Here is a 57,671-nt window from a genome sequence, read left to right on the forward strand (position 1 = left end):
GCCGCATCACGCGCGCGCTCGCGCAGCCGGGCGCCTATCCGAATCAGGCGAAGCGCAAGGTACTGCTCGATGCCGCGGTGTCCGCCTGCGATGCGCTCGACGGCGTGGCCGACGGTCTCATCAGCAACGTGGCCGCCTGCAATGCGAGCTTCGATCCGGCGACCGCGACGGTGAACGGCACGCCGCTGCGATGCGCGAACGGCGCGGACACGGGCGACACGTGCCTTTCCGATGCGCAGATCACCGCGCTGAAGGTGTACGCGACGCCGATCACATTCAACTATCAGCTCGCCAGCGGAGAGACGCAGTATCCCGGCTTCAACGTGTGGGGCGCGGACCTGGGCGTCGTAAATGCATCGCCGGTGCAGCCGACCGTCATCAGCCTTGCGTTGAATCTGCTGCAGCCGGCGAGCCCGATGCCTGCCACCGCGCCTTACTTCAGCGTCTTCTGGGACCAGTGGATTCGCTACTTCGTGGCGCGTGACCCGAGCGTCAATTCGCTCACGGTCGATCCGCAAAGCCCGGGCGCGTATCAGGCACGCATCAGCGCGCTGACGGCCGAGCAGGACGTGAACAAGACGGACCTGTCCGCGTTCAATGCGAAGGGCGGCAAGATCCTGATGGCGCACGGCATGGCCGATGCACTGGTGAGCACGCAGGCCACGGAGCAGTATTACCAGCGCCTGCGTCAGACGATGGGCGCGTCCACGGTCAGCAATTTCGTGCGCTATTACGAGATTCCCGGCTACGGGCACTCGACCAGCAGCATCTTCAACGCGGGATGGGACTCGCTGACGACGCTCGAGAACTGGGTCGAGAAGGGCGTGACGCCGCCTGCGCAGATCGTCGCGGACAAGACCGGCGTGCCGGGCCGCACGCGCCCGCTGTGCGAGTACCCGGCGTTCCCGCGCTATAACGGTTCGGGCGATGTGAACGTCGCGTCGAGCTTCACGTGCGCGGCGCAGTAGTGGCAGTCTGATTGCCGATGCCGCGGGCTTGCATCATGCTCGCGGCATCGGTTTTATCGGCGGGGCGGGGAAGTCGAGTAACGCTCGGGCATCGGCCAAGCGCGGCCAAGCGCGTTCAATGCGCCGTGGCTGCCCGCATCGCGCGATATTCACGCCGCACGATATCCATCAGCTCGGCCACCGACGTATTCGCGCTGCGCTGCTCATACGTGACGCGGCCGCGCTGCATCAACATGATGCGATCCGCTATGTCGAGCGTCTGCGCATAGTTGTGCATGATCATGATGATCGACAGTCCGCCTTTCTCCTTTAGCCGCAGCACGAGGTCGATGATGAGCCCCGCTTCGCGCGCGCCCATTGCGGCGAGCGGTTCGTCGAGCAGCAGAATGCGCGCGTTCGAATTGACGGCGCGGGCCACGGCGATCGCCTGGCGCTGACCGCCCGACAGACGCTCCACCGGCAAATCGACGGACGGCACATGCACGCCGATATCGTCGAGACATTGCGCCGCGCGCTCGCGCATCTGCTTGTGATCCACGAGCCGCATGAGACTGAGCGGCCCGCGCCGCACGATCTCGCGGTTCAGAAACATGTTGTGGTAGATGCTGAGCGAATTGGCGAGCGCGAGGTCCTGATACACGCATTCGATGCCGAGCGAACGCGCGTGATCGACGGAACGGATCAGCGTTTCCTGGCCGTGCACGTGCAGCGTGCCGCTCGTCTGCTGATGAAAGCCCGTGAGAATCTTGACGAGCGTGGACTTGCCCGCGCCGTTGTCGCCGAGCACGCCGAGAATTTCGCCCTTGCCGAGCGTGAGCGAGACGCCGTCGAGCGCGGTCACCGCGCCGAAGCGTTTCACGAGGTTGTCGCCGCGCAAGGCGAGATCGGGCGCGGCGGTTTGCGCTTCAGCCATTACCGTCCTCCCTTGCGGCGAATGCGCCCGACGTGAATGTTGAAGATCATCGCGGCGAGAATCGCGGCGCCGAGAATGATGTTGAACGTGAACGCGTTGATGCCGATGAGCGTGAAGCCGTCGTTCAGAATGCCGAGCACCGCTGCGCCGATCACGCCGCCGACGATCGTGCCCGAGCCGCCCGTCAGCGGCGTGCCGCCGATCACGGCTGCCGCGACCGCGAGGAACATGATCTGATTGCCGCCCGCCTGCGGATCGATGGACGTGATGCGGAAGCCTTCGAGTATGCCCGTGAGGCCCGCGAGCACCGCCGCGAGAACGAAGTTACCCAGACGCAGCCGGTTCACGAGAATGCCCGCTTCGCCCGCGCCGAGCGGGTTCGCGCCCGCCGCCTGCGTATGCAGGCCCCAGCGCGTGTGCCGCAACAGCACATGCATGATGATCGCGAGCCCGACCGTCCAGATGATCTCGCTGTAGCCCCACGCGCCCATGACGGCGGCGAACTCCGGCGAGCCGGGCGTCGCGACCGGCGTGCCGCGCGACACCGTGAGCGTGATGCCGTTGATGAGGAACAGCGTGCCGAGCGTCGTGACGAAGGAGGGCAGGCGCAGATACACGGTCACCGCGCCGTTCACGAAGCCGATGATGGCCGCCGCGACGAGGCCCGCGATCACGGCGAGCCACATCGGCGCGCCGGCATCGTTGGCGAAGACCATCATGAACGGCGCGAACGCGAACACCATGCCCGCCGACAGATCGATATCGCCGCCGATCATCAGCATGATTTCGCCCAGCGCGATGATCGCCACCGGCGCGATGAACTGCGACAGGTTGACGAGGCTCGCGTTGGAGAGCAGGAAGTCGTGGTTGAGAATCTGAAAGTACGCGGCGAGCAGCACCGCGACGAGCAGTATCCGCAACTCGGCCGCCCATTGGGCGAAGAGCGCGCCGCGCGGTCTCGCGACCGGCGCGGCGCCGTGTGTTTTGCCCGGCTCGTTCAGCGTATTCATCAGGACTTGATCGCGCCGCTCATCGGAACGATTTGCGGCTTGGTGGTCTTGCCTTCATAACGCGTCGACGTATTGAGGTACGGCTCGACGGTCGCCTTGGTCACGAACTTGAGACCCGTGTTGATGTTCGCCGGTCCGACGAGTCCGCCCGACGCGAGGAACGTGAACGCTTCCACCACGGTATAGAAGCCCTGCACGTACGGCTGCTGGTCGATGGTGAAATCGAGGAAGCCTTCGTGGATCAGCTGGACGGTTTGCGGCAACAGGTCGAAGCCGCCGCCATGCACGCCCTTCGACGGCAGGTTCGATTCCTTCATCACTTGCGCGACGCCTTGCGTGCTGCCTGCATCGACGGCGAACATGCCTTTGAGGTTCTGGTGTCCCAGATAGAACGACTTGATCTTGGACAGTTCCTCGTTGACCGTCGCGCCCGTCGCCACGGTCTGAATGTCGATCTTCTTGCCCGACTTCTTGATGGCATCGCTCGCGCCGTCCAGACGCGGCTGGATGTTCAACTGACCCGGCGTCGAGATGAAAAGCGCCACCATGCCGCTATCGACGAGACTCGCAATGCGCTCGCCCATCTGATAACCCGAGAGATACAGTTCCTGCCCGATATACGCGAGACGCGGACTCGTCTTGCCGCGCGGCGCGTCGGCGTTATAGGCGAACACCGGAATGCCGGCATCGAGCGCGGCCTGAATCGGCTTGTCGAATGCAGTCGGATCGACGATCGGCACGGCGATGGCATCGGCTTTCGCGGCAATCGCGGAGTTCACGGCGCGCACCATTTCGCCGGCATCGGACGTGGCTGAGCCGGTCCACTGATAGTCCATGCCGAAGAGCGAGCACGCGTCCTGTATGCCGTATTGCGTCGGCACGAAAAACGGATTCGTGGTGACGTGATTGACGAACACGATCTTCCACTTCTTGTGCTGCGGAAAAGCGGATTCGGCAGCCTGAGCGCTCGAAATCAGTCCGCCCGCGCCCGTGACGCCGCCCAGCAGCGACAGCGCCGCGCCGAGCCCCGCGCCCTGCATCAGGCCGCGCCTTGCGGTGCTGATGCTGTTGTTATCGTCTTTCGTGTCCCGGTTCTGCGTCATGTCCACCTCCGTTTCTTGGTCGATGCGAGTCGACGTGTCGTCGATTGCGTCCAGATAATGGGTGATCGCTTGCTAATCACTTCAGAGCGGCTTTCACATTGGAAAGACGTCGAGATGATTTTCTTTCGATGCGTTTCGATGAAGCTCTGAATGCTTATTTATTCGCGTCTTGGCGCTCAGAAACGGGAATCGCGGCGGGCATGACGCACTGAATCGCGCGGTTGTCTCATATTTTGGTTTATGCAGCGCACAGGCGGGAAAAAAGAACAGAGCCACTATATGCAGCTATTTTCGGCGCTTCGATTAGAGCTTTCCCGATGAAACGCACGCACGGACTCATGCGGTGAATGAGTCCGCGAAAAGCGTGGCGATGCGGGCGGCGGCGAGGACCTGCGCTAACGCCCGAAAAGGTTCTCGCGAATCTGAAGCAGATGCCCGGTCAGTAGCTCGCAAGCCAGCTCGGCGTCGCGATCCCGAAGCGCATCGACGATGGCGCGGTGTTGCGCCTCGTACTGACTGCGACGCTCCGGCGTGAGCGACTTGCGCTTCAGGCGTCCCCATTCGCCTTGCTCGCGCACTTCGTTCGTCAATTCCAGCACGCGCAGAAAGAAGCTGTTATGCGTGGCCACTGCGAACGCGCGATGCAACTCGCCATCCCAGTGCTCGAATTCTTCGATGCTCGCCGCCGCTTCCGAACGCTCGATGCACTCGGTCATGTGCGTAAAGTCGGCGACCGTCGCATAGCGCACGATCAAGCCCGGCATCAGCGGTTCGATCAAGAGCCGCGCTTCCATCAGTTCGGCAGGGCTCGTCTGCACGACGTCGTTCTTTGGCTCCGGTTGCGGCTCGGGCGGCGTTAGCGGCGTTAGCGGCGCCACCGGGCTTGCCGACATCCCGCCCGGCATCACGAACGTGCCGCTGCCGACTGCCTGGCGAATGAGCCCGCGTTCCTTGAGATCCGCGAGCACGCGGCGCACGGCGCCCCGCGACGCGCCGAACTCTTCGCTCAGCTCGCGCTCCGGCGGCAGACGCACGCCCACACCCAGCCGGCCGCTGCGGATCGCCTCTTCGAGATAGTGGGCGAGCTCGCGCGCTCCTTTGGACCTGACTGTCAGCCTGATTTCGTCGACGCTGCTCATGACTTTTCCTGCGCATCCTTTTAGACCAATTGGTATCGATGATTGGTTAACCCTAGTTCTCTTTGTCCTTTTTTGGTCCTAGAGTGGCTCCAGATTCACCGACAAGTCTAGATTAAAGGCCCACCATGAAATTAGCAACTTTGCGGGTAGATGGCGCGAAAACAGTCGCTCTCGTGGATTCGGAAGGCGGCAAGTACTGGCCGGTTTCCGAGCTTTGCGACGGCTTCTCCGGCGACATGGTCCAATTGGTTCAACAATTCGCCGACCTGCGCGAAACGCTCAAGCCGCGCGGCGAAGGCAAGCCGCTCGCCTCGGCGCAAGTGCTCGCGCCGATCGACCAGCCGCGCCGCAACGTGTTCTGTGTCGGCAAGAACTATCACGACCACGCCGAAGAATTCAGCAAGTCGGGCTTCGACAAGAGCGCGCAGGCGGGCGAGCACATTCCGGAAGCGCCGGTCGTGTTCACCAAGCCCGTCTCGACGATCATCGCGACAGGCGAGCGCATTCCGCGCCACGCCGACGTGACGCAGCAGATGGACTACGAAGTGGAGATCGGCGTCGTGATCGGCAAGGCCGGGCGCGGCATCAAGAAGGCCGACGCGATGAACCACGTCTTCGGCTACACGATCATCAACGACGTGACCGCGCGCGATCTGCAAAAGCTGCATCGCCAATGGTTCATCGGCAAGTCGCTCGACGGCTTCTGCCCGATGGGTCCGTTTCTCGTCACGGCGGACGAGATCGACGCCGAGAACATCGACGTGCGCTGCTGGATCAACGGCGAGCTGCGTCAGGAATCGAACTCGAAGCTTCTGATTTTCGATATCCCGACGATCATCGAGACGCTTTCGGCCGGCATGGAGCTTCAGCCGGGCGACGTCATCGCGACGGGCACGCCCGCGGGCGTGGGCATCGGCTTCAATCCTCCGAAATTCCTGCAAAGCGGCGACGTCGTGCGCATGGAGATTCCGGGCATCGGCATTCTTGAAAACGAGGTGGCGTGAACATGGCAACGAGAGAAGTGCAGGGCGTATTCATCGAGACCGAGGGCGAAGGCGCGCCGGTCGTGTGCATTCACGGTCTCGGCGGATCGTCGAACAACTGGACGCCGGTGCTGCCGGCATTCGAGGGCAAGAAGGCCATTCGCATCGACCTGCCGGGCAGCGCGCGTTCGCCGTTGCCGGAGCAGAAGCTGTCGATCGATCTGTATGTTGACACGATCGCCTCGGTCCTGCGCGAGATGCAAGTCACGAAGGCCGATGTCGTCGCGCATTCGATGGGCACGATCGTCGCGCAGCATCTGGCCGTGAAGCATCCGGAACTGGTGAAGAGCCTGGCGCTCTTCGGGCCGCTCGTCGCGCCGCCGGATGCGGGCCGCGAAGGCATGCGCCAGCGCGCCGGAATCGCGCGCGAGAAGGGCGTGCCGGGGGTGCAGGAGATTGCCGATGCCATCGTCAAGGGCGCGACCAGCGACGAAACGAAGTCGCAGCGCCCGGTGACGCTCGCGCTCGTGCGCGAAAGCGTGATGCGGCAGTCGCCCGAAGGCTACGCGCAAAGTTGCGAGGCGCTCGCGGGCGCGCAGGCCGCCGAGATCGAGCGCATCGAAGTGCCGACGCTGCTCGTCACCGGCGATCAGGACGGCGTCGGCAAGCCGGATGCGGTGAAAGCGATGGCCGAGCGCATCAAAGGCGCGAAGGTCGTCGTGCTGAACGGCTGCGGCCACTGGACGACGTTCGAGAAGCCCGCCGAATCGATGGCGGAACTCAAGCGCTTCTATGAGGCAGCGCAGTGAAGAACTGAACGAGCCGGCACGCCGCGTCGAAGAAGCGCCGCAGAGACGGCCACGACCGGCGCCGGAAGAACACCAACCAGGTCAGACCGTAATCAACCGGCGGCCCGCGCGCGAATGCGCCGGGTCCGCGTGGAGGAGACACACATGAGTTCGATCCTGTTCGACAACGTATCCATTTTCGATGGCAGCGGCGCGCAGCCGTTCAAGGGCCAGGTGCTCGTCGATGGCCGCCGCATCGTGCGCGTGGCGCGCGAGGAAGCGCCGATCAGCGCGCCCGACGCGCGGCGCATCGACGGCCGCGGCGCGTTCCTGATGCCCGGCATGACCGAGGCGCACACGCATTTCTCGTGGAATGACCAGCCGTCGCTATCCGCCATCCAGTTCATGCCGCCCGAAGAGCACATGCTGTGGTGCGTGCGCGTGGCGAAGCGCTACCTCGAAATGGGCTGGACCTCCGCGCTCGGCGCGGCCGCCGCGAAGCCGCGGCTCGATGTGGTGCTGCGCAACGCCGTGAACGCCGGCGAGTTCCCGGGGCCGCGCTATCTCGCGGGCAGTCAGGAAATCACGATTCTCGGCGGCCTCGCCGACAACACGCTGCCGCACATGCCGTTCAAGGAACTGAACTTCGGCGCGGTCGTGAGCGGCCCGGAAGAGATGCGCGCGACCACGCGCATGTTTGTCAAGTACGGCGTCGATCACCTGAAGATCAATCTCTCGGGTGAGTACATCGCCGGCATTTCGGCGGAATCGTCGCCGTTCTCGGAAGAAGAAATCGCGATGCTCGCGGCTGAAGCGAAGCGCGCCGGCAAGCGCGTGGCGGCGCATGCGCGGTCGAGCGAATCGGTCAAGCAGTGCGTGCGGCACGGGCTCGAACTGATCTTCCACGCGAGCTTCGCCGACGAAGAAGCGCTCGACATGCTCGAAGCCAACAAGGAGAAGCACTTCGTCGCGCCGGGCATCGGCTGGCTCATCAGCACGCTGTATCACGCGGAGAAGTGGGGCATCACGGAAGAAATGGCGACGAAGATGGGCTACAAGCGCGAGCTCGAAACCGCCGCCGAAACGCTGCGCAAGATGCACAAGCGCGGCATCCGCGTCCTGCCGGGCGGCGATTACGGCTTCGCGTGGATGCCGCACGGCACCAACGCGCGCGACCTTCAGTACTTCGTCGATTACATCGGCATGACGCCGATCGAAGTGCTCGTTTCCGCGACGCGCTACGGCGGCGAACTGATGATGATGCCCGACGAGCTCGGCCAGATTCGCGAAGGCTATCTCGCCGACATCATCCTCGTGGACGGCAATCCGCTCGCGGACCTGACCATCTTGCAGGACCCGAAGAAGATCACGCTCGTGATGAAAGACGGCGACATCTTCAAGACGACGCATGATTCGCTGCCGCCGCGCGGGGAACTGCATATCGGCACGCCGCTGCCGGCCGATGCAGGCGTCGAGCAAGCCGCGCCCGCGCCGGTGCACTAAACGCTCGCAGACGCGTTGCATGGCGCCGGCCGTTCCTTGCGGCCGGCGCCTTCGCTTACGAAAAAATCAGGAGACGACCACATGAAACCGCGCACTTTGCTCGCCGCGCTGGCGACCAGCCTCGCGTGCGCATCGGCGTTCGCCGCCGCGCCGACCATCGGGCTATCCAACGGCTACTTCGGCACCGAATGGCGCAACCAGATGATCGACGGCGCGAACCAGCAATTCGAGACCTACAAGGCGAAGGGCATGGCCGACAAGCTGGTCATCCAGCAGTCGGGCGCGAACACCGGCCAGCAGATTCAGGACATGCGCAACATGATCCGCCAGAAAGTCGGCGCGATCATGGTCGATGCGAATTCCGCGACCGCGCTCAACGGCGTCATCAACGAAGCGGAGCGCAGCAAGATTCCGGTCGTCTCGTTCGATCAGGCCGTGTCGAACCGCTATGCGACCAACGTGACGGTCGATCACTACAAGTGGGGCCAGCGCTACGCCGAATGGATCGCGGAGCAACTGCACGGCACGGGCAACGTCGTGGTGCTCGACGGCATTCCCGGGCACCCGGCGGCAGAAGCGCGCAAGAAAGCCGCGCTCGATACGTTCGCGAAGTATCCCGGCATCAAGGTCGTATGGTCCGGCTACGGCGAATGGGACGAGGCGAAGGCGCAGTCCGTGATGGCGACGGTCATCGCCGCGCAGCCGAAAATCGACGCCGTGTTCACCGAAGACGCGATGGCGCTCGGCGTGCTGCGCGCCTTCGAGAACGCGAACCGCCGCGTGCCGATCATGACCGGCGAGGCGCAAAAGGGCTTTCTCACTGAATGGAAGAAGCAGCGCGACGCGGGCAATCCGATGAAGGTCTTCGTGCAGGTGAATCCGCCCGATATCAGCCGCACGGCGCTCGGCATCGCGGTGCGTCTCGCGCAGGGACGCAAGCTCAAAGCCCTGCCGGACAACACGTACTACTTCCCGATTACGAAGACGGTGACGAGCGACACGCTCGATGCCACGCTCGCGTCGATGAACGGCAAGCCGGACAGCTACTTCCTCGGGCAATGGCTCTCCGAAGCCGAACTCGACGCGCTGTTCGTGCAGTGACGGCGGCGCCATGTCCTTATTGATCGCGAAGGGGCTCACGAAACGCTACGGCGGCGTGCTGGCGCTCGACGACGCGAGCCTCGCGCTCGAAGCCGGCGAAGTGCTCGGCTTGCTCGGCGCGAACGGCTCGGGGAAATCGACGCTCTCCAGCATTCTCGCGGGCGACAGGATGCCGGACCACGGTTCCATCGAACTCGACGGCGTGCCGCTCGCCGTGGGCTCGCCGAAAGCGGCGCGGGCGGCGGGCATCGCGATCGCGCATCAGCATCCGGGGCTCGCGCCCGATTTGCCGGTCTGGGAGAACGTGTTTCTGGGCGCGGAGCTATGTCGCGCGGCGCGCTTCCTGAACCAGCCGCGCACGCGCGAGCGCGCGCTTCAATTGCTCGAAAGCCTGCGGCCGGGCTGGAACGTCGATGCCGCTGCGGGCAGTCTGACCGCGGCGGATCAGCAACTGGTCGAGATCGCGCGGGCGCTCGCGCTCGCGCCGCGCATGCTGATTCTCGACGAGCCGACCGCCGCGCTCGCCGCAGCCGAAGTCGATAGCCTGATGCGCGCCGTGCGCGGCCTGACGGCGCGCGGCACGGCGGTCGTCTTCATCTCGCATCGCATGGCGGAGATCGAGTCGCTATGCGATCGCGTGATGGTGCTCTGTAATGGCCGCGCGGTCGGCGAGTTGCCGGTGCGCGGCCAACTGGATGAGCCGCGCGTGCTCGAACTGATGGGCGGCGTCGCGGGCGGCGCGGCGGCCGCGCATCTGCACGATGGCGCGCGCGAAACGGCGCAAACGGACCGCGTGTCGCGCGATGGCGCATCTGTCGCGATGACGGTGCGCGGCCTGCGAGCGGGCGCGCGGCTGCGCGGCGTCGATCTCGAACTGAAGCGTGGCGAGATTCTCGGCATCGCGGGATTGCAGGGCCACGGCCAGGAAGAACTGCTCGACGCGCTTGCCGGCTTTCGCGTGCCGGACGGCGGCACGGTGACGCTGGCTGGACCGCACGGCGCGAAGACGGTCGAACCGCGCTCGCCACGCCAGATGATCGCGGCGGGCGTTTGCCTCGTGCCGAACGACCGGCATCGTCAGGGCTTGTGGCTCGATCATTCGGTCGAGTTCAACCTCGCGCAGGTCGGCGTGAACTTCGCGCAAAGCCCGTGGCGGTTGCATCGCGCGCCGATTCGCCGCTTCGTCGACGACGTCGTGAAGCGCCTGCGCATCAAGACATCCGACGCGCGGCAGCCGGTGCGCGATCTGTCGGGCGGGAATCAGCAGAAGGTCGTGATCGGCCGCTGGCTGAACCGTCAAGTCGATGTGCTGCTTCTGAGCGATCCGACTAAGGGCGTGGATGTCATCGCGCGCAAGGACATTTACGAAGCGATCGGCGCGCTCGCCGCGGCCGGAACCGCGGTGCTCGTCTATGCTTCGGACACCGAAGAATTGCTCGCGGTGTGCGACCGGCTCGTCGTCATGTACGAAGGCCGGATCGTCGCGCTGCTGGAAGGAGACGAGATGAACGAATCCCGCGTAACCAGTGCGCTCTTCGGCCGGAGCGCGGCATGAAAGCGCACTTGAGCGAAGGGCTTCCCCGCACGAAAGCCGTGCCGATGACACGCACCGGCGCGGCGTTGAAAGCGACGCTTGCGCGCGCCGCGAGCGCATTGCCGGCGCTCGTCATGCTGTTGGCCGTGATCGTGTGCAATGCATGGCTTCAGCCCGACTTTCTGACGCTCGATTCGCTCGCGAGCAACATGCAGAACGCCGCGCCGGTGATACTCGTCTGCATGGCGCAGGCGGTCGTCGTGTTGATGGGCGAGCTGGATCTGTCGGTGGGCGCGGGCATTTCGCTCGTGAATTGCGTGCTCGCCGCCGCGCCCGGTCTCATGGGCTGGGGCACGGGCGCGACGTGTCTTGCGGCGCTGCTTGCCGCGCTCGCGGCCGGTGCGTGCAACGGCTTTCTCGTGGGCTACGCGAAACAGAGCGCGCTCATCGCCACATTCGCGACAGGCGCGGTGTGGTTCGGTTGCGCGCTGCTCTTGATGCCGCAGCCGGGCGGCACCGTTCCCGACGCGCTCGGCGAATGGTTTGCGGCGCGCATCGGCGTGGTGCCGGTCGCGGCGCTGCCGGTGCTCGCGGCTGTCGTGATCTGGGCCGTGCTGCAACGGCACCGTTTCGGGCGGCGGCTGATTGCAACCGGCAGCAACGCCGACGCCATGTTCAAGGTCGGCGTCGACGTGCGGCTCGTCAAGCTGCTCGGCTATATGCTCGCGTGGCTCTTCGTATTCGCGGCGGCGGTGTGCCTCTCGGCGCAGACTGCATCCGGCGATGCGCGCCTCGGCCTGCCGTACACGCTGAACTCGGTGGCGGCCGTGGTGATCGGCAGCATCTCGCTCGCGGGCGGGCGCGGCTCCATGCTCGGGGCAATCTGCGGCTCGCTCGTGCTCGCGCTGATCGGCAACGTCGTCTACTTCGCGGGCATTCCGAGCAACTATCAGGAAGTGTTCAAGGGCGCGGTGATCGTGATCGCGCTCGGTTTCACGTTCGTCGGCGCGAAAAGGAGAGCTTGATGACGAATACCCAATCGCGCCGCCTCTTCCTGCTCGCGCTCGCGATCATCGTCCTCGTCGGCGGACAGTTCGCCGTGCCGGGTTTCGCGAGTCCGGGGCAGGTCGCCAATCAATTGAAGATCGCGACGTTTCTCGGTCTCTTCGGCATCGCACAATCGCTCGTGATGATCGCGGGCGAACAGGGGCTCGACCTGTCGGTCGGCGCGGCGGCCACGCTCGGCGGCATGCTCGGCGCGGCGCTGCTCGGGCCCGCGTCGCCGGGTCTGGGCGCGGCCTTCGTCGTTGCTGCCGCGAGCGGCGCGCTGGTGGGCGCGGTGAACGGCGTCGGCATCACGCTCTTGCGGATACCGCCGCTCGTCATGACGCTCGCGATGGCGAGTCTCGTGGATGGCGGCCTGATCGTGTGGTCATCGGTGATGCATGTGAATACGGCGGCGAGCCCGGCGCTCGCCGCGCTCGCCGGCAGAACGCTCGCGGGCGTGCCGACCGTCGCGCTGATCTGGCTCGTGGCCGGCGCGCTCGTGTGGCGCTTCCTCGATCATTCCGCGTGGGGACGACGGCTGCTCGCGAGCGGCGCGAATCCGACCGCGGCGGCGATAGCGGGGACGCGCGTGCGCGCCATTCGCATCGCGGTCTATACGGCGAGCGGCGTCATCGCGGCGCTGACGGGCGTGCTGCTGGTCGGCTATGTCGGTCAGGCGTTTCTCGGGCTCGGCACCACGTATGTGCTGCCGAGCGTGGTCGTCGCGGTGATCGGCGGCGTGTCGCTCGCAGGCGGACGCGGCGACTACATCGCGGTGGCGATGGCCGCGCTGCTGCTCACCGCGCTCACGAGTCTGCTGACCGCGCTGCAAATCGGCGAAGCAGGGCGGCAGTGTATCTTCGGAGCGACGCTGCTCGCGTTTCTCGCGCTCAACAAGTGGTCGTTCAAGGGCATGCTGCGTCCCGCGCAGGCTTGATCGCGAGGTGTGCGCCGTTACTGACCTCTCCCGAAGTCCTTCGCAGAACATAACGATGCCGCAAGAGCCAGCTTCGTCTCGTCTTCGCCGCGCAGGCGGGCGAGCCATCGGCTCGTGCTCGCCTTCATCGCCGTGACCGGTGACGTCAAGCGCTGCAGCCATGCCGTCGTCGGCGATACGACAGCCACGTTTTCCATCATGCCGCGGTCTTCGTGATCGAGGATGTGACAGTGCATCACGAATTCGCCGGTGAAGTCTTCATAAGCCGTGCGCATTTGCAGCGTGTAGCCTGCCTTGATGAAGAGTGTGTCGCGTATCACGCCTTGCAGGTTGCAGTACTCCGTGTCGCCGGTTGCCAGTTCCTCCTGCGTGCAGTTGCCCGAACCGTCGAAGATCGAATGATTCGCCGCATTCTTGATGTCCATGATCTTGAACGGGTTCGTATGGATATGGAACACGTGCGTCGCGAAAGTCGACGCGGACACGTTCCACTGATCCACCGTGCCCAGCGTGCCGGTCACCCGGATGACGGACGGATCATACGATGCGCCTTCGATCTGGAAAGTCAGCGGCTGATTCGGTCCCGTCGGCAGATTGATCTGGAATTGCTGATTGACCGTCTGCTTGATGGGACCGTCGACGGGCACGGTCGGCGCGAAAGCGCGCAGGTTGAGCGACTGGAGATCGGACTTCCCGGGTTGCGCGAGCGCGGGATTGGCGGCCACGAGTTGATCGCGGATGAACTGCCAGTACTTCGAATGGCTGCCCACGGTCGTATTGGGAATGTTCACGCCGGGGCCCACGCGCGCGAACGACAACAGCCGGCGGTCCTTGACCTTGCTCGCGCCGGCGCGGAAGTTGATGGTGGCGGAAGCGGACGCCGCTTCGTCGAGGATGCAGTACAAGCCAGGCGACGGGAACGCCACCAGCACGTCGCTTCGATAACCGGGGTTCATCGAGTTGACGTCTTTCTCCACCATCGTCTGCATGGTGATGCCGTCTTCGGCGAACTCCAGTTGCTTCACCGTCTCGCCGCTGCACAGCGCGTCGAGCGTGACGACTTGCGAAGACTTCGTGCGGTCGTTCGCCAGTGCGGATGTTGCGGCGTTGGTCGCCGTGTTCACTTGCGCGGTGCTGAGCGATTGCGAATCGGCGAGGCCGAGCGATGACAGGTTCGCCCGCACGATCTTCACGTTGATGGTGTCGCGGTTGCCGCCGTGCACCATGCGAAAACGCCGGATGTCGCCGGCCGGCACGAAGCCGATCGCGCTAGGGAAGATGGGCTGCACCACGCCGTTGATCTGCGTATAACGGCCCGAAATGATCCACGACGAATTCACCGCGCCGGCGGGCGCGCCCGTCCGCGTATCCGGAACGAACCCTAACTGATTGTTATACCCCCGGATCTCGCCGACTTTGCCCGATGGGCAGATCCACTCGCCCGTGGTCGGGTCGAGCAGCGGCACGGTGGAAGTCGCGTCGCTGAAGCACGCGTATTCGATCTGCTGGAAGAGCATCACATGCTCGGTCAGCGGCAAGCCGAATGTCCTGCGCTTGAGGATCGTATCGATGTCCGCGCTGCCGTTCGCGACGCCCGGGCGCGCCTGACGCGAGCCGCGCACGATGAGCACGCCGGCCATGCCGCTCGCCACGTCGATGGCGGTCGACCCGTGCAGATGCGAGTGATACCAGAAGGTGCCCGACGGATGGTTCGACGGAATCTCGTAGACGTAGTGATGCGTGCTTTCGCTCGTGGACTTTCCGCCGCTCGGCGGCACGGTGATCAGCACGTTGTCGGCATTACCGGACGGCGATACGTGCAGCCCGTGCGTATGGATGTTCGTGTTGTTGAAGCAATGCGGCGTGACGTGATCGGGCTGGCTGGGGCAAGTGGCGTCGTTCGGATTCAGCGGAAGATTGTTCGTGAAGTTCAGCTTCAGCGTGGCGCCCGGCTTGATGCTGATGGTCGGTCCCGATGGACAGCCGTTGTACGAACGCATGTTGACGGTATCGAATACGTTGGTGGACGGGTTGTAGATTCGATACGACGTCATCTTCGCCGTGAGCGAGACGGTCGCCGAGTTGCCTGACGGATTGAGCCCCGAGGCGCATTGCAGCCGCTGCAACAGCGAGGCGAGACTTCCGGCTGTGGATACGGCGGAATTGCCGGCGGTCGCATCGGCGGTGTCGTCCACATCGGTGAAAGATCGCGCGGTCAGCGTGCTCTGCGCGAACGATAGCGCAGGAATCAGGACCAGCGTGAGAAGCAAGGCGCGCATCGCAGCGCCGATTTCTTTCAGCGACGTTTTCATGTGTGCTCCCCTCTGTCCACGGACGGTGTTGGGTCACCGCAAGGAGACATTAGGGCATTGGAAAAACCGTCGTATCCCTAATAGTTTTGTATGTGTGTGTTTCCCCACAAAGGCCGCGCGCCGAATCGGTAACTTGAACCGGATGCCCATTCGGCAGGAGAATTACGGATGGCTAAGTAGTTTGCGGCGGCGCGGTGGCTGCAATCGTCGAAGGAATGTTCTGCACCGTGAGCGGTCCAAAACGGTGCGTCGCGATCAGCCGCCTCCACGCTGTATCGTCGGCCCGCACAGACCGAGTGCGGAGTTGATGACGGCGAGATGAGTGAGCGCCTGCGGAAAGTTGCCGGCGAGTTCGTGGCGCTCTGCGTTGTATTGCTCTGAAAGCAGCCCAAGGTCGTTTGCCACGGCAAGCACGCGCTCGAACTGTTGCCGGGCTTCTTCCGTGCGTCCCTGCATTTGCAGGCAGTCGGCCATCCAGCATGAACACGCTAGAAAGGTGCCTTCGTTGGGGCCGTCCGGCCGCTTCTTGCGGCGTCGGATGAGTCCGTTCTCGCTCAAGTCGCGGCGTATTCTTTCGATCGTCGATGCCATGCGCGGCTCATCGGCAGGCAGAAAGCCGACGAGCGGCATCAGAAGCAGGCTGGCGTCGAGTTCGTCGGCGCCGTAGTACTGCGTGAAGCTGCCCATGCCTTCGTTCCACCCCTCGCGACAAATCTCATCGCGCACCGTCTCCCGAAGCGAGGCAATGCGTTCGACGAGCGCGGCGCAAGCGGCGTCGCCCGACCGGTTGTTCACGAAGCGATCGAGCGCGACCCACACCATCACGCGTGAATAGGTGTAGTGGCGCGGCGTGGAGCGAGACTCCCAAATACCCGAGCCCGGCGTATTCCAGACCTGTTCCAGATGCTCGACGATGCGCGTCTCGACGAAGTTCTCGCTGCTCGCGGGCTTGAGCCCGCCGCGCCGGCTCACGTCGAGACAGTCGATGATCTCGCCGAGGACATCGACCTGATGCTGATGCGCCGCCGCATTGCCCACGCGCACGGGCAACGCATAGCGGTGGCCCGGCAGCCATTCCACGTTCCATTCGGACAGGTGACGCCCGCCGTCGACGCGATACATGATGCGGATATGCTCGGGCGACGCGCCGATTGAACGCAGCAGCCAGTCGCGCCATGCACTCGCTTCGTCGTTGAAACCCGCGTTCAGCAAGGCGACCATGGCGAAGCTCGTATCGCGCAGCCAGCCGTAACGGTAGTCCCAATTCATCCGTCCGCCCGGCGCCTCTGGCAGCGAGGTCGTGGGCGCGGCGACGATGGCGCCGGTGCGGCCGTGCGTGAGCGCCTTGAGCGTCAGCAGCGAGCGCCTGGCCGCTTCCGGCCAGTCCGTCCTGCCGTTATCGAAGCGGCCTATCCAGTCGCGCCAGAAGTGCTGCGTTCGTCGCAGCGCGGCTTGCGCCTCCACGGGCGGGGGCGGCGTCTCGTTTGGCGCGCCATAGCTCAACACGAAGGTGACGGATTCGCCGGCATGCACGGCGAACGACGCCTGCGCGCGACCTTTGTCCATAGAGAGCGCAATGTCCGCGCGCAGGAAAACGCCATCCGGGCCGATGCAAGACTGAATCGCGCCGTCGATCGGCTCGCTCCACGGACGCAGCGCGCCATAGTTGAAGCGTAAGCAGAGGCTCATGTCCATCTGCACGACGCCGCGCAGGCCCACGACCATGCGCACCACCGAACTCGATGCTTCGCCCACAGGCATGAAGTCGATCAGGCGAACCGCGCCGTCGCGCAGTTCGAAGTCGGTCTCCATGACGAGCGTGTTCTCCTGGTAGCGCCGCGCCTGACGTTCGATGTCGCCGGCAGGCGCAAGCGACCAGCATCCGTTGTCGGACGTGCCGAGCAGCGCGGCGAAGCACGCGTCGTCGTCGAAGCGTGGCCAGCATAGCCAGTCGATGGAGCCATCGCGGCTCAGGAGCGCCGCGGTCTGGCCGTCGCCCAGCAGCGCATAGTCTTCGATGGGCCGGCTCACCGCTGCCCGCCCCATCGTTTAGATAGAAGTCCGAACAAACCGATGGTGCCGATGCCTGCGAGCCCCCACAATAACGCGCGGTGGCGATCGGTGAACAATTCGACGCTGCGTTCCCGCGATTCGTCGCCGAAGCGCCCGTGCGCGCTGTAATCGCCGGGAACAGGCTCGAACAGATTGCTCGGCGCGTCATGCGGGAGCGGTTCGTCGGTAAGCTGCCCGCTATAACCGCTGCGCGCCAGATAGCGGTCGATCAGATTAGGCGCGATGCGATTCGCGAGGATTGCCTTGACGCTCGAGAAGCCCACCCAGACCTCGCGCCGGCGGTGAGTCGCGGCGAAGTAGATGGCGCGCGCGGCGACCTCGGGTTCGAAAATCGGCGCGACGGGTCGCGCGCGCTTCCCCATTTTGTTGAGCGCCCAGTCGAACTGAGGCGTGTTCAGAGCGGGCAGCGCGACCATCGTGAGATGGATCTTCAGCCGGTCATGGATGATCTCGGAGCGAAGCGAGTCCGTGAAGCCGCGAATGGCGAACTTCGCGCCGCAATACACGGATTGCAGCGGCACCGAGCGGTAGCCCAACGCGGAGCCTACATTCACGATCGTGCCGCGATTGCGCGTGCGCATGCGCGCGAGGGCGGCCATCATGCCGTGGACCTGCCCGAGATAAGTGACCTTCGTGCCGCGCTCGATCTCTTCTGCCGTGAGTTCGGAGACCGGCGCGAATGCGGTCGCCATCGCGACGTTCACCCAGACGTCGATCGGTCCCAGTGTCTCTTCGACATGCGATGCCGCGCGCTCAACCGCCTGCGCATCCGCTACATCCGTCGGAATGGGCAGCGCGCGCACGCCATAGGTCTCGCGGACTTGCGACGCCGCCCGCTCCAGCCGCTCGGCGTCGCGTGAGAGAAGGGCGACGTCGTAGCCTTGCCGCGCGAATTCATCCACGGTCGCGCGACCTACGCCGGCACCCGCGCCTGTGATGACGACTACCTTTGGCATTCGGTGCCTCCTCGTCGACGCATAGGGCGATGTCAGGAACAACGGTTGGAAGAACGACAGTCAAACGCCTCAGAGCAGCAGCCGTGCCAATAGGTCACGCGGTGCTGTTTTGTCGTGGGCTGAATCGCTCATGCGCAGACGACCCTATGGAAGCATCAAACACTGTTTGCCAGCCAGCCGAAGGTTTGCATCTCGGTGAGATGCATGGCAGCGAGCTTCAACAAGCATCGCTCGCCCTTGGGCGTTAAATGCACTTCCACCTGGCGCCGATCGCTTTCCCCCGGCTTTCGGACGACGAGTCCTGCGCGCTCGCACCGGCTTACCAGTGCGGCCGTGCCGTTGGGCGCGGCCTGAAGGCGTTCGGCCAGTTCGCCGACGCTCGCCCACGTCCGTCCCGGCATGCCGCGCACATGCAAAAGGAGTTGATACTGGAGAGGCGTGATGCCGGCCGCGTGAGTGATTTCTTCGGAGTAGCGAAGGAACTTGCGGAGCTGATAGCGGAAATTCGAAAGCGATTCGAGATCCGTCTTGCTCGGCAGACCCTTGGTCCCGCGGTTATTCGGTTGCTTCATTTTCTGCGCACGGATCTTCGGTTCAGTGGGTCGGTAAATGCATTGCTTTTCGGCCGGACGTGCCATTCATGGTAGCAGATGCATCCGGGCATGCTAGCGGCCTGAAGTCGCGCGGGGCGGCGCTCAGGAACAATTTGCAATCAGCAGGAAAAAAGCACAATGTGATAGAAATCGAAGCTCGATACCTTCTCTGGCGCATGGCGGATCGACCGGGGCGCGCGCGCGGAAGATGACCCGGAATGCGGCTTGCTTCGTGCAAGCCCCCAGATGAGTCCCTTTTCTCGATGACCTCTCAAAGGCGTGCGAGCGCGAGCAGGCCGACCGTGAACACCGCAGGAGAACCGAGATGCCGGCACACTGGTCGGTCGTCATGCCAACGGCATGGCTGGCGTTATCGGTGCTTTCCGCATGTGCAGTGGTAGTCGACATAGCAATGCTCGGACATCGGCAACCGATGGCGATCATGTCCGTGGTATGGCCGTTGACGATGCTGTACTGGGGCCCGATAGGCTTGGTTTTCTATTTCGCGTTCGGTCGCGCGACGCCCGGCGCAAAGCAGCGCGAAGCGCCGATGTGGCAAGCCACATTTCTGGGCGCGACGCATTGCGGTGCAGGTTGCGCGTTGGGAGATTTCATTGGGGAATGGCTCGCCTTTCTGCTTGCCTTCAGCATCGCGGGCTCGGAACTGATCGGGCGGCTCGCGCTGGCGTTCGTGCTGGCTTACCTGATCGGCGTGGCTTTCCAGTATTTCTCGATCGCGCCAATGCGAGGCTTTGGCTTTCGCGATGGCGTGATCGCGGCAGTCAAGGCGGACACGCTCTCTCTCGTCGCGTACGAGGTGGGCATGTTCGGCGTGATGATCGCTTTCGCGAAGCTTGCCACGCCGCTCGAGCCGACTGACTCGGCGTACTGGGTGCGCATGCAACTTGCGATGGTGGCGGGCTTCCTGACGACATACCCGGTCAACTACTGGCTCATCCGGCGAGGCATCAAGGAGAAGATGTGATCTGTGTGCGTCGGTTTTTCGTATCTATCTTGCGAACGGGGCTGGCGCTCGCGGTCTCGCTTCGTCAGATCACGGCATTTGCGAACGAGGCAGCGCCCGACACATCCGATTCACTCACGAGCGGACCGACGCCGCTTGCCTACTTCCTTCACAGCAAGGGACCTGCGGCGCATCCCGTCCTGCATCTCGATTGGGTGCTGACGGCGATATGCAGTCTTGTGTGCATCATCATCGCGGTGATGCTGCTGATTGCGACCTTCCGTCACCGCAAGAAAGAAGACCACCGTGCGCTCGGCAAGGGCGGCGGCCTGAGTTTTATCTATGTCGGCACGGCCATATCGACCGTGGCGTTGTTCGGCATCGCCATCTACATGCTGACGGTGCTGGCCGAGGTCGCCGATCCGCCCAAAACGCCGGCTCTCACCGTCACGGTCACCGCTTACGACTGGTGGTGGAAAGTGGACTACGGTCAGGGCCCGAGCGCCTTCACGACCGCGAACGAACTGCATATTCCGGTAGGCGTGCCGGTGCTCGTGCTGCTGAAGAGCGCAGACGTCATTCATGCGTTCTGGGTGCCGCAATTGTCCGGCAAGACGCAGACCATACCCGGCAACACCAACCGTCAGTGGATACAGGCGGACAAGCCCGGCATTTTCCGCGGCCAGTGCACGCAGTACTGCGGCGTGCAACATGCTCACATGGCATTCGAAGTCTATGCGCAGCCGCAAGCCGACTATGACCGATGGTACGCCGCGCAGCAGCGCACAGCAGCCGCGCCGGCCACGACGCAGGCCGTGCACGGCAGGAAGCTCTTCGAGGAACGCTGCGCGGGCTGCCACGCGGTACGCGGCAGCAATGCGGCCGGCGTGCAGGCGCCCGATCTCACGCATGTGCTGTCGCGCCGGCTATTGGCGGCGGGCACGGTCGTCAATACGCCGGAGAATCTGATGGACTGGATTCAGCACGCGCAGGAAATCAAGCCCGGCACGCTCATGCCCGACATGAAGCTTTCGCCCGTTGAATCAGGCGAGCTGTCGGCATACCTCGCTACTCTCAGGTAAGGACAAGACGATGGCCGTGACAGGGGATCGAAGCGCCGGGCACTCGCACCGCGTCGCGTTCAGACGCGAGCCGGAGTTCGGCAGCGTCCCGAAAGGATCGGAAGCCGAGAAGCGGCTGCTCGATCTATGGGAAGGCGAATCGGGATGGCGCGGCTTCATCACGACAGTCGATCACAAGAAGATCGGCCTGCGCTATATCGTGACCGCGTTCGTGTTTCTGCTGTTGGGCGGCGTCGAGGCGCTCATCATGCGCTTGCAACTCGCGCGGCCGAACGAGACGCTCGTCACGCCGGGACAGTTCGCCGAGCTGTTCACGATGCACGGCATCACGATGATCTTTCTCTACGCGCTGCCGGTGCTGAGCGGCTTCGCGAACTTTCTCTGGCCGTTGATGCTGGGCTCGCGCGACATGGCGTTCCCGCGTCTGAACGCGCTTTCGTATTGGGTCTTTCTCTTTGCCGGCATTTTTCTCTATTGCAGCTTTCCGCTCGGCGAAGCGCCTAATGCGGGCTGGTTCAACTATGTGCCGCTTTCGTCGCTCGAATACAGCCGTGGAATAAACATAGACGTCTATTCGCTCGGCATGGTGTTGCTCGGCATTTCCACAACGGTAGGCGCAGTGAATTTCGTTGTGACGCTGTTTCGCATGCGCGCGGTGGGCATGTCGGTGGACCGGCTGCCGATCATCGTATGGGGCACGCTGACCATTTCCTTCGCGAACCTCTTTGCCGTGCCGTCCGTGAGTCTCGCGTTCTTCCTGTTATGGATGGACCGCAACATCGGCACGCATTTCTTCGATGTCGCGAGCGACGGCAGGCCGCTGCTCTGGCAGCACCTTTTCTGGATGTTCGCGCATCCTTGGGTCTATGTCGTCGTGCTGCCCGCGATGGGCATCGTCTCGGATGCATTGCCCACGTTTTGTCGGCGTCCGCTCGTCGGTTACGCGGCAGTGGCCATGTCCACGGTCGCGACGATGATCATCGGATTCGAAGTCTGGATTCATCACATGTTCGCGACCGGCATTCCGCCGCTTGCGCTGGCCTTTTTCGGCGCAGCGAGCGTGCTCATTACGATTCCGAGCGCGGTCGCCGTCTTCGCGTGGATCGCGACGATCTGGACGGGGCGCCCCGTGTTCTCCACGCCGTTCCTCTATTTCGCGAGCTTCGTGCTGATGTTCGTGATCGGCGGCGTGTCGGGCGTGATGACCGCAGCGGTGCCGCTCGACTGGCAACTCACTGATACTTACTTCGTCGTCGCGCATCTTCATTACGTGCTGCTCGGCATCAACGTATTCCCGGTATTCGGCGGCATAACTTATTGGTTCCCGAAATTCACCGGGCGTCTGATGAGCGAGCGCTGGGGCAAGATCGCGTTCTGGATCATTCTCGTCGGCTTCAATGTCGGCTTCTTCCCGATGCATATTTCGGGGCTGCTCGGCATGCCGCGGCGCATTTATACGTATCCGGAAGGCATGGGATGGGACACCTCCAATCTCATTACGACGATCGGCTCTTTCATCTTCGCCATCGGCGTCGGCATCTTTCTGGTCAATGCACTCATTTCGGCGAAGCGAGGAAAGAAGGCGCCGCAGAATCCCTGGGATGCGCCGGGCCTGGAATGGTCGACTGACTCGCCGCCCGCGGCCTACAACTTCGCGGTGCTGCCGATTGTCGAGTCGCGGCATCCTATGTGGGAAGATCGCTTGCAACCCAAAGGGCGGCAGTCGAGCCTGAAGTCCGGTTATCTGCTGCATCAGGGACGCGAGGCGCTCGGCGTGCATCCGTTCAACGGCAAGCCCGACGCGATACTCAAGATGCCGGAGGACGCATGGTCGCCATTCCTGCTGGCTCTTTTCGCTGCGCTGTGTTTCGCGGCGCTGCTGCTTCGCTCGCCGTGGTTAACTGCTCTCATGGTCGCGGGTTGCGGTGCGACGCTGGTGGCATGGATGTGGCCGCGCCGCTCGCTCGGGCAACGCGAACCGCCGACGCCTGAAGAAACCATTCCGGCGCAGACCGCGAAGAAGAACGACGTGCTGCCTGTCGGAAGCACGGGCGAGCATTCGGGCGGATGGTGGGGTGTGATCGCACTGGTCGCCACCGAAGCGAGTCTCTTCGGCTATCTCATCTTCTGCTATTTCTATTCGCAGTCGCAAACCACGTTGCCGTGGCCGCCCGAGGGCATGCCGAAGATCGGCACCGGCGCGACGGCTACGGGCGTGCTCATCATGAGTAGCGTGCTGGCGTGGATGTCGGAGCGAACGCTCAAGAAGGGCAAGCGCTGGCCGGCATTCGCGTGGATGCTCGGCGCCATTGCGCTCGGCTGCGTGTTCTCCGGCATGCAGTTGAAGGAATGGCACGACCATCCTTACGGCATCACGGCGCATCTCTATGGCTCGCTGTATTTCACGATCACCGGCTTTCACATGGCGCACGTCATGGTCGGCATCGTGATTCTCGTGTTGCTCGCCGTGTGGATCGCGCTCGGCTATTTCGACGAGGAACGCAATGCACCGATGCGTATCGGCGGCTTGTACTGGCACTTCGTCGACGTGGTGTGGCTCTTCATCTTCACGTCGCTCTACGTGACGCCTTTCTGGATGCGGGGTCACTGATGCAAACGTCCGCGCTGCCCGAGCAGCATCTCACGAAAGAAGAAAAGCGACGTCTCGTCGTCTGCGCGTGCGCGGGCTTTTTCCTCTCGCCGGGCGCGTGGCTGCTGCAGGTGATGATCTCCGAGACCATCTCGGCGCAGGCCTGCTATGCCGAGTCGATTCGTCGGGCGGAGCCGGTTTTCAGGCACTTTCATGCGTGGCTGTACGGTACGTCGGCTGCGGCTGTGATCGTGTCGCTTGTCTGTGCAAGCATGGCGGTCTACGGCTTTCGCTTCTTGCAGAAGAAAGAGCAGCAGGCCAAAGCGAGCGCTTCTTCGTCGGATAAGCCTTCGCGCTTCGAAGAACAGCTGGCCCGCAAGCGCTTCATTGCGCTGTGCAGTGCGTTGATCGGCTGTCTCTTCGTCCTCGCGCTGGTCTTCACCATTCTGGCCGAAGTGTTCCTCGATTCCTGCAATCAATGGCATTGAAATGAACGCGACGAGTTTAAAAAACCACATCGCCGCTGCACTGATGCCAGTCGTGCTCGCCACCCTGGGCGCATGCAGTGGCCGGGCGAACGACAATCTTCCCGACAACGTCACGGCGCAGTCGCCGATGACCAGCTCGCCGCAATTGATCGCTCGCGGCGAATACCTCGCGAAAGCGGGCGATTGCAGCGCGTGTCACGACGCGGCCGATCACACGCCGCTTGCCGGTGGCATGCCGGTGAACTCACCGTTCGGCCCGATCTATGCGAGCAACATCACGCCGGACCCGACCTTGGGTATCGGACGCTATACGCTGAAGGAGTTCTCGGACGCGATTCGCTATGGAAAGCGCCGCGACGGCAAGCGGCTTTATCCGGCCATGCCGTATCCGTCGCTCGCCAACATGACGGATGACGACGTCACCGCGCTCTATGCGTATCTGATGCATGGCGTGAAGCCGAGCGCGAAGCGCGCGCCGGAAACGCATCTGCCTTTTCCGTTCAATCAGCGATGGGGCATGTTGTTCTGGAGCTGGGCATTCGGGAATCGCGACCAGTACGAGCCCGATCCGAAGCGCAGCGCGCAATGGAATCGCGGCGCGTACCTGGTGCAGGGATTGGGGCATTGCGGCGCGTGCCATACGCCGCGCGGTCCCGCTTACAACGAGCTCGGCTACAGTGAAAAGTCGCCGTGGTATCTCACGAGCGGCGTTAACGATCACTGGCTTGCACCTAACCTTACCGGCGATCCGGGCAGCGGACTAGGACGCTGGACTGCGCAGGACATCGTCGATTTTCTGCGTACCGGTCACGGCGCAGGCGCGATTGCTTTCGGGGCCATGGCGCCGGTCATCGGGGACAGCACGCAGTACATGACCGATGCCGACCTGCATGCGATCGCCACTTATCTCAAGTCACTGCCTCCTCAGCAGACCTACGGCAGTTACGCCAACAACGAGCACGCGAAGGTGCAGACGGCGCGCAGCATTCAGACTGGCGAAGTCGAGCGTCCCGGCGCGGGCGTCTATCTGTCGTTCTGCGCGCGCTGTCATCAGGCGGACGGCAAGGGTCAGCCTGGCAAGGTGGCCGCGCTGGCCGGCAACCCGCTCGTGCTGGCAGAAGATCCGACATCGGTCATGCGCATCGTGATCGAGGGCAGCAAGAGCCCGGAGACGGACACAGGGCCTGCGCCGCAGAAGATGCCGGGCTTTCATGGCCAACTGACGAGCGCTCAAATCGCTCAGGTCGTCAGCTTCGTTCGTGGCACATGGGGCAATCATGCGGCGCCGGTCTCGGACCGCGAAGTGGAGCGCCTTCGCTCGAAGATCCATCAATGAGAAGCGGCCCGCGTGCGCAGTAACGCACGCGGGCCGGCAGCGGGTCGCTCAGATGAGCGACGCGTGAATCAAACGGGATTCAAACAATGCGCACCGGAATCGACTTCGCGCCCGGCACCTTGCTCTCTTCAGCGTAATGCCATAGCGGCAGCAATACATTGCACTCCGGGTAATAGCCGCCGATGCAGCCTTCGGGAATCGCATACGCCTTGATTTTCAGCCCCGACAGCCGGCGGTCGATGCCGTCGTCTGCAATGGTCTGCAAGGTGATTTCCTGGCCTTCCTTCAGATGATGCTTGGCGATGTCGGCCTCGTTCATCAGGATAACCATGCGGGAATCCTTCACGCCTCGGAACCGGTCGTCGAGGTTATAGATAGTCGTGTTGAACTGGCTGTCGCTGCGCAAGGTCATGAGCCGCAATGCTTCCGGCGCCTTCTCGGGCATGTCGGGGTCCTCGACGAGCGAGTTCGGCGTCATGAATTCCGCTTTGCCCGATTTCGTTTGCCAGACCCGTTCGCAAGCGGGCAGCGGCCGATGAAAGCCGCCCGGCTCCCACATGCGCTCGTTGAAGTCATGGAACGTCTCGGGATACGTCGTCGCAATCTCGTTTCGGACGAGCGAATAGTCGTCGCTCCACGCATCCCAGTCGACTGTCGAACGGGAGCCGAGCGTCGCCTTCGCGATGCCCGCGACGATGAATTGCTCCGCGCGCGCCTTCTCGCTTGCCGGTTCGGTCACGCCTTTCGAGCCGTGCATGCAGCCCGTGCTGTCTTCCATCGAGACCGCCTGTTCGCCCAGTCGCGTGCGATGAAACTCGATACGACTCAGGCACGGCAGCACGTACGATATCTCGCCATGCACGAGGTGACTGCGATTGAGCTTCGTGGCCACGTTGATCGTGAGGCGAAGGCTCGACCATGCGGGCTCCGTCTGCAACCGGTCCGGCACCGAACGCACCAGATTGCCGCCGAGATTGAAGACCGCCTTCACTTTGCCTTTCACCATCGCCTCGAATGCTTCGACAGTATTCATGCCTTTCTTTCGCGGCGGCTCGAACGAGAACTGCTTCGCGAGCTGATCGAGCGGCGCGAGTTCCGGCTTTTCCGTGATGCCGACTGTGCGCTGACCCTGCACGTTGGAATGGCCGCGTATCGGCGAAGGCCCGGCACCCGGCTTGCCGACGTTGCCGCGCAGAAAGAGGAGGTTGCAGAGCATGCGCACGTTCTGCACGCCGAGCCTGTGCTGCGTGAGGCCCATGCCGTAGTGCGCCATCACGGCCTTGGCTTTCATGTACTCATTGGCCGCTTCGAGCAGCGCCGAGCGCGGCAGTCCGCTGATTCGTTCGATCTCGCTCCATTCGGTCTGACGCGCGCAGGCCGCGAACTCTTCGAAGCCGGTCGTGTGTTCCTCGATGAACGCGACATCGATCATGCGTTCCGTGCCTTGGGCCTGTGCGCGGTCGTCGGCCTCGATCACCGCCTTGCAAATACCGAGGATGGCAGCCGTATCGCCGCCGGTCTTCAACTGATGATATTGAGTGCTGATCTGCGTTTCCTTGGGCGTCAGCATCTCCACGGGCGACTGAGGATTTGCAAAGGAGACGAGACCCGGCTCGCGAAGCGGATTGAACGTGATGATCGGCACGCCGCGTTTGCGCGCGTCCTGCAACTGGTGCAGCATGCGCGGGCTATTCGTGCCGACGTTCTGGCCGAAGAAGAACATGAGATCCGTCTTCTCGAAGTCTTCGAGCGTGATGGTCCCGACGCCGACACCGATCGCTTCCTTCAGACCGACGCTCGAACTTTCATGACACATGTTCGAGCTGTCCGGCAGATTGTTGCAGCCGTACATGCGCGCGAAAAGCTGGTACATGTATGCGGTTTCGAGCGAGGCGCGCCCTGACGCGTAGAAGACGACGGTCTCCGGGTCCAGCGCGTTCAGCTCCTTGCCGATCTCGTCGAACGCCTGCTGCCAGGTGACTTCCACGTACTTGTCCGTGGCTGCGTCGTAGCGCATGGGCGCGGTCAATCGTCCTGCTTCTTCGAGATCGTGATCGTGCCAGTTGAGCAATTGCTTAACGGTGTGCAGTTCGAAGAACTCGGGCGTCATTCGCTTGGCGGTCGTATCCCAGGCAGTCGCCTTCGCGCCGCTTTCGCAGAATTCGAACGTATGCGGATCCGCGGGCTTCGCCCACGAGCAGCTCACGCACATGAAGCCGTCGGGCTTGTTCTGCTTGAGCAGGATGGCGCTGTCCTTGATCGGCACTTTCTCCTGCATGAGGATCGTGGCGACTGCTTTCATCGATCCCCACCCGCCAGAAGCGAAAGGATACGATGGGTTCTTGGCTTCTTTGCTCATCTGCGCGCTCCTGGGGGACCAATATCACGTCGTGACATAAGCAAGCGTCGTTCCGCATCGCGGTCCGCGCAAGCCGTTCGCATTCGTCGTCAATTACTTCGTTTTCTGCTTCGACACGCTGATTTTTCCGCTGGGTTCGAGCGTGATCTTCTGCACGTCTTTCACGTCGTCGACGCCGTTCTCGCTCAGCGCCTCGTTGATGTCATTCTCGGACACGCCGTATCGCATGAGTGCTTTTTCGCATGGCTTGCCCTGAGAGAACAACGTAATGGGACTGCCCTCCGCAATGAACGTCCACAGCCGGTAGCGCGAGGCAAGATGCGCGACCACCCAGTGCGCCGCGATCATGAACGCCGTTGCGACCAGCGTGCCGGTGAGCGGCGCGTTTCCGGTGACCGCCCGGCTCAAGTTCGACCCGACGATGATCGCCACCACGATGTCGAGAGCCGCCCATCGTCCGAAGATTCTGCGCCCGGCGACTCGCACGAGAAACAATCCCCAGCAAAATACGATCGCCGCCCGGGCGCATTCCTGAAGCACCGTGACGTGTCCCTGCGTGCCGAAGATGTCCTTGAGCAGATCCATTGTCATCTACAGTTCGCCGCGTCCCGCAAGCGCCTCGATCCGGTCGGCGGTGCGCATGGCGATGGCCTGTATCGTCAGAGAAGGGTTCACGCCGCCCACTGTCGGAAACACCGAGCCGTCGCATATCCAGAGATTGTCGATGTCCCAGCTTCGGCAGTCCGCGTTGACGACGCTCGTCGCGGGATCGTCGCCCATGCGCGCGGTGCCGTTCAGATGGCACGTGTCGTCGGTTTCGCGCCAGACATCGCGCGCGCCGGCCGCTTCGAGCGCGACACTCATGAAGTCGAGCGAATGCGCGACGAGGCGCTTGTCGTTATCGCACAGCGAATAGGTCACGCGCGCGACCGGCAGGCCGTACTGGTCTTTCTCATCGGCGAGCGTCACGCGGTTGCGCTCTTGCGGCATGGTCTCGCCGACGATCTTCAACCCCGCCTGATGGTTGTACTTCTGCATTTCGTCGAGCAACTGTTGACCCCACAGGCCGCGCCCGTTTTGCACGGACGCCCACGCTACGGGCAACGGGCCCTGACTCATGTAGCAATAGCCGCCGAAGAAGTCCTTGCCCTTGTCCTCGTAATTCCAGTGCTCGGTGAGCGCAAGCGAGGGCGGGCCCTTGTACCAGCGCACTTCTTCTTCCATCGTTCCCCAGACGGCCTGATTCATCTGCACCATCAGGTTCTTGCCGACGAGGCCGGAACTGTTCGCGAGGCCATCGGGATAGCGGTCCGTAGCGGACATCAAGAGCAGGCGCGGCGTTTCGATCGCATAGCCCGCCACCACGACATGGCGCGCGCGCTGGAACTGCCATTGCCCTTCGCGCATGTATTCGACGCCGGTCGCGCGTCCGTCGTCGCCCATCACGATACGCCCGACCATCGCGAGGTCGCGAATCTCCGCGCCTGCGCGCACGGCCCGCGGTATCCACGTGACGAGCGCGCTCTGCTTCGCGTTGGTCGCGCAACCCGACACGCAGAAGCCGCGATACACGCACGGATGCGCTTCGCCGCGCGGCGCCGAGACGGTGGCGAGCGGCGTGGGCGACCAGTCGATGCCGAGCGCCTCGCAGCCGCGCGCGAGCACGAGCGCGGCGGCGTTCAGTTCGTGCGGCCGATACGGATAACGCGGACGTTTCGGTCCCCACGGATAGTTCACCGGTCCCGCGATCTTCAGCGCGTCTTCCACCTGCGCGTAGTAGTGCCACATCTCGCGCCAGTCCACTGGCCAGTCTGCGCCGTAGCCGAGCAGCGTGCGCGACTTGAACCACTCCGGCCGAAAGCGCAGCGAGACCATGGCGAAGTGGACGGTGCTGCCGCCCACTGCTTTTCCGCTGTTGTTGTTGCCGAGCTTGAGCGGGTTTTCGCCGTCGCAGATGCGGTCGTCGGTCCAGAAGAGCTTGCCCTGATGCGTCTCGTCGGATGCGAACTCTTCGAGCGGACGCCACCACGCGCCGGCATCGAACGCAACGACCTTGAAGCCTTTCTCCGCGAGACGACACGCGAGCGTGCCGCCGCCCGCGCCGGTGCCGACGATCGCGAAATCGACCGCTTCGTCTTGCGGATACTCGCGCATCGGGATCCATGCGCCGGGGTGGAATACGTCGGGCGCGCGCCCGTTCTTGCCGCGCGGAAAGTGCTCGGCGTCCTTCGGCGATTCAGCGGACACGGGCGTTCTCCTTGCGTGCATCGTGTTCGTGGCCGGGCTTTGCTTCAGCGGCTTCCCACGGATCGCGCCGGTTGGCGACCATCCGCACGTAGCCGCGAGGATTGGCCGGGCCGCCGAAGCCGATCTCGCTCCATGCGTGCGGATGCGCGTAGTACATGCCGCAGATGTCGTGCAGCACGCGCTCCGCGAAGAAGACAGCGGGCGGCATGCCCTGCCACTCGGGGCGGTCGAGCTTGCCGTGCTGCATGTCGTGGATCAGCGCGCGCCGCGCGTTATCGTCGATGCTCGCGAACGGCAGTTCATGGCGCGCGCGGCTTTCGGCATCGAGCGCATGAAGGCCGATGCGCCAGGCATCGCGCATCGGCGGCAGGCGCGCGTCGCGATAGCCGTCGCCGGTGTTCTCGGCAAGGCGCGCATCGACGAGCGAAGCCACCGGCACGGCCGGCCGCTCACGGTCCTGCGGCACGATGCACGCGCACAACGCACAGAGCGCGCGCCATTCGACGGCATCGAAAAACATCGGGCCTTGCGGCGTGGCGAGCCGCTTGTCGATGACCTGGCGCGTCACGTCGTCCCACGAGGGCGTGTCGCGCTTGTTCATCACGTCGTAGGCGGGATAGCGGGGCAGCGTGGTCATTTTTCGGTCTCCCGCAGGCGAAGCGCGGCGAGCCCCGCGAGCGCGAGCGCGGAGAAACTCGGCGGCGCGGGCAGCGGCGGCCCGTTGAACAGGTTCTGGCTCCAGTTGCGCCAGCCGCCGCGATTGCGCGCGACGCCGCGTGCATGAAAGCCGACGCCGATGAAGCCGAGCGCCGTAGTGATGCGCAGCCACAGCCGCGTGAGCGGGCGTTCGCGCGGCGCGGCCAGCGCGGTATTGAGAAGCAGGGCGGAGGCGACCGGCGGAATGACGATCGGCGCATACATGACCGGGTTCTGGAACGAGCCGCGAAAATGCAGCAGCGCGACTTCGCCCAGCGTGCCGACGAGCCCCGCGCTCGTGACGAGCGCGAGCGCCTGTCCGGCCGGCATGCCGAAAAGGCGCGGCTCGTGCGCGGGTTCGTCGCGCAATCGTTCGGACACCGCGCCGAGCGCGCCCGAAAGCAGCAGCGCCGTGGGCGCGCCGATGGGCGCGGCATAGAAGAGGTTGTGCCAGCTCCATCCGCCGGGACGCTTCGTGATGTTGTACAGATGGAACCCGGTCCCCGCGATGCCCGCGAGCGCCGCGCCGATATAAACCGAATCGCGCACGGGATGCCGTGCCGCCTCGCGGTCCGATCCACCGTGCAGGCCGGCAAGCAGCGAGAGCGTCGAGACGACGAGCGGCGTGTACATGGCCGGGTTGTCGAAGGAGCCGCGATAGTGCTCCATCGCGCTGTCAGCGAGAACCGAGAGCGCGAGCAGCGCCGAGCTATGGTTGAACGTGCGCGCCGTGTCGATGTGCGTCTGCTTTTTCGAGCGATGCGCTTCGCGCGTGCCGAGCCGCGCGACGGCAAGTCCCGCCGCCGCGACGCCGCAGCCGATGGCGATGTCGATCATTCTGGTTTGCGTCATGTTGAAGTCGAATGCCGTTCGTTCTAAACCGCATACCGGTGCGCGTCCGCATGCCTGAAATCGAGCCCGCAACCCGGCCGCGACCAGTCCGGCGCAATGGCGCCTTCGTGGGCGCGCGGGGCGCCGTCGAACAGCATCGACTCGATGCGAACGTGATCGTGAAACCATTCCTGATGCCGCAAGCGCGGCGCGGCGCAGGCCGCGTGCAGATGCAGCGCGGGCGCGCAATGCGCGGATAGCGGCACATGAAAGGCATCGCATAGCGCGGCCACGCGCAAGAAGCCTGTGACGCCGCCGCAGCGCGTGAGATCGGCTTGCAGCACATCGACGGCTTGATGCGCGAGCAGCGCGCGGAAGTCGTCGAGCGTGTAGCCGTATTCGCCCGCAGCCAGCTCCATGTGCGCGGGAAGCGCGTCTCTCAGCAACGCGAGGCCCGTGATATCGTCCGACGACACCGGCTCTTCGAACCATTCCACGCCGTATTGCGCGAACTGCTCGGCATAGAAGAGCGCCTGCTTGCGATCGAATGCGCCGTTCGCATCGACGAACAGGCCCGCTGCATCCCCGATGGCTTCTCGTGCCACCGTCACGCGATGCGGATCGCGCGAGGGCTCGGTGCCGATCTTGATCTTGACCCAGCGGCATCCGTCTTCGTGCACCCAGCCGCCGAGTTGCGCGCGAATCTCATCGTCCGTGTAGGTCGTGAATCCGCCGCTGCCGTAGATCGGAACGCGATCGCGCATGGCCCCGAGCAAACGCGCGAGCGGCATGTCGAGCAGGCGCGCCTTCACATCCCAAAGCGCGCAGTCCAGCGCGGAGATGGCGCTGGCCGCGAGCCCCGAACGCCCGATGTTGCGCACCCGCTGCTGCATGCGCAGCCAGAGCGCGTCGATATTCCACGCGTCTTCGCCGATGAGCGTCGGCGCGAGCGTCGCTTCGACGAGCTTCGCCGCGCTCGCATCGTTATACGTGTAGCCGATGCCCGTCTTGCCCGCAGCGCTGACCTCGGCGACGACGAGCGTCGTCGAGTTCCACGCATAGGTGCCGTCTGCTTCGGGACGATCGGTCGGGATCGTATAGGCGCGTGCTCGAACCGCTTCGATCGGCGCTTCGCGTTTGGTGAGATGCATGGCGCGGCCTCGTCTACTCGTCCTTGTGCCCCGGCAGCACCGCGCCCAACACCTGCTTCGCCGTATCGACGATGATGCTGCGTTCGTTCGGATCGCCTTCGAAGAGCGTCGTCGCGAATGCCTTCGCCTGTTGCAGCGTGATGTGCGGCGGCAGCGGCGCGATGTTGGGGTCCGCCTTCACTTCGATCACGACAGGCCGGTCCGATGCCAGCGCGTCGTCCCACACGGCGGCCATGCGCTCGGCGTCGTCCACATAAAAGCCGCGCAAGCCGATCAACTCCGCGAAGCGGTGATACGGCACGGACGGAATGTTCTGTGACGCCTCGAACTTCGGATCGCCGTTCATCACGCGTTGCTCCCACGTGACCTGATTCAGGTCTTCGTTGTTGAGCACCATGCAGATCCAGCGCGGATCGGACCACTGTTTCCAGTACTTCGCGACCGTGATGAGCTCGGCCATGTTGTTCATCTGCATGGCGCCGTCGCCGACGAGCGCGATCACGGGCCGCTCCGGATGCGCGAACTTCGCCGCGATCGCATACGGCACCGCCGCGCCCATCGAAGCGAGGCCGCCGGACAGCGAGCACATCATGCCGCGCTTGACCTTCAGATCACGCGCGTACCAGTTTGCACAGGACCCCGAATCACTTGTGACGATGGCGTTGGCCGGCACGCGCGGCGACAGTTCCCACACCGTGCGCTGCGGATTCACGCCTGTCGTAGCCGGCTCCAGCGCGCGCTTTTCGAGCTTCTTCCACCAATCGGCCATCCAGCCTTCGATGCCTTCGCGCCAGGCGCGATCCGTCTTGTGTTGCAGCATCGGCAAGAGCGCGCGCAGCGTTTCGGCGCTATCGCCGACGAGGTTCACTTCCATCGGATAGCGGATGGAGAGCATGTCCGCCTTCAGGTCGATCTGCACGCCGCGCGCCGCGCCTTCCTTCGGCAGGAACTCCGAGTAAGGAAAGCCCGAGCCGATCATGAGCAGCGTGTCGCATTCGGTCATCATCTTGTAGCTCGGCTCCGTGCCGAGCAGACCGATGGAGCCGGTCACGAACGGCAGATCGTCGGGCAGCGCGGCCTTGCCGAGCAGCGCCTTCGCGACGCCCGCGCCGAGCTTTTCGGCGACGGCGATCACTTCGTCGGTGGCTTGCAGCGCGCCTGCGCCGACAAGGATCGCGACTTTCTTGCCCGCGTTGAGGACGTCGGCGGCGCGTTGCAGATCGTCGGCGTAGGGCACCGTCTTCGGCGCGCGATAGCCGACGCCCGAATGCACGGTGCCGTGCTTGCGGCCAGGCGGTTCGTAGTCGAGGTCTTGCAGATCGTTCGGCAGAATGAGCGCCGTCACCCTGCGCTCGCCGAGCGCGGTGCGAATCGCGCGATCGACGAGATGGCGAATCTGCGAAGGCACGCTCGCCTGCTGCACGAAGGCACCCGCGACGTCCTTGAACATCGCGGACAAATCGAGCTCTTGCTGATAGTGACCGCCGAGCGAAGCGCGCGCCTGTTGTCCGCAAATGGCGAGCACCGGCATGTGATCCATGCGGGCATCGTAGAGACCGGTGAGCAGGTGCGAGGCGCCCGGTCCTGAAGTCGCGATGCACACGCCGAGTTCGCCCGTGAACTTCGCGTGCGCGGAGGCCATGAAGGCGGCCATTTCCTCGTGGCGCGCCTGAATGAATTCGATCTTTCCGTTGGCGCGGTTCAGCGCGCCGAATACGCCGTTGATGCCGTCGCCGGGATAGCCGTAAATGCGGCGCACGCCCCAGGCGTAGAGGCGGTCGACAAGGAAGTCACCCACCGTCGGGCTCGTCATTTGATTCTCCGGGAAAAGGATGCGATCGGTGTCACCTTACGTCGAGATTCGCCGGTGCGATGACGCGGTGACAGGGTTGGTGTCTAGTTGGACGCAACGAACGTGCCGTTGGCGCGTGGGGCGTTTGCATGGCGGCTTCTGTTCCGGATGGGACTACCGAGCGCGACGCACGGACGAGCAGTGCGCGCGAGGATTCATCCGTTTGTGCGTTGACAGACGAGGCGCGATTCTCACACCCGCGACGACGGAAGCGCGCCGCTGTACGCTTTTTCAAAACGTTGAAAATTCGTCACGTCGTGACATATTCGGCATGGCGGGGTGATCTGTGAGGGACGCCACCGGGTGAATGCACTGAAAGACATTTGACGGGAGAGAGCGCATTCAAACGTAATTTGAAGCGTGCAGATATTCGCTCGACGCCCGGCATGAATGGGCGTGAGCGATGAAGTGTGGTGAAGGGCTTTAGTCGAAGCGGGCGACGATCCGCATGAAGCGACTAAGGATCGCAAGCGTGAAGGCATACGCGTTCAAGAACGATCGTTCTAAAACGCAGCGACGCATTGGCCGCTCATGGCGGTGACGCATCATGGAACTTACTGCCGCTTCGCTGCCTCCTTCTTGAGTTTCTTCGCTTCCTTCTTCTCCTTCGGCGTTTTGGTGGCGGCTTTCTTCTGCGCCTTCTTCGCATCCTGTGTTTTGCTCATGATGTCCTCGCGGTGTGGAGTATTCGATCAGTGTACGACGCGATGCGCTCGCGCATTGGGACGAGCAACGAGCCGCGATGCCCTTTCGTCAGACACGACCCGCACGCGCGGCGCCGTCCCGCGAGTCGGGGAAACACCATGCTCGCCCGGCCGCCGATGATGCATACTTGACTCGGCCGACGGCGACGCTGCGACCGTTACGCACTGCATCGGCAAGTAAAAGCGTGCCCCGACTCACTCTGGGAGACTGCAATGAAACCGCTCTCGTTGAAGGCGTGTCTATGCGCGCTCGCGCTGGGCCTCTTCGGGTCTGTGTACGCGGCAGGAACCGGCGATGCAGCGTCTGGCGTCGATACGGGCAAGGCGAGCGGTCGCGTCAGCGGGCAAGGATCAGCAGGCGGCATGCAGCCCGCCACGCCTGGCGGCACCACCGACACTTCAGCAGGCAACGCGCGTCCGGCCGCGCAAGGCTCGGCAGGCGGCATGCAGCCCGTGACACCGGGCACCAGTAAAGGCACCGGTGACGGAAAAGCCAAAGCGGGAACCGAATAGCCAGTCTTTTAGAGCGATCTCCGCAAAGAGCGCCACCGCGCTTTGCGCATCATCGCGTTCTGGAAGTAGCTCGTTAAATTGCCTATGCTTTCTCCGGGTTCCGGGCGATTCACGAGGCCGCTCACGGCCGACACGCCCGACCCACACGCGAAGAACGAAAACGAATAGGGAGACGTCATGACAGGCTATTCCCGCGTTTTGCTTGGTTCGATAGCAGTCTGTATCGGCGCTTGGGGAACATCGACAGCGCTTACGGCCCGCGCCGCCGACGAGATCCAGAACACCAACACGACGGAATCCGCGCCCGTTCCTGCTTCGTTACGACCCATATCGCAAGCACAGCTCGATGCCGCAGCGAACGACAGCGCGTCGTGGCTGCATTCGAACGGATCGTATTCCGAAACGCGCTATGCGCCGGCCAGTCAGATCAATCGCTCCAATGTCGCGAAACTGCGGCCCGCGTTCATCTTCCAGACTGCCGTCATGGAGTCGATGGAAACGGCGCCGATCGTGTCCAACGGCGTCATGTTCCTGACGACGTCGTATAACCACGTCTATGCCATCGACGCCGTCACAGGCAAAGAGTTCTGGCATTACAAGCACAAGATGGGGCCGGTGACGACCTTCTGCTGCGGGCCGAATAACCGCGGGGTCGCCATATCGGGCGACCGGTTGTATATGGGCACGCTCGACGCCAAGCTCGTCGCGCTCGACGCGAAGACGGGCAATCTCGTCTGGTCGTCGCAGATCGCGGACCCGGAGGACGGCTACTCGGAAACGATGGCGCCCGTCGTGGTGGACAGCAAGGTGCTGATCGGCACGAACGGCGGCGAGTACGGCATACGCGGCTTCGTGAAAGCATTCGACGCGAATTCCGGTCAATTGCTTTGGACGTTCTACACGATTCCGGATTCCGGCAGCGAGGGCGTCTGGGCCGAGAACGACGCGGTCGGCCGCAACATGAAGCGCGATATCGAAGCGGAGAAGAAGACGCTCGCGGACAAGGGCCGGGATTTCGAAAAGACGCTCGGCGGCGGCGTGTGGATGGCGCCAGCGGTCGACCGCGCGACGCGCACCGTTTACTTCGTCGTGGGCAATCCTTCGCCGGACCTCTATGGCGCGATTCGTCCCGGCGACAATCTCTATACCGATTCGCTCGTCGCCATCGATCTCGATACGGGCAAGTACAAGTGGCACTACCAGTACATTGCGCATGACGTATGGGATCTGGATGCGGTCAGTCCGCCCATTCTCATCGACGTGAAGGACAAGAACGGGCAGATGGTGCCCGCCATCATTCATGGCGGCAAGACAGGCTTCGTGTACGTGCATGATCGCCGCGACGGACACATCATCCGCATTTCCGAAGCGATGATCCCGCAAGAGGGCGTATGGACGCTGCCGACGCCGACCGGCGCGCGCATGTTGCCCGGCGCGAACGGCGGCGTCGAATGGTCGCCCATGGCGTTCAATCCCCGGACGCGCATGGCTTACGCGGCGAACCTGCATCAGCCGATGACGTATCAGGTCGAAGACGCAGCGTATCCGGGCGGCAAGCTGTGGCTCGGCGGCGCGTTCAAGACCATCCCGGGCGAGCAGCAATGGGGCAGGCTCGTCGCGGTGAATGTCGATACAGGCAAGATAGCGTGGGGCTACAAGACGGATCAGCCATTGATCGGCGGCGTGCTCGCGACCGCGGGCGGCCTCGTGTTCAACGGCGAGGGCAATGGTCTCTTCCGCGCGTTCGACGCCTCGACGGGCCGCAAGCTGTGGGAGTTCCAGTGCGGCGCGGGCGTCAACGCGCCGGCGGTGTCGTACATGGTGAATGGCAAGCAATACATCGCGGTCGCGGCGGGCGGCAATACGCAACTCGACTTCAAGCGCGGCAACAGTCTGCTCGTGTTTGCGTTGCCTTGAGCGCGTTGCCGATGATGATGCTTCCGAGGATGCGCAAGACCGCCGCGATCGCCGCGTGCGTGGCGCTTTCGCTGCCCTGTCTCGCGCATGCCGATGCGCAGGCGGGCGCAGCGAAAGCCGCCGTGTGCGCGGCATGTCATGGTCAGAACGGCAATTCGACGAGCGGCGACTATCCGTCGCTCGCGGGGCAGTCGTCGCGTTATATCTTCCTGCAACTGCGTGACTTCAAGGCGGGCCGCCGCAGCGACCCGCGCATGTCGCCGATGGCGGCGAATCTTTCATCGGAAGACATGCATGATCTCGCCGACTACTTCGCCGCGCAGACGCTCGCGCCGACCGACTTCAAGGCGGACCCGGTGAAAGTGGAAGCAGGCAAGAAGAAGTCCGACGAAGTGCTCTGCACCATGTGTCATCTCGGCGGCTTCAAAGGGCAGAACGAGATACCGCGCGTGGGCGGCCAGCAGTATGCGTATATCGTGAAGCAGTTGCAGGACTTCCGCGAAAAGAAGCGCACGAACGATGCAGGCAACATGACGAGCGTGACCAAGAACCTGACCGACGCGGATATCGAGAATCTCGCGAACTACGTCGCCAATCTGCAATGATGCTGCGATTCACAGGCACCTTTCTTCTGGCGTGCGCGGCACTCGCGGTCATGCCGCAAGCGCGCGCTGACACCGACGCATACGCGCTCAACGAACGGCTGCTCATCGCGACGCGCAATGGCGATGCGCAGGCCGTCGCGCAGATGCTCGATCAGGGCGCGAATGTCAACTCACGCAATCGCATCGGCGACACGCCGCTTATCAGCGCGTGCAAACGAGGCATGACGCCGCTTGCGCGCATGCTGATTGAGCGCGGCGCGAACGTGAATCAGGCCGACGTGCAAGGCATTACGCCGATGATGGCCGTCGCGTTCGACGGCAACGATGAAATCGCGGCGCTGCTCATCGCGCATCACGCCGATACGGCAGCGACCGATCGCGTCGGCAAGACCGCAATGGAATATGCCGCGGGGCGCGGACAAACGGCGATCGTGCAACGTCTGCTCGATGCGGGTGTCGATGTCAACGCCGCGTATCACAACCATCTGACCGCGCTCATGTGGGCAGCGGGCTACGATCAGGCGGCCACCGCATCGATGCTGCTCGCGCGCGGCGCGAATCGCGATCTGCGCGATGATCGCGGCAAGACGGCCCTCGATATCGCGGAAGAGACGCGTTCGGTGCACGTGTCCGCGTTGCTCAGGGCGCAGTGAGGACAGGTTTCAGGAGACCGAGACCCCGAGCAGATGCCCGACGCCGGATGTGAAAGCAGCGGCGGCAAGTCCGATCACAATCTGACGCGCGGCGGAGAAGACCGTGCCGCGGCCATTGAAGAGCGATGTGAACATGCCGATGGCCGCGAGCGCCAGTATGCTCAGTGCGATGCATTGAACGATCGCAGGCCGTCCCGAGGACCACAGGAACGGCATCGCGGGAAACACGGCTCCCGCCGAGAACAGGCAGAACGATACGGCGGCCGCGGACCACGGGTTGCCGCCGAGTTCGGCCGGGTCGAGGCCGAGTTCTTCGCGCGTGAGCGCATCGAGCGCCTTGTCTTTGTCGCGCATGATCTGTGACGCGACGCGGCTTGCTTCCTCGCCATCCAGACCCTTTGCCCGATAGATCATGCGAAGCTCGTGCTCTTCGGCTTCCGGCGTATGTTCGAGTTCGTCCGCTTCGCGTTGAATCTGTGTCCTGGCGAGTTCACGCGCGTTCGTGACCGACAGCCACTCGCCGAGCGCCATCGAACACGCGCCCGCGATGATGCCCGCCAGCGCAGTCAACAGAATGGCCCGGTTGGGCGCGCTCGCGCCGGCCACGCCCATGATGAGGCAGAAGTTGGACACGAGACCGTCGTTGGCGCCGAGCACCGCTGCGCGCAGATCGTTGCCCGATGAGACGCCCCGGTGCCACGACTCCGCATCGGCGATTTCAGCGCCTTTCGTCGCGGCTTGTTTGCCCTCATTGGCCAGCGACTGCACGACGTTCGCGTGACGGTGCTCGTCGGCCGACATCGTTGCCGTATCGGGATTGCCCGCGTATTTGTTCCGGTCGGCAAACTCGGATGCAGCAAGCGTCGGGAGCACGAAGCGCGCGCCGAACACATGAACCAGTCCCTTCATCAGCGCGGTTTTCAGCGCCGGTCCTGTGCGAGCGCGTTCGTGGTTCGCTCGCAGCTTGTCCGCCCAGACTTGGGCGTGCTGCTTCTCCGATGCCGCGAGTTCCGCGAAAATACGCTTGCGGTCGGCTCGCGCTTCGACGCGCGCGAGCGTCTCGTAGAGTGCCGCGCTGTGCAGTTCATCGGCAAGATTCGCGCGATATCGCTTCAATTCTTGTTTTGATGCCATAACGGTGGGCCTGCGGATCAGAAGCACAACTGTATCGCCAGCGCGCAATGCGAGCGCGAAAAGCCCTCGAGCGCGCGGTGACCACGAATGCCAATGGTTTGCATTCGTGCATGCGCGGCACGCCGTTAAGCGAGCCTTAAGCAGCGGCGTAACAGACTTTGGGGCTCGTCAAAGAATCGCGGAAACCTTCCGGCTATTCTGCTATCTTCCGATGTCGAGCGCTTGACTGCCTCGCGAACTCCCTAGTCGCGCCTTGTTCACGAATGTTGAACAACCGGAGCGGCTCCCTTTCCGGACATTGCACCATGCAACGCAAGCAACCATCAAATCCCGCCATGACGGCGACGCGCATCGCGGCCGGCGACGACAGAACCTCGTACGACCGCGTGTCCATCACGCTGCACTGGCTGACCGCCGTTCTCGTGCTGGCTCAGTTCATTCTGTCTCAGGTGTGGGGTTTCACGCCCCGGCCGACACGGCATCTTCTGATCGTGGCGCACATGTCCCTCGGCATCACGTTGTCGGCGGTGATCATTGCGCGCATTCTGTGGCGCGTGTCGCCCGGGCATCAGGCGCCCGTCGCCTCGTCCGGATGGGCAGAGCTTGCGGCCAAGGGCGTGCACTATCTGCTGTATGCATTACTCGTTTCAGAAGCCGTGCTGGGCTTCGTGTTGAGATGGTCGGGCGACGAGTCGATGAGCTTCTTCGGCCTCCTGATTCCGCCGCCGTTCGCACCGTTCAGCAAGGCGGCGCATCACAACATCGGTGAAGCGCACGAGTTCATCGGCTGGGCGATCATCGTGCTCGCGGCGGCGCATGCGGCCGCTGCGCTGTTCCATCACTGGGTCGTGCGCGATGCCGTATTGACGCGCATGCTGCCGGGGCTTAAGCGGCGTGACCTCTGAGCTAATCCAGATAGCCAACGCTCAATGCACGCTCGCCTTCGAAAACACATTGATGATGACGACGCCCACTACGATGAGCGCAAGACCGAGAAAGGCGGGCGCATCCAGCTTGTGATGGAACACGAAGATGCTGATGCACGAAATGAGCACGATGCCTAGCCCGCTCCAGATGGCGTAAGCCAGTCCGACGGGAATCGTCTTCAGCACGATAGAGAGAAAATAGAACGCGCCCAGATAAAGACAAGCCATTGCGAACGTCGGGGCGAGCTTCGTGAACTGTTCGGACCGCTGCAGGCAAGTCGTTGCGCCGATCTCGAGCAGTATCGCTACGAATAATGCGCCATAGGCCGACGCCTTTTCATGGGTCATGAGTTGCTCAGGGCTTCGTCGTCGAATGCAAGCTGCTGGCGAATCGAATCGCCAGCAGCACTCCTTGTTTTAGTCCGCAGTCGAACTGCCGCTACTGGGCGATGAGTCCGTTCGCGTCTCAGTGGTTCGCCAGATAAGCCTTGACCGCAGGCAGTCCCGGCTTTCCGTCGATCGTCGTCACGCCCGCGAGCCAGCCGTCGAGAATGGAAGGGTTGGCCTTCAGCCAATCGAGCGTGGCCTTGTTCGGGTCTTCCTTGTCCATGATGTGAGTCATGATCTGATTCTCCATCGCGGTACTGAAACGAAGGTTAGAAAAGAGCTTCGCCGCGTTCGGGCATCGGGTCGCGTAATCGGTCGGCTGCACGGTGTACACCTTCGCTTCACCGTAATTCGGGCCGAACACGTCATCGCCGCCTGATAGATAGTTGATCTTCATTCGCACGTTCATCGGATGCGGTTCCCAGCCGAGGAAGACGATCCACTCTTTGTTCTGAATCGCCCGGTTCACCTGCACGAGCATGCCCGCCTCGCTGGATTCCACGAGCTTGAATTTGCCGAGACCGTACTGATTGGCCTTGATCATTTTGTCGATAAGAATATTGGCGTCGTTGCCCGGCTCGATTCCATAGATCTTGTACTGCAGCTTGTCCGCGTTCTTCGCGATATCGGAGAAGCTTTTGATGCCCGCTTGATAAACATAGTCGGGAACGGCCAGCGTATATTTCGCACCGGTCAAGTTAGGCGGGTTCACGACCTTGACAGACCCGGACTTGACGAACGGCTCGATGACCGGGTCCATGGAAGGCGACCAGTAGCCGAGAAAGGCGTCGATCTGTTTCGACTTCACGCCGGCGAACGTGATGGGAACCGAGGCCATCATCTTCGACGGCGCATAGCCCAGTCCTTGCAGGACGTTGGTTGTCAGCCCGGTCGTCGCGGCGATGTCGGACCAGCCGATGTCGGCCATGCGAACGGTCCGGCAGCTAGCCGGATCCGCCGCCTGCGCGCTCACGGCGAAGCTGCTGGCGAAAGCAATAGCGAAGGTGCATGTCAATCCGGCTACGAAGTGTCTCATCGCTGCTCCAGTTGAAAGATGTGAACGTGTGATGGCTGCTTGCTTCAAAGCTCTTTGACGCTGACGACGGACCGTAGCGGCGCGTTCGCGCTCACAGAAGCGCGCTGCTTTCTGGCGCTGTCGGCAACAAAATAAGGAGTATTGACTTTAGGAAGCGGCGCGATGCCTCGAATGCGGTCCGCGATCTTCTCCGCGAGCATGATGGTCGGCGCGTTCAGGTTGCCCGTCGTGATCTGCGGCATGATCGATGCGTCCACGACGCGCAGGCCGGTCATGCCGTGCACGCGCCCCTCGGTGTCGACGACCGCCATGTCGTCATAGCCCATCTTGCACGAGCAAGAAGGGTGATATGCGGTCTCCGCCTTCGCGCGCACGAACGCATCGAGCTCGCTATCGCTCATTGCATCGGTGCCGGGATGCAGCTCTTCTCCGCGATAGCGCGCGAGCGCCGGCTGCCGCATGATGTCCCGCGTGATGCGGATTCCGTCGCGGAACTCGCGCCAGTCGAGCGGATCGGCCATATAGTTGAACAGGATGCTCGGATGCGCGTTCGGATCGCGCGACTTGAGCTTCACGCGGCCGCGGCTCGGCGAACGCATGGAGCCGACGTGCGCCTGAAAGCCGTGCATCTCGATGGGATTGGAGCCGTTGTAATTGATCGCGACGGGCAGGAAGTGATACTGGATGTTCGGCCAGAGATCGTCGTCGCGCGTGCGGATGAAGCCGCCCGCTTCGAAATGATTCGTCGCGCCGATGCCGGTTCCCTTGACCATCCATTCGAGCCCGATAGCCGGCTGGTTCCACCACTTCAGCGCAGGGTAGAGCGTCACCGGTTCCTTGCATGCGTACTGCATGTACATCTCCAGATGATCCTGAAGGTTCTCGCCGACGCCCGGCAAGTGATGCACCAACGGGATCTCCAGTTCCTTCAGCCATGAGGACGGCCCTACGCCGGAGCGTTGCAACAACTGAGGCGACGCAATCGCACCGCAGCACACGAGCACTTCCCGACGCACATGCGCCGTCTCGCGCTGGCCGCCATGCAGATAAGCGACGCCGATCGCGCGCTTGCCTGAAAAGAGCACGCGGTCCGTTGCGGCATGCGTCACGATGGTGAGATTGGCGCGATGCCTCGCGCGGTCGAGATAGCCACGCGCGGTGCTCGCGCGCCGGCCGTTCGCCGTGACGGTCCGATCCATCGGGCCGAAGCCTTCTTGCTGATAGCCGTTGAGATCGTCCGTGCGCGGATAGCCCGCCTGCACGCCGGCTTCCACCATCGCGGCAAAAAGCGGATTGTTGCCGGGCTTGCTCGTCGTCACATGCACCGGGCCGTCGCCACCGTGGTATTCGTTCGGGCCGATATCGCGCGTCTCGGCCTTGCGGAAATACGGCAGGCAATCGAGGTAGCTCCAGTTTTCGAGCCCCGGAATCGACGCCCAGTTGTCGTAATCGAGCGCATTGCCGCGGATATAGCACATGCCGTTGATGAGCGACGATCCGCCGAGCCCCTTGCCGCGTCCGCATTCCATGCGGCGGTTGTTCATGTGCGGCTCAGGCTCCGTTTCGTAGGCCCAGTTATAGCGGCGCCCTTGCAGCGGATACGCGAGCGCGGCCGGCATCTGCGTGCGGAAATCGAAGCGGTAATCGGGACCGCCTGCTTCCAGCAGCAGCACAGTCACGTCTTGGTCTTCGGTCAGACGGGACGCGAGCACGTTGCCCGCCGAACCCGCGCCGACGATGATGTAGTCGAATTCTTTCGCGCTCATCGGCATGCTCCTCAAAACACGGGTTGATACGGTCCGAGTTCCACCTGAACCGACTTGATGCGCGTATAGGCGTGCAGGGTGACGATGCCGTTCTCGCGACCGATGCCGGACTGCTTGTATCCGCCAACGGGCATCTCCGCGGGCGATTCGCCCCACGTATTGATCCAGCAGATGCCCGCATGCAGCCGATGCACCACGCGGTGCGCGCGCGACAGGTTCTCGGTCACGACGCCCGCGGCGAGGCCATAGATCGTGTCGTTCGCGCGGGCGATGACTTCGGCCTCGTCGTCGAAGGGCAGGATGCACATGACCGGACCGAATATCTCTTCCTGCACGATGCGCATGTCGTCGCGGCAATCCGCGAAGACGGTCGGCGCTACGTAATTGCCGCGAGCGAATGCGCCATCGGTCAGACGCTCGCCGCCTGCAATGAGCCGCGCGCCTTCGCGCTTGCCTTCTTCGATGTAGCCGAGCACCTTATGCATCTGCGCGGCGCTGACAAGCGGCCCGAAGTTCGTATCCGCATTCTCCGGCGCGCCGATGCGAATGCGCTTCACGCGTTCCAACACAAGGCGTTCGAAGTGCTCGACGACACCACGCTCGACGAACACGCGCGTGCCGTTGGTGCATACCTGGCCCGAGCTGAAGAAGTTCGCGCTCATCGCGATATCGGCGGCGCGTTCGAGATTCGAATCGGCGAAGACGATCAGCGGCGACTTGCCGCCGAGTTCCATCGTCACGTCCTTGAGCGTGGAACCGCCCGCGCGCGCCATCACCTTCTTGCCGGTCTCGATGCCGCCGGTGAACGAGATCTTGTCGATGCCCGCGTGCTCCGCGAGCATCGCCCCGACGCGGGCATCGCCCTGTACCACGTTAAACAAGCCCGGCGGCGCCCCCGCTTCCGTGTAGATTTCCGCGAGCTTCAACGCGCTCAAGGGCGTGACTTCGCTCGGCTTGAAGATCATCGCGTTGCCTGCCGCGAGCGCGGGCCCCGACTTCCAGCATGCGATCTGTATCGGATAATTCCACGCGCCGATGCCCGCGCACACGCCGATGGGCTCGCGCCGCGTATAGACGAAGGACGCTTCGCGCAGCGGTATCTGCTCGCCTTCTATGGCGGTCGCGAGCCCCGCGTAATACTCGATAACGTCCGCGCCCGTGACGATATCCACGGCGCGCGTCTCGGCGATCGGCTTGCCCGTATCGCGCGTTTCGAGGGCGGCGAGTTCGTCGTTGCGCGCGCGGAGCAAGTCCACCGCGCGACGCAGAATGCGCGAGCGTTGCATCGCCGTCAACGCGGCCCATTCCTGCTGCGCGGCCTGCGCTGACCGCACCGCCCGGTCGATGTCGGCCTGCGAGGCCTGCTGCACGCGCGCGAGGCTTTCACCCGTGGCGGGATCGAACGTCTCGAAGGTTTCGCCGCTCGTCGCATCGACATATTCACCGCCGATGTAAAGCCGTTGCTCGTCGAAAAGGGGCATCGCCTGCGTCTCCTGAGTGCGTTGTGGGGATCAGTCGCGTGGCTGGATCATGAGATCGATGTAGTCGTACGAGACGCGCAGCGCGCTCTTCGTATCGAACGGTTCGCCCGCGAGCGCGCCACGCAACCACAGACCGTCGATCAGCGCCGCGAGTCCCGTCGCCGCGCGGCGCGCGGCAGGGCGGCTCAGCACGCGCGAGAAGTCGGTGCAGAGGTTCGAGTACAGACGGCGCGTATTCACGTATTGCAAGCGCCGCAGGTGTTCCTTGTGCATGCTCTCGGACCAGAACGCGAGCCACGTTTTCATGACCGGTCCGTTGACCTGCTCGACGTCGAAGTTCGCGGCGACGACCGCGCGCAGTTTCGAACGCGCATCGGGCTTCGCGGCCTTGCGCCGGCGCGAGGTGCCTTGCCACAGGGATCGCAATACATGGCGCATCGTGGCTTCCAGCAGCCCGTCCTTATCGCCGAAGTAATGGCTCACGATGCCCGTCGAAATCGACGCGCGCTGCGCCACGGTCGCGAGCGTGGCGCCCGTGAGTCCGACTTCGTCGATGGTCAGCAACGTGGCATCGATAAGTTGCGCGCGACGAAGCTCGCGCATTCCAAGCTTGGGCATGGTGATCGACCTGTGAGAGCACGGCCGCCCTTGGCATTTACCAGAGCGTCGGCACATGCTACTTTTTTTATTTTGAACGGTCAATCAACAAAAACGGCAAGAAAAAGGCGAGCCGTTTGCGTCAGACGATTGCGTCGCACTCGTCCAGCAGCCAGTCCTGAAACGCGCGCACGGCGGGCGGTTCTTCGCGCCGCGTCAGCAGCATGTAGCCGCGATCGGTGACGAGCGAGGTTTCACTCAACGCGACGAGCTGGCCCGTAGCGACCAGTTCGTCGATGAGCGGCGACCAGCCCAGCGCGACGCCCTGGCCCATGACCGCCGCATGCGCCACCAGCGCGTAGCTGTTAAAGGTCAGCCCGCCATGCATCGGCGGCGCGGCTTGTCCGTGCGCGTCGAACCACGCGTGCCACGAGAGCCACCGCTCCGGCTGCGTGCGCTCGACGTGTAACAGCGGTAGCCGCGAGAGATCGGACGTGTCGTGCGTCGCCGCGAACGTGGGGCTGCATACGGGCGTGACGCGTTCCGGGAACAGCTTCACGGCCCGGCGCGCGCCCCAGTCGCCGTGCATGTCGCCGAACACGATGGCCACGTCCGCGCCGTCGCCGGACGCACTCGGCATCTGCTGCGACGTGATGATCTTCACGTCGACATCGGGCATCAGCGCCTTGAATTGCGGCAGGCGCGGCATGAGCCAGTAGGTGGCGAAGCCGAAGTCTGTCGACAAGGTGAGCGCGCGCTGGGCACGGCGCGAGCGGATATCGCCCGTGGCCTGGCGGATGACGTCGAGGCCCTGACGCACCGCGTCGAAGAGGCGCGCGCCGTCTTCGGTGAGCGTCACGCCGCGATGGCCGCGCTCGAAAAGCGCCGTCCCGAGCGCTTCTTCCAGTTGCACGACGCGCTGGCTCACCGCGGGCTGCGTCGAGCCGAGTTCGCGCGCCGCCGCCGTGAAGCTCGCGAGCCGCGCGGCGGATTCGAACATCAGCAGCGCCTGCATGGGCGGCAGGCGGTCTTGTCGCGGCATAACGGCTCCTTATGAGCGCATAACGAAATGTCGTCTTCACAGACGAAAATCGGACGGCAATAGTGGCGTTGCGCGAACAACCCGGGCGCGCGGATTCCGGCATCCGATTCTATTCGAGGCGTGCTCCATGCTTGAAGCGAAACAAAATATCCTTGTTTTGATGGCCGATCAACTGACGCCGTTCGCGCTCGCCGCGTACGGCAACCGCGTGACGAAGACGCCGCATATCGACGCGCTCGCGCGTCGCGGCGTGGTGTTCGAATCGGCGTACTGCGCGAGTCCGCTGTGCGCGCCGTCGCGTTTCTCCTTGCTGGCGGGAAAGCTGCCCTCGAAGATCGGCGCTTATGACAACGCCGCCGAGTTTCCGTCCGAGACGCTGACCTTCGCGCATTATCTGCGCGCCGAGGGCTATCGCACGATCCTGTCGGGCAAGATGCATTTCTGCGGCGCGGATCAATTGCACGGCTTCGAAGAGCGTCTCACCACCGATATCTATCCCGCCGATTTCGGCTGGACGCCCGACTGGCGCGACTTCGAAACGCGCCCATCGTGGTATCACAACATGAGTTCCGTCATCGATGCAGGTCCGTGCGTGCGGACCAATCAACTCGACTTCGACGACGAAGTGACGTTCACCGCCCGCCAGAAGCTCTTCGATCTCGCCCGCGAGCGGCAAGCGGGCAAGGACGCGCGGCCTTTCCTGATGGTGGCGTCGCTGACGCATCCGCACGACCCGTATGCGATACCGCGCAAATACTGGGACATGTACCGCGATGAGGATGTGGACATGCCGCTTCATCGCGACTCGCTGGAAGCGAGCGATCCGCATTCGCGGCGTCTGCGTCACGTCTACGAAGCCGACCGCACGCCGCCGACCGACCAGCAGATCCGCAACGCGCGGCGTGCTTATTACGGCGCGGTGTCGTATGTCGATGACCAGTTCGGCGCCATTCTGGAAGCGCTGGAGCAGGCCGGACTCGCGGACGACACCACGATCATCGTCACGTCCGACCACGGCGAGATGCTCGGAGAGCGCAACCTCTGGTACAAGATGACCTTCTTCGAGGGCGGCTGCCGCGTGCCGCTCATCGTGCATCGGCCTGGGCGCTTCGAGGCGCATCGCGTCGCCGACTCCGTCTCGCATCTCGATCTGCTGCCGACGCTCGTCGATCTCGCGGGTAATGACCAGCCGCGCGACTGGCCCGATGCCATCGACGGACGCAGCCTCATGCCGCATCTGAAGGGAACGGGCGGTCATGACGAAGCGATCGGCGAGTATCTGGCCGAAGGCGCGATCGCGCCGATCGTCATGATCCGGCGCGGCGCGTACAAGTTCATTCATACGAAGGTCGATCCCGACCAGCTTTATGACCTCGAAGCCGATCCGTTCGAGCGCAGTAATCTCGCCGAAGACGAACGGCACCGCGCGCTCGTTGCCGCGTTTCGCGAGGAAGTGGCGCGCCGCTGGGATCTCGACGCGTTGCATCGCGACGTGCTGGCGAGCCAGCGCCGCCGTCACTTCCATTTCGCGTCGACCACGCGCGGGGCGATTCAGTCGTGGGACTGGCAGCCCCGCGTTGATGCAAGCCAGCGTTACATGCGCAATCATCTCGACCTCGACGATCTCGAAGCGATGGCGCGCTTTCCCGCCGTCGAACACTGAAGCCGCTTGACCATCCACCGCACTCACCGACAGGAACGCAGATGAAAACAGTCCTATTTCAGGCAGTTTTATATACCGCGCTCGGCTGCGCGGCGTCGGCCGCATTCGCCGCCGATCCGCCGTCCTGCACGCAGGTGCGCATGGCCGATCCCGGCTGGACCGACATCGACGCGACCAACGCGATGAGCGGCATCGTGCTGAAGGCGCTCGGCTACCGGCAGGACGTCGCGAATCTCTCGGTGCCGATCACGTATCAGGGCTTGAAGAAAGGGCAGATCGACGTGTTTCTCGGCAACTGGATGCCCGCGCAGGCGCCGCTCGTGAAGCCGTTCGTCGACGAGAAATCCATCGACGTGGTGCGGCCGAACCTGACCAACGCCAAGTTCACGCTCGCCGTGCCGGACTATGTGGCGGCGGCCGGGGTGCATTCATTCGCGGACCTGGAGAAGAACGCCGACAAGTTCGACAAGCGCATCTACGGCATCGAGCCGGGCGCGCCGGCGAATCAGAACCTCAAGAAGATGGTGGACGACAAAGCCTTCGGTCTCGGCGACTGGAAGGTCGTGGAATCGAGCGAAACCGGCATGCTGACGCAAGTCGAGCGCGCCATACGCGACAAGAAGTTCATCGTTTTCCTCGCGTGGGAGCCGCATCTGATGAACACGAAGTTCAAGCTCGTCTATCTGGATGGCGGCGACAAGTATCTCGGTCCGAACTTCGGCGGCGCGACGGTGAACACGGTCTCGCGCAGCGGCTATGAACAGCAATGCCCGAACGTCGGGCGTCTGTTCCGGCAGATGGCGTTCAACGTCGATCTGGAGAACGGCGTCATTACCGACGTGCTCGACAAGAAGCGGAAGATCGATTCGGCTGCAACCGATGCGCTCAAGCGCAATCCCGCGCTCCTCAAAACATGGCTCGAAGGCGTGACCACGGCTAACGGCGGCAATGGACTGGAAGCGGTTCAAAGCGCGCTGGGTGTGAAGTAACAGACTCACTGCGCCGACGCATGCAGCGCGATCTCGTCGCAACTGAACACATTTGCGTCGCAATTAGTCGAGCCGCCACGTATATGGCAATTTACTTTACGTGTCGATCCACAATAAAAAGGACACGCTGATGAACACACCGAATGCCGTACAACGCCACGCACGACGCGCGTCGTGCATCACCGGTTTCGTCCTCGCAGCAAGCGCGTCCATCGCGCCTCTTCAAGCACAAGCACAAAGCAGCGTGACGCTCTACGGCATTATCGACGCAGGCATTACCTATGTGAACAACACCGGCGGTTCGCATGTCGTGAAGTTCGACGACGGCATCTCTTACGGCAACCGTATCGGCTTTCGCGGAACGGAAGATCTGGGCGGCGGACTGCAAGCGGTCTTCGCGCTGGAGTCGGGCTTCCATCTCGGCAACGGGAGCTACGCATTCGGCGGCGCGGAGTTCGGCCGTCAGGCGTACGTGGGTCTCGCAAGCAAGGAGTGGGGCCAGGTGTCGTTCGGTAATCAGCTGGATATGACCGAAGAGTTCGTCTATCTGTACAACATCTCTGCGTGGGCGAGCGGCTATGCGATTCACCAGGGCGACTTCGACCGCATGAACGGCGACCGGCTGCCGAACTCGGTGAAGTTCCTGTCCAGCAACTACGGCGGCTTCACGTTCGGCGGCATGTATTCGTTCGGCAACGTCGCGGGCAACTTTCATCGCAATAGCGCATGGAGCGTGGGCGGACACTACGCCGCAAATACGTTTAACTTAGGCATCGCCTATACGCAATTGAATAACCCCAATGGCATCTATGCGTTCGATCCGTATGCGATGATCGGCGCGCATACGTTCCTCGGGCAGCCCGTCGTCAGCATCGATCCCGTGACGGGCGCGCGCACGGACCTCTACAGCACGAACGCGTTTCCGACCGACAAGCAAGGCGCGCTCGCAATGGGCGCCGCGTGGACGATCGGCGATCTCATGGTGTCGGGCAATTTCACGTGGACGAGCATCAAGGGGCTGGGCGTGACGTCCTACATGCGAGTCTACGAGGCGGGCGCATCCTATAACTTCAGGCCGGATATCGCGCTCTACGGCGGCTACCAGCACACGCGATTCGAAGGCAATCACTGGAATCAGGGATCGCTCGGGCTGCACTATCTCTTGTCGAAGCGCACTGACGTCTATATCTCCGGCGATTATCTGCGTTCTTCCGGCCCGGTCGACGCGGTCATCGGCTACAGCTTCACGCCGTCGACGTCGAACACGCAGGCAGATGTGCGCGTCGGCATGCGGCACTCGTTCTGAGGTCAGGCGGCCCGGGCGGTGATCGCGGCGCGCACGGCGCTGCGGTCCTCCCGCGGGCTCGCATTGAAGCGCGCCCGATACGTCCGCGAAAAATGCGAAGGCGATTCGAAGCCGCACGCGACACAGACCGCGAGTATCGACATGTCGGTTTGCTGAAGCAGTTCCCGGGCGCGCGCGAGACGCAGGCCGAGATAGAAATGCGTCGGCGTGTCCTTCAGCGCCGAGCAGAATAGGCGTTCCAGCTGTCGCCGCGTGACGCCGATGGATTCGGCCAGCGCATCGGGCGCAAGCGGCTCTTCCATGTGCTGCTCCATCACGCCGATCACCTGTATCAGCTTGCGGTTATGAATGCCGTAACGCGCGGCGATCTTCATGCGCTGATGATCGCTGCGCTGCCGGATGCGCCCGAGCACGAACTGCTCGGAGACTTGCGCGGCGAGTTCCGCGCCGTGATCGCGCGCGATCAGGTCGAGCATCAAGTCGATGGATGCCGTGCCGCCCGCGCAGGTGATGCGTCGCGCGTCGATCTCGAAGATCTCCTGGCTCGTTTCGATGGACGGATACTGCTCCGCGAATGCCGCCAGCGCCTCCCAGTGCAAGGTCACGCGCTTGCCCGCGAGCAGCCCCGCTTCGGCAAGAATGAAACTCCCCGTATCGATGCCGCCGAGCGTCGCGCCTGCGCGATCCAGTCTGCGCAGCCACTCGCCGATGCCGCGCGTGTACGCGGCGAGCGGCTCGAATCCCGATACGACGATGAGCGCGCGCACATCGGCGGCTTCGTCGATGGAACGCTCCGCATTGAGCGAAATGCCGTTGCTCGCGACGACCGGCCCGCCATCGACCGAAACAATGTGCCAGCGGTACAGCTCGCCCCTGAAGCGGTTCGCCACGCGCAGCGGCTCGATCGCGGACATGAAGCCGATCGACGAGAACTGCGGCAGCAGCAGGAAGTGGAAGTCTTGAGGAACGGGCATCGATATAGGGCGCACCGGTCAGCGATCCGTCACGCTATCAAGTGCAAAAAGCGCGCGCAATCGGGCGTGTCCCTGTAAACCCGCAGGTCGCTCGCGGTCAATTCGTGGTCGCAATGAGGCGTTCCGGTGGTTTAATGCAGCGGTACTTTCTACACACGTTCTTTCGACGGTCACGCCACCATGAAACTTCGCCTGCTCTCGCTTCTCGTAGCATCCGCATGCGCCGCGCACGTCGCCTATGCGAACGACGATGCGACCTGCCGCACCGTGCGCTTCGTCGATATCGGCTGGACGGACATCACCTCGACGACGGCGCTCGCGTCGGTGCTGTTCGAAGGGCTCGGCTATACGCCGCGGACCACGGTCGCATCGGTGCCGATCTCGCTCGCGGGCCTGAAGAACAAACAGATCGACGTGTCGCTCGGCTACTGGTGGCCGGTGCAGGAGAAGGCGGTGCAGCCGTTTCTCGATGCCAAGAGCATCGACAAGATCGAGCCGCCCAATCTCTCGGGCGCGAAGGCGACGCTCGCCGTGCCCAGCTATGCGTACGACGCGGGTATCAAGAGCTTTGCCGATATCGCGAAGCACAAGGACGAGCTCGATGGCACGATCTACGGCATCGAACCGGGCAGCAGCGCGAACGCCAAGATTCAGAAGATGATCGACACGAATCAGTTCGGTCTCGGCGGCTTCAAGCTGGTTCAATCGAGCGAAGCAGGAATGCTCGTGACCGTGGAACGCGCGATCCGCGAGAAGAAGCCGGTCGTGTTCCTCGCGTGGGAGCCGCATCCCATGAACATCCAGATGAAGATCAACTATCTGGCGGGCGGAGACGACGTATTCGGCCCGAACTATGGCGAGGCGCGCGTCTATACGCTGACCAACCCGGACTTCCTCGCGCGCTGCCCGAACGCGGGCAAGCTCGTGAAGAATCTGCGCTTCACGACCGATCTCGAGAACCGCCTCATGCAGCCGGTGATGAACAAGGAACGCCCCGCCGATGCAGCGAAGGCGTATCTCAAGCAGAACCCGCAACTGCTCGATTCGTGGCTTGCTGGCGTGAAGACCGTCGATGGAAAGGACGGTCTGCCCGCGGTCAAACAGTATCTCGGCTTCTGATTTCCGCCCCGGTGACGCGTTCACCGGTCTTTCGAAGTACTTAGGTATCAAGATAAACATGAACTACGAAGTCATCGTTACTTGCGCAGTCACCGGAGTGGGCGACACGACCAACAGGCACCCCGCGATTCCGGTGACGCCCAAGGAGATTGCCGATGCAGCGATCGAAGCCGCGCGCGCCGGCGCGACCGTCGCGCATTGCCATGTGCGCGATCCTCGCACCGGACGAGGCAGCCGCGATCCCGCGTTGTACCGCGAAGTGGTGGACCGCATCCGCTCTTCGGACGTGGACGTCATCATCAACCTGACCGCGGGCATGGGCGGTGATCTGGAGATCGGTCCGGGCGAAGAGCCGATGCGCTTCGGCAAGGGCACGGACCTGGTCGGCGGCCTCACGCGTCTCGCGCATGTCGAGGAGTTGCTGCCCGAAATCTGCACGCTCGATTGCGGCACGCTCAACTTCGGCGATGGCGACTACATCTACGTTTCCACGCCCGCGCAATTGCGAGCGGGCGCGAAGCGGATACAGGAATTGGGCGTGAAGCCCGAACTCGAAATATTCGATACCGGGCACTTGTGGTTCGCGAATCAACTGCTCAAAGAGGGTCTGCTCGATGCGCCGCCGCTTTTTCAACTGTGCATGGGCATTCCGTGGGGCGCGCCGCCCGACACGGGCACGATGAAGGCGATGGTCGACAACTTGCCGCCCGGCGCGCATTGGGCCGGCTTCGGCATCGGCCGGATGCAGATGCCGATGGTCGCGCAGGCGATGCTGCTCGGCGGCCATGTTCGCGTCGGTCTCGAAGACAATCTGTGGCTGGATCGCGGCGTGCCGGCGAGCAACGGAACGCTGGTGCAGCGAGCCGTCGAGATCATCGAACGCCTGGGGGGCCGCGCGCTGACGCCCGCCGAGGGGCGCAGAAAACTCGGCCTGCCGGCGCGCGGCGAGCGTGCGCTGGAAAAGCGCGCAGTCGAACAATTCGCGTGAGCACTGAAGGAGCGAGCACATGCAAGTGAAGCAATTCGCCGCGTTAGGCGTGGGCGTCATCGGTAGTGGATGGGTTTCGCGCGCCCTCGCGCATGGTCTCGATGTCACCGTGTGGGACCCGGCGCCGAATGCGGAAGCGGTGGTTCGCGCGAACGTCGCGAACGCATGGCCCGCGCTGGAGCGCGTCGGGCTGGCGCCGGGCGCCTCGCAGCAACGGCTGCGCGTGGTGTCGAGCGTGGAGGAGTGCGTCGCCAGCGCGGACTTCATACAGGAGAGCGCGCCCGAGCGCGAAGACCTAAAGCTCGCGCTGCATGAGCGCGTGAGCCGCGCGGCGAAACCCGAGGCGATCATCGCGTCGTCGACATCGGGACTCTTGCCGAGCGACTTCTATGCGAGCGCGGTTCGCCCCGAGCGATGCGTCGTCGGCCATCCATTCAACCCGGTGTATCTGCTGCCGCTCGTGGAAGTGCTGGGCGGCGGGAGCACGTCGGAAGAATCGATCGACGCAGCCATGACGTTCTATGCTTCCATCGGCATGCGGCCGTTACGCGTGCGCGCCGAGGTGCCGGGTTTCATCGCCGACAGACTGCTCGAAGCGTTGTGGCGCGAGGCGCTGCATCTGGTGAATGAAGGCGTGGCGACGACAGGCGAGATCGACGACGCCATTCGCTACGGCGCCGGCATTCGCTGGTCGTTCATGGGAACGTTTCTGACCTACACGCTCGCGGGCGGCGAAGCGGGCATGCGGCACTTCATGCAGCAGTTCGGGCCCGCGCTGCAACTGCCGTGGACGAAGCTCATCGCGCCCGAGTTGACCGATGAACTCATCGACCGCGTCGTGGACGGCACCGCGAAGCAGACGAAGGGACGCAGCATCAAGGATCTGGAACGGTATCGCGACGACTGCATCACGAGCGTGATCGAGGCGATCACAGCGGCCAAGACGCGTCACGGCATCGAGGACTGACAGATGATTTATCGCGACACGGTCAGGCCCGAGTGGGTCGACTATAACGGGCATCTGCGCGATGCGTTCTACATGCTGATCTACAGTCTCGCAACGGATGCTTTCATGGACGACATCGGCCTTGGAGACACGGCGCGGCGCGCGCGGCATCGCACGCTGTACACGCTGGAGGCGCATGTCAGCTATCTGCGCGAACTGAAGGAAGGCGCGGCCGTGCGCGTCGATGCGCGCGTCATTGCGCACGACAGGAAGCGCATACATCTGTATTTGCAGATGTTCGAAGGAGAGAGCGTCGAGCCGGCGTCCGCTTGCGAACAGATGCTCATGCATATCGACACGAGCGGCGCGCCGAAAGCCGCTTCGTTCGATGAAGACATCGCGGCGAACATCGCGGCACAGGCGACGATTCCCGCGACGGAGGCGGTCTATGCGGGCAGGATCATCGGCTTGCGTTGAGGGCGGTCGTTAGGCGTGCTTCGCATCAAAGCACGCGAGTCACGCGCTCGGTTCCCCTAAGCCTAACTCCGCCGCGTGGCGCTTCGCCATGACGCCGTGAATGGATCGCCGCAGCAGTCCGATATCGATCGGCTTGACGAACACATCGTCGAAGCCGCTTTCTATGGCGCGCTCGGTCACTTCAGGGCCGCTGTAGCCGCTGAGCGCGATCAAATGCGGACGCTTGTTGCCGAGCGTTTCCTTCACGCGCCGCGCCACTTCGAAGCCGTCGATGCCGGGCAAGCCGATATCGACGATGGCCACCATGGGCGTCCGCGCCACCATCGCGTTCACGCCGCTCTTGCCGTCGCATGCAGTCGCGACCGTGTACCCGAGCGACTCCAGCATCGCGGCCGTCGCCGCTCGCACGTCCTCGTTGTCCTCCACCAGCAGGATGGAGACGTCCTGATCGCCGTGGAAGATCAGCTGCTCCGTCGCCGGAACCGCTCGCTGCGCTTCGGCCGAAAGCGGTAGATCGACGATGAACCGACTGCCCTTGCCCTCGCCCTCGGACCGCGCCACGAGCGTGCCGTCGTGCAGTTCCACCAGCCGGCGCGCCAGATTCAGACCGATGCCGAGACCGCCCTCGGCGCGGTCGAGCGTCGTATTGACCTGCGCGAACAGCTCGAAGATGGACTCCAGGTGGCGCGCGGGAATGCCGCGACCGTTGTCCTCGACGATGAGCACGGCCCGGCGTTCTTCGTTCGCCTTGCTCGCGGACAAACGCATGCCGATGTTGCCGCCCGGGTCCGTGAACTTGACCGCGTTCGAGAGCAGGTTGGCGACCACTTGCTGCAAGCGCGTGGCGTCGCCGTTCATTGCGTAATCGCCCGGCGCGAGGTCGATGACGAGAGAATGTCCTTTGGCCTCGAATTCCTTTCGCACCGAGTAAGCGGCCGTTTCGATGACCATGCGCAGATCGATCGGCTCACGATGCAGCCGGATGGTGCCGCGCGAAACACGCGACGCATCGAGCAGATCGTCCACGAGACGCGTGAGCGTGCCGATCTGGCGGTTGATCAGCGAGCCGATTTCCTGCGGCACGCCTTGCTCCGCATCGGTCCTGTCGATAAGCTGAAACGCCGATGCGAGACCCGCCAGCGGATTGCGCAACTCATGACCGAGCATCGCGAGAAACTCGTCCTTCCTGATGCTCTCGTCCTTCAGCCGGGCCGCGAGCGCGAACGCCTCCTCGCTCAGCCTGCGTAGTTCCTGATTCGAATTCGATAGCTGCCGGCTTCGACGGATCAACTCCGATTCGCTTTCGACGTGCTTGCTTGCGCGATCGCATGCCGGGATGTGCCGCGCCGACGTGCGGCTGTGTACGTCCATCACGAAGTCGGTGACGTTCTCGACGCGATGGATGATGAACGCCACGGAGCCGTCCGCGTTCAGGAGCGGGATGTTGATCGGACTCCAGTAGCGCACGATGAACGCGCCGGTATCACTCGACCGGTCCGGCACGTCGTAACGCTGCAACGCCATCGCGTCGGTACGGCGCAGCCGAACCACGCGCTGCAGCGAGTCGCCGAGAATCTTCGTCGCCTGTGTCTTCTGATCGTCGGGATTGTCGGGGAACGCGTCGAATACCGGGCGGCCGACCAGATGTTCGCGTTCGCTGACGGTCTCGCGCAGGTACGCCTCGTTCGCATCCAGAATCGTGTAGCCTTCGTCGACCGAGAGCAGCAGGCAAGGGCTCGGCAGCAGCCTGAAAACGATCCGGTACGCGTCGGCTGGTAAGTCACGGTCGATGTTCATGTGTCAGCGTCCTCCGGAGCCCACGTAGATGCACGGCGCAATGCGCCAACCGACGTCTGCTAGCAGCCGGCGTGCCTCCTCCCGGCGACCTCTGT

Annotated in this window: 49 protein-coding genes (1 of these 49 running past the window's edge); 25 read left to right on the top strand and 24 right to left on the bottom strand. The window is 63.4% G+C overall.

Features of this window, described 5'->3' with window-relative positions:
- Positions 1–968, top strand: partial view of a tannase/feruloyl esterase family alpha/beta hydrolase gene (locus tag NCR34_RS22670; RefSeq protein WP_248323532.1) — the 3' portion only. It extends 775 nt beyond the left edge of the window; the window shows 968 of its 1,743 coding nt (coding positions 776–1,743); its start codon lies beyond the left edge, outside the window; its stop codon occupies positions 966–968.
- A 115-nt stretch (positions 969–1,083) separates the two neighbouring features.
- Here NCR34_RS22670 and NCR34_RS22675 read toward each other — a convergent pair whose 3' ends face one another.
- The 4 genes from NCR34_RS22675 to NCR34_RS22690 all read right to left on the bottom strand — a co-directional run bounded on the left by NCR34_RS22675 (position 1,084) and on the right by NCR34_RS22690 (position 5,133).
- Positions 1,084–1,881 carry an ATP-binding cassette domain-containing protein gene (locus tag NCR34_RS22675; RefSeq protein ID WP_248323531.1) on the bottom strand — a complete coding sequence of 266 codons (798 nt, stop codon included), beginning with the start codon at positions 1,879–1,881 and terminating at the stop codon, positions 1,084–1,086.
- Positions 1,881–2,891 (bottom strand): ABC transporter permease, encoded by a 1,011-nt coding sequence (locus tag NCR34_RS22680; RefSeq protein ID WP_248323530.1) that lies wholly within the window; start codon positions 2,889–2,891, stop codon positions 1,881–1,883. The genes NCR34_RS22675 and NCR34_RS22680 overlap by 1 nt, the downstream gene beginning before the upstream one ends.
- The gene (locus tag NCR34_RS22685; protein ID WP_248323529.1) at positions 2,891–3,994 is read right to left on the bottom strand and encodes a sugar ABC transporter substrate-binding protein; all 1,104 of its coding nucleotides are present in this window, start codon (positions 3,992–3,994) and stop codon (positions 2,891–2,893) included. Before NCR34_RS22685 ends, NCR34_RS22680 begins: the two co-directional genes overlap by 1 nt.
- A 395-nt stretch (positions 3,995–4,389) precedes the next feature.
- Positions 4,390–5,133, bottom strand: coding sequence for a FadR/GntR family transcriptional regulator (locus NCR34_RS22690; protein ID WP_248323528.1), 744 nt, complete (start codon positions 5,131–5,133; stop codon positions 4,390–4,392).
- A 125-nt stretch (positions 5,134–5,258) separates the two neighbouring features.
- On the opposite strand from NCR34_RS22690, the gene NCR34_RS22695 reads away from it, so the two are divergent.
- The 7 genes from NCR34_RS22695 to NCR34_RS22725 all read left to right on the top strand — a co-directional run bounded on the left by NCR34_RS22695 (position 5,259) and on the right by NCR34_RS22725 (position 13,026).
- On the top strand, positions 5,259–6,137 hold the full coding sequence (locus NCR34_RS22695) for a fumarylacetoacetate hydrolase family protein (RefSeq protein ID WP_248323527.1): 879 nt from the start codon (positions 5,259–5,261) through the stop codon (positions 6,135–6,137).
- 2 nt (positions 6,138–6,139) lie between these two features.
- Positions 6,140–6,925 carry an alpha/beta fold hydrolase gene (locus NCR34_RS22700; protein WP_248323526.1) on the top strand — a complete coding sequence of 262 codons (786 nt, stop codon included), beginning with the start codon at positions 6,140–6,142 and terminating at the stop codon, positions 6,923–6,925.
- 144 nt (positions 6,926–7,069) lie between these two features.
- Positions 7,070–8,407, top strand: coding sequence for a metal-dependent hydrolase family protein (locus NCR34_RS22705; protein ID WP_248323525.1), 1,338 nt, complete (start codon positions 7,070–7,072; stop codon positions 8,405–8,407).
- An 81-nt stretch (positions 8,408–8,488) separates the two neighbouring features.
- Positions 8,489–9,508: an ABC transporter substrate-binding protein gene (locus NCR34_RS22710; RefSeq protein ID WP_248323524.1), complete on the top strand. Its 1,020-nt coding sequence runs from the start codon at positions 8,489–8,491 to the stop codon at positions 9,506–9,508.
- Positions 9,509–9,518: 10 nt separating this feature from the next.
- Positions 9,519–11,063: a sugar ABC transporter ATP-binding protein gene (locus NCR34_RS22715; protein WP_248323523.1), complete on the top strand. Its 1,545-nt coding sequence runs from the start codon at positions 9,519–9,521 to the stop codon at positions 11,061–11,063.
- The gene (locus tag NCR34_RS22720) at positions 11,060–12,067 is read left to right on the top strand and encodes an ABC transporter permease (RefSeq protein ID WP_248323522.1); all 1,008 of its coding nucleotides are present in this window, start codon (positions 11,060–11,062) and stop codon (positions 12,065–12,067) included. Before NCR34_RS22715 ends, NCR34_RS22720 begins: the two co-directional genes overlap by 4 nt.
- Positions 12,067–13,026, top strand: coding sequence for an ABC transporter permease (locus NCR34_RS22725; protein WP_248323521.1), 960 nt, complete (start codon positions 12,067–12,069; stop codon positions 13,024–13,026). Before NCR34_RS22720 ends, NCR34_RS22725 begins: the two co-directional genes overlap by 1 nt.
- 17 nt (positions 13,027–13,043) lie before the next feature.
- On the opposite strand, the gene NCR34_RS22730 is transcribed toward NCR34_RS22725, so the two are convergent.
- The 4 genes from NCR34_RS22730 to NCR34_RS22745 form a co-directional block, all read right to left on the bottom strand.
- Positions 13,044–15,338, bottom strand: coding sequence for a multicopper oxidase family protein (locus NCR34_RS22730; protein WP_250501082.1), 2,295 nt, complete (start codon positions 15,336–15,338; stop codon positions 13,044–13,046).
- 255 nt (positions 15,339–15,593) lie between these two features.
- On the bottom strand, positions 15,594–17,369 hold the full coding sequence (locus NCR34_RS22735; RefSeq protein ID WP_250501083.1) for a glycoside hydrolase family 15 protein: 1,776 nt from the start codon (positions 17,367–17,369) through the stop codon (positions 15,594–15,596).
- Complete coding sequence (locus NCR34_RS22740) at positions 17,366–18,367, bottom strand: SDR family oxidoreductase (protein WP_248323518.1); 1,002 nt, start codon at positions 18,365–18,367, stop codon at positions 17,366–17,368. The genes NCR34_RS22735 and NCR34_RS22740 overlap by 4 nt, the downstream gene beginning before the upstream one ends.
- A gap of 155 nt (positions 18,368–18,522) precedes the next feature.
- Positions 18,523–18,939 carry a MarR family winged helix-turn-helix transcriptional regulator gene (locus NCR34_RS22745; protein ID WP_175943997.1) on the bottom strand — a complete coding sequence of 139 codons (417 nt, stop codon included), beginning with the start codon at positions 18,937–18,939 and terminating at the stop codon, positions 18,523–18,525.
- Positions 18,940–19,402: 463 nt separating this feature from the next.
- Between NCR34_RS22745 and NCR34_RS22750 the strand changes: the two genes are divergently transcribed.
- Genes NCR34_RS22750 through NCR34_RS22770 form a run of 5 tightly spaced genes read left to right on the top strand, consistent with a single transcriptional unit; the run spans position 19,403 to position 25,420 of the window.
- A complete protein-coding gene (locus tag NCR34_RS22750) occupies positions 19,403–19,945 on the top strand; it encodes a DUF4396 domain-containing protein (RefSeq protein ID WP_250501084.1) in 543 nt (180 codons plus the stop codon).
- Between the two features lie 29 nt (positions 19,946–19,974).
- On the top strand, positions 19,975–21,006 hold the full coding sequence (coxB, locus tag NCR34_RS22755; RefSeq protein WP_284506663.1) for a cytochrome c oxidase subunit II: 1,032 nt from the start codon (positions 19,975–19,977) through the stop codon (positions 21,004–21,006).
- Between the two features lie 10 nt (positions 21,007–21,016).
- Positions 21,017–23,617 (top strand): cytochrome c oxidase subunit I, encoded by a 2,601-nt coding sequence (ctaD, locus tag NCR34_RS22760; RefSeq protein ID WP_248323515.1) that lies wholly within the window; start codon positions 21,017–21,019, stop codon positions 23,615–23,617.
- Entirely contained in the window at positions 23,617–24,084 is a 468-nt protein-coding gene (locus NCR34_RS22765) for a hypothetical protein (protein ID WP_175943486.1), read from the top strand. Before ctaD ends, NCR34_RS22765 begins: the two co-directional genes overlap by 1 nt.
- A gap of 43 nt (positions 24,085–24,127) precedes the next feature.
- Complete coding sequence (locus NCR34_RS22770; RefSeq protein WP_371747494.1) at positions 24,128–25,420, top strand: c-type cytochrome; 1,293 nt, start codon at positions 24,128–24,130, stop codon at positions 25,418–25,420.
- 79 nt (positions 25,421–25,499) lie between these two features.
- Here the strand turns inward: NCR34_RS22770 and NCR34_RS22775 are convergent, their stop codons facing one another.
- The 7 genes from NCR34_RS22775 to NCR34_RS22805 form a co-directional block, all read right to left on the bottom strand.
- On the bottom strand, positions 25,500–27,779 hold the full coding sequence (locus tag NCR34_RS22775) for an FdhF/YdeP family oxidoreductase (protein ID WP_250501085.1): 2,280 nt from the start codon (positions 27,777–27,779) through the stop codon (positions 25,500–25,502).
- Between the two features lie 93 nt (positions 27,780–27,872).
- On the bottom strand, positions 27,873–28,370 hold the full coding sequence (locus NCR34_RS22780) for a DUF421 domain-containing protein (RefSeq protein ID WP_250501086.1): 498 nt from the start codon (positions 28,368–28,370) through the stop codon (positions 27,873–27,875).
- On the bottom strand, positions 28,371–30,026 hold the full coding sequence (locus NCR34_RS22785; RefSeq protein ID WP_250501087.1) for a GMC family oxidoreductase: 1,656 nt from the start codon (positions 30,024–30,026) through the stop codon (positions 28,371–28,373). It abuts the gene before it with no gap.
- On the bottom strand, positions 30,016–30,663 hold the full coding sequence (locus NCR34_RS22790) for a gluconate 2-dehydrogenase subunit 3 family protein (protein WP_250501088.1): 648 nt from the start codon (positions 30,661–30,663) through the stop codon (positions 30,016–30,018). Before NCR34_RS22790 ends, NCR34_RS22785 begins: the two co-directional genes overlap by 11 nt.
- Positions 30,660–31,574 carry a hypothetical protein gene (locus tag NCR34_RS22795; protein WP_250501089.1) on the bottom strand — a complete coding sequence of 305 codons (915 nt, stop codon included), beginning with the start codon at positions 31,572–31,574 and terminating at the stop codon, positions 30,660–30,662. Before NCR34_RS22795 ends, NCR34_RS22790 begins: the two co-directional genes overlap by 4 nt.
- A gap of 23 nt (positions 31,575–31,597) precedes the next feature.
- On the bottom strand, positions 31,598–32,704 hold the full coding sequence (locus NCR34_RS22800; protein ID WP_250501090.1) for an enolase C-terminal domain-like protein: 1,107 nt from the start codon (positions 32,702–32,704) through the stop codon (positions 31,598–31,600).
- Positions 32,705–32,717: 13 nt separating this feature from the next.
- Positions 32,718–34,517: a thiamine pyrophosphate-requiring protein gene (locus NCR34_RS22805; RefSeq protein WP_248323507.1), complete on the bottom strand. Its 1,800-nt coding sequence runs from the start codon at positions 34,515–34,517 to the stop codon at positions 32,718–32,720.
- Positions 34,518–35,473: 956 nt separating this feature from the next.
- Between NCR34_RS22805 and NCR34_RS22810 the strand changes: the two genes are divergently transcribed.
- The 4 genes from NCR34_RS22810 to NCR34_RS22825 all read left to right on the top strand — a co-directional run bounded on the left by NCR34_RS22810 (position 35,474) and on the right by NCR34_RS22825 (position 38,948).
- The gene (locus NCR34_RS22810; protein ID WP_250501091.1) at positions 35,474–35,773 is read left to right on the top strand and encodes a hypothetical protein; all 300 of its coding nucleotides are present in this window, start codon (positions 35,474–35,476) and stop codon (positions 35,771–35,773) included.
- A 177-nt stretch (positions 35,774–35,950) separates the two neighbouring features.
- Positions 35,951–37,690 carry a pyrroloquinoline quinone-dependent dehydrogenase gene (locus NCR34_RS22815; protein WP_250501092.1) on the top strand — a complete coding sequence of 580 codons (1,740 nt, stop codon included), beginning with the start codon at positions 35,951–35,953 and terminating at the stop codon, positions 37,688–37,690.
- Positions 37,691–37,704: 14 nt separating this feature from the next.
- The gene (locus NCR34_RS22820; RefSeq protein ID WP_250501204.1) at positions 37,705–38,295 is read left to right on the top strand and encodes a c-type cytochrome; all 591 of its coding nucleotides are present in this window, start codon (positions 37,705–37,707) and stop codon (positions 38,293–38,295) included.
- Positions 38,295–38,948 (top strand): ankyrin repeat domain-containing protein, encoded by a 654-nt coding sequence (locus NCR34_RS22825; RefSeq protein ID WP_502800123.1) that lies wholly within the window; start codon positions 38,295–38,297, stop codon positions 38,946–38,948. The genes NCR34_RS22820 and NCR34_RS22825 overlap by 1 nt, the downstream gene beginning before the upstream one ends.
- 9 nt (positions 38,949–38,957) lie before the next feature.
- Here the strand turns inward: NCR34_RS22825 and NCR34_RS22830 are convergent, their stop codons facing one another.
- Positions 38,958–40,082 (bottom strand): VIT1/CCC1 transporter family protein, encoded by a 1,125-nt coding sequence (locus NCR34_RS22830; protein ID WP_250501093.1) that lies wholly within the window; start codon positions 40,080–40,082, stop codon positions 38,958–38,960.
- Positions 40,083–40,387: 305 nt separating this feature from the next.
- On the opposite strand from NCR34_RS22830, the gene NCR34_RS22835 reads away from it, so the two are divergent.
- Positions 40,388–40,987: a cytochrome b gene (locus tag NCR34_RS22835; RefSeq protein WP_250501094.1), complete on the top strand. Its 600-nt coding sequence runs from the start codon at positions 40,388–40,390 to the stop codon at positions 40,985–40,987.
- 21 nt (positions 40,988–41,008) lie between these two features.
- On the opposite strand, the gene NCR34_RS22840 is transcribed toward NCR34_RS22835, so the two are convergent.
- From NCR34_RS22840 to NCR34_RS22865, 6 genes are all read right to left on the bottom strand, one after another.
- Positions 41,009–41,356, bottom strand: coding sequence for a DMT family transporter (locus NCR34_RS22840; protein ID WP_250501095.1), 348 nt, complete (start codon positions 41,354–41,356; stop codon positions 41,009–41,011).
- A gap of 118 nt (positions 41,357–41,474) precedes the next feature.
- Entirely contained in the window at positions 41,475–42,431 is a 957-nt protein-coding gene (locus tag NCR34_RS22845; protein WP_284506664.1) for a choline ABC transporter substrate-binding protein, read from the bottom strand.
- Between the two features lie 44 nt (positions 42,432–42,475).
- A complete protein-coding gene (gene betA, locus NCR34_RS22850; protein WP_250501097.1) occupies positions 42,476–44,197 on the bottom strand; it encodes a choline dehydrogenase in 1,722 nt (573 codons plus the stop codon).
- 11 nt (positions 44,198–44,208) lie between these two features.
- Positions 44,209–45,678, bottom strand: coding sequence for a betaine-aldehyde dehydrogenase (gene betB / locus NCR34_RS22855; protein WP_250501098.1), 1,470 nt, complete (start codon positions 45,676–45,678; stop codon positions 44,209–44,211).
- A gap of 30 nt (positions 45,679–45,708) precedes the next feature.
- A complete protein-coding gene (gene betI, locus NCR34_RS22860) occupies positions 45,709–46,296 on the bottom strand; it encodes a transcriptional regulator BetI (protein ID WP_250501099.1) in 588 nt (195 codons plus the stop codon).
- A 121-nt stretch (positions 46,297–46,417) separates the two neighbouring features.
- Complete coding sequence (locus NCR34_RS22865) at positions 46,418–47,317, bottom strand: choline sulfate utilization transcriptional regulator (RefSeq protein ID WP_250501100.1); 900 nt, start codon at positions 47,315–47,317, stop codon at positions 46,418–46,420.
- A gap of 127 nt (positions 47,318–47,444) precedes the next feature.
- Between NCR34_RS22865 and betC the strand changes: the two genes are divergently transcribed.
- The 3 genes from betC (at position 47,445) to NCR34_RS22880 (ending at position 51,275) form a co-directional block, all read left to right on the top strand.
- Positions 47,445–48,980, top strand: coding sequence for a choline-sulfatase (gene betC / locus NCR34_RS22870; protein ID WP_250501101.1), 1,536 nt, complete (start codon positions 47,445–47,447; stop codon positions 48,978–48,980).
- Between the two features lie 41 nt (positions 48,981–49,021).
- Positions 49,022–49,969: a choline ABC transporter substrate-binding protein gene (locus tag NCR34_RS22875; RefSeq protein ID WP_250501102.1), complete on the top strand. Its 948-nt coding sequence runs from the start codon at positions 49,022–49,024 to the stop codon at positions 49,967–49,969.
- Between the two features lie 130 nt (positions 49,970–50,099).
- Positions 50,100–51,275, top strand: a complete 1,176-nt coding sequence (locus NCR34_RS22880; protein ID WP_248323495.1) for a porin — start codon at positions 50,100–50,102, stop codon at positions 51,273–51,275.
- A gap of 2 nt (positions 51,276–51,277) precedes the next feature.
- Here the strand turns inward: NCR34_RS22880 and NCR34_RS22885 are convergent, their stop codons facing one another.
- A complete protein-coding gene (locus tag NCR34_RS22885) occupies positions 51,278–52,249 on the bottom strand; it encodes a GlxA family transcriptional regulator (RefSeq protein WP_248323494.1) in 972 nt (323 codons plus the stop codon).
- Between the two features lie 180 nt (positions 52,250–52,429).
- Here NCR34_RS22885 and NCR34_RS22890 point away from each other — a divergent pair, with 180 nt between their 5' ends.
- Genes NCR34_RS22890 through NCR34_RS22905 form a run of 4 tightly spaced genes read left to right on the top strand, consistent with a single transcriptional unit; the run spans position 52,430 to position 55,779 of the window.
- Positions 52,430–53,368: a choline ABC transporter substrate-binding protein gene (locus tag NCR34_RS22890; protein ID WP_248323493.1), complete on the top strand. Its 939-nt coding sequence runs from the start codon at positions 52,430–52,432 to the stop codon at positions 53,366–53,368.
- A gap of 58 nt (positions 53,369–53,426) precedes the next feature.
- Positions 53,427–54,356: a 3-dehydrocarnitine:acetyl-CoA trimethylamine transferase CdhC gene (cdhC, locus tag NCR34_RS22895; RefSeq protein WP_250501103.1), complete on the top strand. Its 930-nt coding sequence runs from the start codon at positions 53,427–53,429 to the stop codon at positions 54,354–54,356.
- Positions 54,357–54,375: 19 nt separating this feature from the next.
- Entirely contained in the window at positions 54,376–55,323 is a 948-nt protein-coding gene (locus NCR34_RS22900; protein ID WP_248323491.1) for an L-carnitine dehydrogenase, read from the top strand.
- Positions 55,324–55,326: 3 nt separating this feature from the next.
- Positions 55,327–55,779 carry a thioesterase family protein gene (locus NCR34_RS22905; protein ID WP_250501104.1) on the top strand — a complete coding sequence of 151 codons (453 nt, stop codon included), beginning with the start codon at positions 55,327–55,329 and terminating at the stop codon, positions 55,777–55,779.
- Positions 55,780–55,818: 39 nt separating this feature from the next.
- Here NCR34_RS22905 and NCR34_RS22910 read toward each other — a convergent pair whose 3' ends face one another.
- Positions 55,819–57,576, bottom strand: coding sequence for a hybrid sensor histidine kinase/response regulator (locus NCR34_RS22910; RefSeq protein WP_250501105.1), 1,758 nt, complete (start codon positions 57,574–57,576; stop codon positions 55,819–55,821).
- Positions 57,577–57,671: the final 95 nt, after the last annotated feature.

It is taken from the genome of Caballeronia sp. GAWG1-5s-s (assembly GCF_023631445.1).
GTDB lineage: Bacteria > Pseudomonadota > Gammaproteobacteria > Burkholderiales > Burkholderiaceae > Caballeronia.

Coding starts and splice junctions, on each gene's coding strand:
- NCR34_RS22770 (WP_371747494.1), top strand. CDS start 24,128: ATGCCAGTCGTGCTCGCCACCCTGGGCGCATGCAGTGGCCGGGCGAAC.
- NCR34_RS22675 (WP_248323531.1), bottom strand. CDS start 1,881: ATGGCTGAAGCGCAAACCGCCGCGCCCGATCTCGCCTTGCGCGGCGAC.
- NCR34_RS22765 (WP_175943486.1), top strand. CDS start 23,617: ATGCAAACGTCCGCGCTGCCCGAGCAGCATCTCACGAAAGAAGAAAAG.
- NCR34_RS22835 (WP_250501094.1), top strand. CDS start 40,388: ATGCAACGCAAGCAACCATCAAATCCCGCCATGACGGCGACGCGCATC.
- NCR34_RS22705 (WP_248323525.1), top strand. CDS start 7,070: ATGAGTTCGATCCTGTTCGACAACGTATCCATTTTCGATGGCAGCGGC.
- cdhC (WP_250501103.1), top strand. CDS start 53,427: ATGAACTACGAAGTCATCGTTACTTGCGCAGTCACCGGAGTGGGCGAC.
- NCR34_RS22750 (WP_250501084.1), top strand. CDS start 19,403: ATGTCCGTGGTATGGCCGTTGACGATGCTGTACTGGGGCCCGATAGGC.
- ctaD (WP_248323515.1), top strand. CDS start 21,017: ATGGCCGTGACAGGGGATCGAAGCGCCGGGCACTCGCACCGCGTCGCG.
- NCR34_RS22830 (WP_250501093.1), bottom strand. CDS start 40,082: ATGGCATCAAAACAAGAATTGAAGCGATATCGCGCGAATCTTGCCGAT.
- betA (WP_250501097.1), bottom strand. CDS start 44,197: ATGAGCGCGAAAGAATTCGACTACATCATCGTCGGCGCGGGTTCGGCG.
- betC (WP_250501101.1), top strand. CDS start 47,445: ATGCTTGAAGCGAAACAAAATATCCTTGTTTTGATGGCCGATCAACTG.
- NCR34_RS22795 (WP_250501089.1), bottom strand. CDS start 31,574: ATGACGCAAACCAGAATGATCGACATCGCCATCGGCTGCGGCGTCGCG.
- NCR34_RS22805 (WP_248323507.1), bottom strand. CDS start 34,517: ATGACGAGCCCGACGGTGGGTGACTTCCTTGTCGACCGCCTCTACGCC.
- betI (WP_250501099.1), bottom strand. CDS start 46,296: ATGCCCAAGCTTGGAATGCGCGAGCTTCGTCGCGCGCAACTTATCGAT.
- NCR34_RS22690 (WP_248323528.1), bottom strand. CDS start 5,133: ATGAGCAGCGTCGACGAAATCAGGCTGACAGTCAGGTCCAAAGGAGCG.
- NCR34_RS22800 (WP_250501090.1), bottom strand. CDS start 32,704: ATGCATCTCACCAAACGCGAAGCGCCGATCGAAGCGGTTCGAGCACGC.
- NCR34_RS22715 (WP_248323523.1), top strand. CDS start 9,519: ATGTCCTTATTGATCGCGAAGGGGCTCACGAAACGCTACGGCGGCGTG.
- betB (WP_250501098.1), bottom strand. CDS start 45,678: ATGCCCCTTTTCGACGAGCAACGGCTTTACATCGGCGGTGAATATGTC.
- NCR34_RS22680 (WP_248323530.1), bottom strand. CDS start 2,891: ATGAATACGCTGAACGAGCCGGGCAAAACACACGGCGCCGCGCCGGTC.
- NCR34_RS22775 (WP_250501085.1), bottom strand. CDS start 27,779: ATGAGCAAAGAAGCCAAGAACCCATCGTATCCTTTCGCTTCTGGCGGG.
- NCR34_RS22910 (WP_250501105.1), bottom strand. CDS start 57,576: ATGAACATCGACCGTGACTTACCAGCCGACGCGTACCGGATCGTTTTC.
- NCR34_RS22890 (WP_248323493.1), top strand. CDS start 52,430: ATGAAACTTCGCCTGCTCTCGCTTCTCGTAGCATCCGCATGCGCCGCG.
- NCR34_RS22730 (WP_250501082.1), bottom strand. CDS start 15,338: ATGAAAACGTCGCTGAAAGAAATCGGCGCTGCGATGCGCGCCTTGCTT.
- NCR34_RS22685 (WP_248323529.1), bottom strand. CDS start 3,994: ATGACGCAGAACCGGGACACGAAAGACGATAACAACAGCATCAGCACC.
- NCR34_RS22815 (WP_250501092.1), top strand. CDS start 35,951: ATGACAGGCTATTCCCGCGTTTTGCTTGGTTCGATAGCAGTCTGTATC.
- NCR34_RS22845 (WP_284506664.1), bottom strand. CDS start 42,431: ATGAGACACTTCGTAGCCGGATTGACATGCACCTTCGCTATTGCTTTC.
- NCR34_RS22695 (WP_248323527.1), top strand. CDS start 5,259: ATGAAATTAGCAACTTTGCGGGTAGATGGCGCGAAAACAGTCGCTCTC.
- NCR34_RS22905 (WP_250501104.1), top strand. CDS start 55,327: ATGATTTATCGCGACACGGTCAGGCCCGAGTGGGTCGACTATAACGGG.
- NCR34_RS22725 (WP_248323521.1), top strand. CDS start 12,067: ATGACGAATACCCAATCGCGCCGCCTCTTCCTGCTCGCGCTCGCGATC.
- NCR34_RS22790 (WP_250501088.1), bottom strand. CDS start 30,663: ATGACCACGCTGCCCCGCTATCCCGCCTACGACGTGATGAACAAGCGC.
- NCR34_RS22875 (WP_250501102.1), top strand. CDS start 49,022: ATGAAAACAGTCCTATTTCAGGCAGTTTTATATACCGCGCTCGGCTGC.
- NCR34_RS22780 (WP_250501086.1), bottom strand. CDS start 28,370: ATGACAATGGATCTGCTCAAGGACATCTTCGGCACGCAGGGACACGTC.
- NCR34_RS22825 (WP_502800123.1), top strand. CDS start 38,295: ATGCTGCGATTCACAGGCACCTTTCTTCTGGCGTGCGCGGCACTCGCG.
- NCR34_RS22745 (WP_175943997.1), bottom strand. CDS start 18,939: ATGAAGCAACCGAATAACCGCGGGACCAAGGGTCTGCCGAGCAAGACG.
- NCR34_RS22720 (WP_248323522.1), top strand. CDS start 11,060: ATGAAAGCGCACTTGAGCGAAGGGCTTCCCCGCACGAAAGCCGTGCCG.
- NCR34_RS22700 (WP_248323526.1), top strand. CDS start 6,140: ATGGCAACGAGAGAAGTGCAGGGCGTATTCATCGAGACCGAGGGCGAA.
- NCR34_RS22820 (WP_250501204.1), top strand. CDS start 37,705: ATGATGCTTCCGAGGATGCGCAAGACCGCCGCGATCGCCGCGTGCGTG.
- NCR34_RS22740 (WP_248323518.1), bottom strand. CDS start 18,367: ATGCCAAAGGTAGTCGTCATCACAGGCGCGGGTGCCGGCGTAGGTCGC.
- NCR34_RS22885 (WP_248323494.1), bottom strand. CDS start 52,249: ATGCCCGTTCCTCAAGACTTCCACTTCCTGCTGCTGCCGCAGTTCTCG.
- NCR34_RS22900 (WP_248323491.1), top strand. CDS start 54,376: ATGCAAGTGAAGCAATTCGCCGCGTTAGGCGTGGGCGTCATCGGTAGT.
- NCR34_RS22865 (WP_250501100.1), bottom strand. CDS start 47,317: ATGCCGCGACAAGACCGCCTGCCGCCCATGCAGGCGCTGCTGATGTTC.
- NCR34_RS22810 (WP_250501091.1), top strand. CDS start 35,474: ATGAAACCGCTCTCGTTGAAGGCGTGTCTATGCGCGCTCGCGCTGGGC.
- NCR34_RS22710 (WP_248323524.1), top strand. CDS start 8,489: ATGAAACCGCGCACTTTGCTCGCCGCGCTGGCGACCAGCCTCGCGTGC.
- NCR34_RS22880 (WP_248323495.1), top strand. CDS start 50,100: ATGAACACACCGAATGCCGTACAACGCCACGCACGACGCGCGTCGTGC.
- NCR34_RS22840 (WP_250501095.1), bottom strand. CDS start 41,356: ATGACCCATGAAAAGGCGTCGGCCTATGGCGCATTATTCGTAGCGATA.